This is a genomic window from Stenotrophomonas sp. B2, from assembly GCF_014947095.1.
GTDB classification, from domain to species: Bacteria; Pseudomonadota; Gammaproteobacteria; order Xanthomonadales; family Xanthomonadaceae; genus Stenotrophomonas; species Stenotrophomonas maltophilia_P.
The window spans coordinates 112360-170030 of sequence record NZ_JADCQA010000003.1; the positions used below are offsets into that span (position 1 = coordinate 112360).

General features: G+C 68.6%; 47 protein-coding genes (2 of these 47 only partly in view). 11 read left to right on the top strand and 36 right to left on the bottom strand.

Features of this window, described 5'->3' with window-relative positions:
* Together IMX13_RS04290 and IMX13_RS04295 are read left to right on the top strand one after the other, a co-directional pair.
* Window positions 1-81, top strand: the end of a protein-coding gene (locus IMX13_RS04290) for a heavy metal response regulator transcription factor (protein ID WP_053516367.1). It extends 618 nt beyond the left edge of the window; 81 of the gene's 699 nt are visible here — the last part of the coding sequence; its start codon lies off the left edge, out of view; it ends in the stop codon at window positions 79-81.
* Entirely contained in the window at window positions 78-1472 is a 1395-nt protein-coding gene (locus IMX13_RS04295; RefSeq protein ID WP_193395846.1) for a heavy metal sensor histidine kinase, read from the top strand. The genes IMX13_RS04290 and IMX13_RS04295 overlap by 4 nt, the downstream gene beginning before the upstream one ends.
* Here IMX13_RS04295 and IMX13_RS04300 read toward each other — a convergent pair.
* Window positions 1432-2325 carry a LysR family transcriptional regulator gene (locus tag IMX13_RS04300; protein WP_193395847.1) on the bottom strand — a complete coding sequence of 298 codons (894 nt, stop codon included), beginning with the start codon at window positions 2323-2325 and terminating at the stop codon, window positions 1432-1434. The genes IMX13_RS04295 and IMX13_RS04300 overlap by 41 nt on opposite strands.
* A 107-nt stretch (window positions 2326-2432) precedes the next feature.
* On the opposite strand from IMX13_RS04300, the gene IMX13_RS04305 reads away from it, so the two are divergent.
* Window positions 2433-3176 carry an SDR family oxidoreductase gene (locus IMX13_RS04305; protein WP_065182361.1) on the top strand — a complete coding sequence of 248 codons (744 nt, stop codon included), beginning with the start codon at window positions 2433-2435 and terminating at the stop codon, window positions 3174-3176.
* Between the two features lie 34 nt (window positions 3177-3210).
* Here the strand turns inward: IMX13_RS04305 and IMX13_RS04310 are convergent, their stop codons facing one another.
* From IMX13_RS04310 to IMX13_RS04320, 3 genes are all read right to left on the bottom strand, one after another.
* On the bottom strand, window positions 3211-5565 hold the full coding sequence (locus IMX13_RS04310; RefSeq protein WP_065182336.1) for a GH92 family glycosyl hydrolase: 2355 nt from the start codon (window positions 5563-5565) through the stop codon (window positions 3211-3213).
* 91 nt (window positions 5566-5656) lie between these two features.
* Window positions 5657-5980, bottom strand: coding sequence for a thioredoxin family protein (locus tag IMX13_RS04315; protein WP_193395848.1), 324 nt, complete (start codon window positions 5978-5980; stop codon window positions 5657-5659).
* A 5-nt stretch (window positions 5981-5985) separates the two neighbouring features.
* Window positions 5986-6402 carry a host attachment family protein gene (locus IMX13_RS04320; protein WP_053516277.1) on the bottom strand — a complete coding sequence of 139 codons (417 nt, stop codon included), beginning with the start codon at window positions 6400-6402 and terminating at the stop codon, window positions 5986-5988.
* 166 nt (window positions 6403-6568) lie between these two features.
* Between IMX13_RS04320 and IMX13_RS04325 the strand changes: the two genes are divergently transcribed.
* Window positions 6569-6793, top strand: coding sequence for a hypothetical protein (locus tag IMX13_RS04325; protein WP_053516280.1), 225 nt, complete (start codon window positions 6569-6571; stop codon window positions 6791-6793).
* A gap of 29 nt (window positions 6794-6822) precedes the next feature.
* Here the strand turns inward: IMX13_RS04325 and IMX13_RS04330 are convergent, their stop codons facing one another.
* From IMX13_RS04330 to IMX13_RS04360, 7 genes are all read right to left on the bottom strand, one after another.
* Window positions 6823-8418 carry a PAS domain-containing protein gene (locus IMX13_RS04330; RefSeq protein ID WP_065182337.1) on the bottom strand — a complete coding sequence of 532 codons (1596 nt, stop codon included), beginning with the start codon at window positions 8416-8418 and terminating at the stop codon, window positions 6823-6825.
* A 9-nt stretch (window positions 8419-8427) separates the two neighbouring features.
* Window positions 8428-8832, bottom strand: a complete 405-nt coding sequence (locus tag IMX13_RS04335; RefSeq protein ID WP_193395849.1) for a response regulator — start codon at window positions 8830-8832, stop codon at window positions 8428-8430.
* A 145-nt stretch (window positions 8833-8977) separates the two neighbouring features.
* Window positions 8978-10432 (bottom strand): surface lipoprotein assembly modifier, encoded by a 1455-nt coding sequence (locus IMX13_RS04340; protein ID WP_193395850.1) that lies wholly within the window; start codon window positions 10430-10432, stop codon window positions 8978-8980.
* A 91-nt stretch (window positions 10433-10523) separates the two neighbouring features.
* Window positions 10524-11288 (bottom strand): Slam-dependent surface lipoprotein, encoded by a 765-nt coding sequence (locus tag IMX13_RS04345; RefSeq protein WP_193395851.1) that lies wholly within the window; start codon window positions 11286-11288, stop codon window positions 10524-10526.
* Window positions 11289-11342: 54 nt separating this feature from the next.
* On the bottom strand, window positions 11343-14477 hold the full coding sequence (locus tag IMX13_RS04350) for a TonB-dependent receptor (protein WP_193395852.1): 3135 nt from the start codon (window positions 14475-14477) through the stop codon (window positions 11343-11345).
* 171 nt (window positions 14478-14648) lie between these two features.
* Window positions 14649-15605: a FecR domain-containing protein gene (locus IMX13_RS04355; RefSeq protein WP_193395853.1), complete on the bottom strand. Its 957-nt coding sequence runs from the start codon at window positions 15603-15605 to the stop codon at window positions 14649-14651.
* 82 nt (window positions 15606-15687) lie between these two features.
* A complete protein-coding gene (locus tag IMX13_RS04360; protein WP_193395854.1) occupies window positions 15688-16188 on the bottom strand; it encodes a sigma-70 family RNA polymerase sigma factor in 501 nt (166 codons plus the stop codon).
* A 222-nt stretch (window positions 16189-16410) separates the two neighbouring features.
* On the opposite strand from IMX13_RS04360, the gene IMX13_RS04365 reads away from it, so the two are divergent.
* Entirely contained in the window at window positions 16411-16824 is a 414-nt protein-coding gene (locus tag IMX13_RS04365) for an OsmC family protein (RefSeq protein WP_180875254.1), read from the top strand.
* Here the strand turns inward: IMX13_RS04365 and IMX13_RS04370 are convergent.
* The 6 genes from IMX13_RS04370 to IMX13_RS04395 all read right to left on the bottom strand — a co-directional run bounded on the left by IMX13_RS04370 (window position 16821) and on the right by IMX13_RS04395 (window position 23611).
* On the bottom strand, window positions 16821-17150 hold the full coding sequence (locus tag IMX13_RS04370; RefSeq protein WP_065182343.1) for a hypothetical protein: 330 nt from the start codon (window positions 17148-17150) through the stop codon (window positions 16821-16823). The two genes, IMX13_RS04365 and IMX13_RS04370, sit on opposite strands and share 4 nt — an antisense overlap.
* 98 nt (window positions 17151-17248) lie before the next feature.
* Complete coding sequence (locus IMX13_RS04375; protein WP_193395855.1) at window positions 17249-18994, bottom strand: putative porin; 1746 nt, start codon at window positions 18992-18994, stop codon at window positions 17249-17251.
* Between the two features lie 42 nt (window positions 18995-19036).
* Window positions 19037-19702, bottom strand: coding sequence for a TonB family protein (locus IMX13_RS04380; RefSeq protein ID WP_193395856.1), 666 nt, complete (start codon window positions 19700-19702; stop codon window positions 19037-19039).
* A gap of 39 nt (window positions 19703-19741) precedes the next feature.
* Window positions 19742-20155, bottom strand: coding sequence for a biopolymer transporter ExbD (locus IMX13_RS04385; RefSeq protein WP_053516303.1), 414 nt, complete (start codon window positions 20153-20155; stop codon window positions 19742-19744).
* 10 nt (window positions 20156-20165) lie between these two features.
* Window positions 20166-21950, bottom strand: a complete 1785-nt coding sequence (locus tag IMX13_RS04390) for a MotA/TolQ/ExbB proton channel family protein (RefSeq protein WP_193395857.1) — start codon at window positions 21948-21950, stop codon at window positions 20166-20168.
* A gap of 38 nt (window positions 21951-21988) precedes the next feature.
* Window positions 21989-23611, bottom strand: a complete 1623-nt coding sequence (locus IMX13_RS04395) for a ShlB/FhaC/HecB family hemolysin secretion/activation protein (RefSeq protein WP_193395858.1) — start codon at window positions 23609-23611, stop codon at window positions 21989-21991.
* Between the two features lie 261 nt (window positions 23612-23872).
* On the opposite strand from IMX13_RS04395, the gene IMX13_RS04400 reads away from it, so the two are divergent.
* Window positions 23873-24148 (top strand): hypothetical protein, encoded by a 276-nt coding sequence (locus IMX13_RS04400; RefSeq protein ID WP_227255298.1) that lies wholly within the window; start codon window positions 23873-23875, stop codon window positions 24146-24148.
* Window positions 24149-24155: 7 nt separating this feature from the next.
* On the opposite strand, the gene IMX13_RS04405 is transcribed toward IMX13_RS04400, so the two are convergent.
* Window positions 24156-24614: a general secretion pathway protein gene (locus IMX13_RS04405; RefSeq protein ID WP_053516310.1), complete on the bottom strand. Its 459-nt coding sequence runs from the start codon at window positions 24612-24614 to the stop codon at window positions 24156-24158.
* 115 nt (window positions 24615-24729) lie between these two features.
* Here IMX13_RS04405 and gspH point away from each other — a divergent pair, with 115 nt between their 5' ends.
* The 3 genes from gspH to IMX13_RS04420 are packed head-to-tail and all read left to right on the top strand — an operon-like array spanning window position 24730 to window position 26146.
* The gene (gene gspH, locus IMX13_RS04410; RefSeq protein ID WP_053516372.1) at window positions 24730-25176 is read left to right on the top strand and encodes a type II secretion system minor pseudopilin GspH; all 447 of its coding nucleotides are present in this window, start codon (window positions 24730-24732) and stop codon (window positions 25174-25176) included.
* Window positions 25176-25535 (top strand): type II secretion system minor pseudopilin GspI, encoded by a 360-nt coding sequence (gspI, locus tag IMX13_RS04415; RefSeq protein ID WP_193395860.1) that lies wholly within the window; start codon window positions 25176-25178, stop codon window positions 25533-25535. Before gspH ends, gspI begins: the two co-directional genes overlap by 1 nt.
* Window positions 25532-26146: a prepilin-type N-terminal cleavage/methylation domain-containing protein gene (locus IMX13_RS04420; RefSeq protein ID WP_193395936.1), complete on the top strand. Its 615-nt coding sequence runs from the start codon at window positions 25532-25534 to the stop codon at window positions 26144-26146. Before gspI ends, IMX13_RS04420 begins: the two co-directional genes overlap by 4 nt.
* A 221-nt stretch (window positions 26147-26367) precedes the next feature.
* Here the strand turns inward: IMX13_RS04420 and IMX13_RS04425 are convergent, their stop codons facing one another.
* The 15 genes from IMX13_RS04425 to IMX13_RS04495 all read right to left on the bottom strand — a co-directional run bounded on the left by IMX13_RS04425 (window position 26368) and on the right by IMX13_RS04495 (window position 52671).
* Entirely contained in the window at window positions 26368-38766 is a 12399-nt protein-coding gene (locus IMX13_RS04425; RefSeq protein WP_193395861.1) for a filamentous haemagglutinin family protein, read from the bottom strand.
* A gap of 205 nt (window positions 38767-38971) precedes the next feature.
* Window positions 38972-40147, bottom strand: a complete 1176-nt coding sequence (locus IMX13_RS04430) for a substrate-binding domain-containing protein (RefSeq protein ID WP_053516316.1) — start codon at window positions 40145-40147, stop codon at window positions 38972-38974.
* Window positions 40148-40359: 212 nt separating this feature from the next.
* Window positions 40360-41559 carry a type II secretion system inner membrane protein GspF gene (gspF, locus tag IMX13_RS04435; RefSeq protein ID WP_128988248.1) on the bottom strand — a complete coding sequence of 400 codons (1200 nt, stop codon included), beginning with the start codon at window positions 41557-41559 and terminating at the stop codon, window positions 40360-40362.
* A gap of 7 nt (window positions 41560-41566) precedes the next feature.
* Window positions 41567-43003 (bottom strand): type II secretion system ATPase GspE, encoded by a 1437-nt coding sequence (gspE, locus tag IMX13_RS04440; protein ID WP_343238002.1) that lies wholly within the window; start codon window positions 43001-43003, stop codon window positions 41567-41569.
* Between the two features lie 2 nt (window positions 43004-43005).
* Window positions 43006-45381: a type II secretion system secretin GspD gene (gene gspD, locus IMX13_RS04445; protein WP_193395862.1), complete on the bottom strand. Its 2376-nt coding sequence runs from the start codon at window positions 45379-45381 to the stop codon at window positions 43006-43008.
* Window positions 45378-45905 (bottom strand): type II secretion system protein GspM, encoded by a 528-nt coding sequence (gene gspM / locus IMX13_RS04450; RefSeq protein ID WP_193395863.1) that lies wholly within the window; start codon window positions 45903-45905, stop codon window positions 45378-45380. The genes gspD and gspM overlap by 4 nt, the downstream gene beginning before the upstream one ends.
* A complete protein-coding gene (gene gspL / locus IMX13_RS04455) occupies window positions 45902-47068 on the bottom strand; it encodes a type II secretion system protein GspL (RefSeq protein ID WP_193395864.1) in 1167 nt (388 codons plus the stop codon). Before gspL ends, gspM begins: the two co-directional genes overlap by 4 nt.
* Entirely contained in the window at window positions 47065-47925 is an 861-nt protein-coding gene (gene gspK, locus IMX13_RS04460) for a type II secretion system minor pseudopilin GspK (RefSeq protein ID WP_193395938.1), read from the bottom strand. Before gspK ends, gspL begins: the two co-directional genes overlap by 4 nt.
* A 54-nt stretch (window positions 47926-47979) precedes the next feature.
* Complete coding sequence (gene gspG / locus IMX13_RS04465; protein WP_111186858.1) at window positions 47980-48417, bottom strand: type II secretion system major pseudopilin GspG; 438 nt, start codon at window positions 48415-48417, stop codon at window positions 47980-47982.
* A 57-nt stretch (window positions 48418-48474) separates the two neighbouring features.
* Window positions 48475-49035 carry a hypothetical protein gene (locus tag IMX13_RS04470; RefSeq protein ID WP_227255278.1) on the bottom strand — a complete coding sequence of 187 codons (561 nt, stop codon included), beginning with the start codon at window positions 49033-49035 and terminating at the stop codon, window positions 48475-48477.
* Window positions 49036-49178: 143 nt separating this feature from the next.
* On the bottom strand, window positions 49179-49727 hold the full coding sequence (locus IMX13_RS04475; protein WP_180875265.1) for a hypothetical protein: 549 nt from the start codon (window positions 49725-49727) through the stop codon (window positions 49179-49181).
* Between the two features lie 53 nt (window positions 49728-49780).
* Complete coding sequence (locus tag IMX13_RS04480) at window positions 49781-50761, bottom strand: DUF4880 domain-containing protein (protein WP_065176119.1); 981 nt, start codon at window positions 50759-50761, stop codon at window positions 49781-49783.
* Between the two features lie 69 nt (window positions 50762-50830).
* The gene (locus IMX13_RS04485) at window positions 50831-51361 is read right to left on the bottom strand and encodes a sigma-70 family RNA polymerase sigma factor (protein ID WP_053516348.1); all 531 of its coding nucleotides are present in this window, start codon (window positions 51359-51361) and stop codon (window positions 50831-50833) included.
* A 16-nt stretch (window positions 51362-51377) separates the two neighbouring features.
* Window positions 51378-52058: an STN domain-containing protein gene (locus IMX13_RS04490; protein WP_193395939.1), complete on the bottom strand. Its 681-nt coding sequence runs from the start codon at window positions 52056-52058 to the stop codon at window positions 51378-51380.
* 148 nt (window positions 52059-52206) lie between these two features.
* Window positions 52207-52671: an Lrp/AsnC family transcriptional regulator gene (locus IMX13_RS04495; protein ID WP_128988259.1), complete on the bottom strand. Its 465-nt coding sequence runs from the start codon at window positions 52669-52671 to the stop codon at window positions 52207-52209.
* A 125-nt stretch (window positions 52672-52796) separates the two neighbouring features.
* Between IMX13_RS04495 and IMX13_RS04500 the strand changes: the two genes are divergently transcribed.
* Entirely contained in the window at window positions 52797-53531 is a 735-nt protein-coding gene (locus tag IMX13_RS04500; protein WP_193395866.1) for an AzlC family ABC transporter permease, read from the top strand.
* The gene (locus tag IMX13_RS04505; RefSeq protein ID WP_053516356.1) at window positions 53528-53827 is read left to right on the top strand and encodes an AzlD family protein; all 300 of its coding nucleotides are present in this window, start codon (window positions 53528-53530) and stop codon (window positions 53825-53827) included. The genes IMX13_RS04500 and IMX13_RS04505 overlap by 4 nt, the downstream gene beginning before the upstream one ends.
* A gap of 66 nt (window positions 53828-53893) precedes the next feature.
* Here the strand turns inward: IMX13_RS04505 and glgX are convergent, their stop codons facing one another.
* The 3 genes in view from glgX to treY are tightly spaced (each overlapping or abutting the next) and all read right to left on the bottom strand, a layout consistent with a single transcriptional unit that may run on beyond the window.
* Window positions 53894-56011 carry a glycogen debranching protein GlgX gene (gene glgX / locus IMX13_RS04510; RefSeq protein ID WP_193395867.1) on the bottom strand — a complete coding sequence of 706 codons (2118 nt, stop codon included), beginning with the start codon at window positions 56009-56011 and terminating at the stop codon, window positions 53894-53896.
* Entirely contained in the window at window positions 55998-56168 is a 171-nt protein-coding gene (locus tag IMX13_RS04515) for a DUF2934 domain-containing protein (protein ID WP_080375226.1), read from the bottom strand. The genes glgX and IMX13_RS04515 overlap by 14 nt, the downstream gene beginning before the upstream one ends.
* Window positions 56137-57671: the 3' portion of a malto-oligosyltrehalose synthase gene (gene treY, locus IMX13_RS04520; RefSeq protein ID WP_193395868.1), read on the bottom strand. It continues 1039 nt past the right edge of the window; the window shows 1535 of its 2574 coding nt (coding positions 1040-2574); its start codon lies beyond the right edge, outside the window; its stop codon occupies window positions 56137-56139. The genes IMX13_RS04515 and treY overlap by 32 nt, the downstream gene beginning before the upstream one ends.

The window sequence follows — 57671 nt, forward strand, 5'->3', positions numbered from 1 at the left end:
GCCGAAAAGCTGGTGGTCACTGTGCGCGGGATGGGCTACGTGCTGGAGGCACCCGAGGTCGAAGCAGCGCAACCGCAATGAGCCTGCGACGCTCCATTGCCGTCCGCCTCACCGTGCTGTTCGCCACGGTCGGTACGCTGGTGCTTGCTGCACTGGGCGTGGCGATCTATCTGAGCGCGCGCCATGATCTGGTCGCACAGGATTTCGCCGAACTGGAGAACAAGGCCGCGTTGATCGCCGACCTCGCCGGCAGCGGCACGTCCGATGAGCGCGCCCAGCGCCTGGGCGATGCGCTGCGCCACCATCCCGATATCGCCTTCCACATCGTCGATGAGCAGGGCGGCGTGCTCTTCTCCACCGCGCCGGAGGCCTTGCGCGCGCATGCGCGGACCCAACCCGCCGACACTGAACCGCGCCCCCATGACTGGACGCTGGCCGACGGAAGCCGCCTGCACGCCCTCAATCTGCGGCAGACGCTGGCCGATGGCAGCAGCCTGGCCACCCTGCTGGCGATCGACGATGCGCGCCATGCCGACTTCCTGCAGCGCTTCCGCCACCTGCTGGCCGTCGCTCTGGTCGCTGCTGCGGTGGCCAGCAGCCTGCTGGGGGGCTACGTCGTGCGGCAGACGCTGCGCCCACTGCGCACGCTGGCCGACGAGGCCCGCCATATCACCGCCGGACGACTGCAGCGCCGGCTCACGGCCGAGCACGTGCCCGTCGAACTGGAACAGCTGGCGCAGAGCCTGAACGGGATGCTGGCGCGGCTGCAACAGGACTTCGAGCGCCTCAGCGGGTTCTCCGGAGACCTCGCCCACGAACTGCGTACGCCGATCACCAACATGCTGACCCAGGTGCAGGTGGTGCTCGCGCACCCCCGCAGCAACGAGTCCTATCGCGAGACGCTGCTCTCCTGCGCGGAAGAGCTGCAACGGCTGGCACAGACCGTGGGCGATCTGCTCTATCTGGCCCAGGCCGAAGCACCCGGCGCCCTGCCCTCGCGCGAGGGGGTGGCGCTGGATGCGATGGTCGATGCGCTGCTGGAGTTCTACGATCTGCTGGCCGAGGAGCGCCAGCTCACGCTGCGGCGGGAAGGCAGCGCAGAAGCCAACGGCAACCGCCTGATGCTGCACCGGGCGGTCGCCAACCTGCTTTCCAACGCCCTGCAGCACGCCACGCCGGGTACGGAGATCGTGGTGCGGCTGGACGGCACCGGGCCCATGAGCCGGATTGCTGTCCACAACCTCGGTCCGTCGATTCCCATGCAGGCACTGCCCCGCTTGTTCGACCGGTTCTTCCGCGGCGAGCGCGGCCGGCACGAGGGCGCCGGGCTGGGATTGGCGATCACCCGCGCCATCGTGCAGGCCCATGGTGGATCGGTGAGCGTGGTCTCCGACGCATCGGGCACCGTGTTCGAGCTGGCCCTGCCGGGCGCTAGCGGTCCGGCGCAAACACGCCGGCAATCCAGTCGATGAATACCCGCAACCGCGGCGACGGCGTGCGGTTGCGCGGGTGAACCAGGCTCAACGGGCTGGGTGTGGGCGGCGATTCCGCCAGCAACTCCAGCAACTGACCACGTTCGATATAGGGATCCAGCCGGTAGCGCGGCGCCTGGATGATGCCGAGCCCCGCCAGTGCCGCCCCCAGGAAGGCATCTGCGCCGGATACCCGCACGGTTGCCGGCAGAGCCACATGGCGCACCTGCCCGGCCTGCTGGAACTCCAGAGGAATCAACTGTCCGCTGGCACCGGAACGGAAACCGACCATCCGATGACCGGACAGCAGCGCGTCGATGCTGTCCGGCAGCCCATGCGAACCCACGTAGGACGGTGAGGCAACGGTGACTTCGCGCAGCAGTGCCAGTCGCCGCGCGACCAGATCGCTGTCGGCCAGGGTGCCGACCCGAAGCGCGGCATCCACGCCTTCGCGCAGCAGATCCACGTAGCGATCCCCCTCGCTCACGTCCAGCTCGATGTCGGGATAGCGCTGCAGGAACTCGGGCAGGTGCGGAAACAACAGGTGCCGACCAAGCGTTCCGTGCACTTCGATGCGCAGCGTGCCGCGCGGCGGGACATCACGGAATGCGGCTTCGGCATCGTCCATGTCGGCGATCAGGCGCAGGCAGCGGCCATAGAAGGCTTCGCCCTCGAGGGTCGGCACCACCCGTCGCGTGGTCCTGTGCAACAGCCTCACCCCCAGCCGCCGCTCCAGCGCCTTGATCGCGTCGGTCACCGTGGCCCTCGGCAGCCCCAGGTCCTCTGCAGCGCGGGTGAAGCTGCGACGTTCGACGATACGGACAAAAGCGCGCAGGGCGGTGAATCGATCCATTGTTCGAACATCCGGATGATGTTGTCGGATTCTCCATGATTATCCGGACGCCAGGAACCAGCAAGATGATGGGGCGCCACGCGGGCGCGTCTTCGAAGGAAGCCTTCATGTCCAGCTCCTCTCCCCGTACCGTCGCCCTGGTCACCGGCGGCTCCCGCGGCATCGGCGCCGCGATCTCGCGTCGGCTGGCGGCCGACGGCCATGCGGTTGCGATCAACTATGCCGGCCGCCGCGAAGAGGCTGATGCCCTGGCCGCCGAGCTGGTCTCCGCCGGCGGCCAAGCCATTGCGCTGCAGGCCGACGTGGCCGATCCGCAGGCGGTGAGCCGCTTGTTCGATGCCGTCGAGGCTCGATTCGAGGGCATCGATGTGGTGGTCAACAGCGCCGGAGTGCTGCAGCTTGCGCCGCTGTCAGCCACCGACGACGCGTTGTTCGATCGGGTCACCGCCATCAATCTCAAGGGCGCCTTCAACGTGCTGCGCGAGAGCGCGCGACGCGTCCGCGACGGCGGCCGCATCGTCGCGCTGTCCACCAGCGTGGTCGGCCTCAAGCTGGAGAACTACGGTGTCTACGCCGCAAGCAAGGCGGCCGTGGAAACCCTGACGGCGATACTCAGCAAGGAGCTGCGTGGCCGTGGCATCACGGTCAATGCCGTGGCACCCGGCCCGACCGCGACCGACCTGTTCCTGGAGGGCAAGTCGCCGGAACTGATCGAGCGCCTGGCGCAGATGAATCCGCTGGAGCGGCTGGGCACGCCGGACGACATCGCCGGCGCGGTGGCTTTCCTGGCTGGAACCGACGGCGGCTGGATCAATGGCCAGGTGCTGCGAGCCAATGGCGGGATGGTGTGACAGCAAAGCCGCCGGGCATGGCCCGGCGCTACCGTTACGGCGTTGACATCGAGTACGGCGCCTGCGCGCCCTGCCCAGGCCAGTCCCTGTTCGGCTCGGCCTGCATGGTGAAGCGCAGCTCGCCCCCGGCCATGATCTCGTCGTGGCGCAGGAAGGTGCGCTGCAGCGGTTTGCCGTTCAGGGACACACTGCCCACATAGGTGTGCCTGTCATCCAGCCCCTCGGCCACGATGGTGAAGGTCCTGCCGTTGGGCAGGCGCATGGCGGTCCTTGGCAGGAACGGGCGGCCCAGGATGTACTCCCCCGAGCCCGGCGCCACCGGATAGAAGCCCAGCGCGGTGAACACGTACCACGCCGACATCTGGCCCACGTCATCGTTGCCGGCCAGGCCATCGGGACGGTCGGCGTACTGGGTGTCCATGATCTGCTTCAGGCGCGCCTGCGTGCGCCAGGGCTGACCAGCGTAGGCGTAGAGGTACGCAACGTGATGGCTGGGCTCGTTGCCATGCGCATACCAGCCGATCAGGCCGGTGATGTCTTCCATGTGCTCGAAGACCGCCGGATCGACCGTGGCGTTGAACACCTCGTCCAGCCTCGCCAGCAGCCGGTCGCTGCCGCCATGCGCGGCGGCCAGGCCCGCCACGTCCTGCGGGACGTACCACGAGTACTGCCAGGCATTGCCCTCGGTGTAGTCGGTGCCGTAGCCGCTGGCGCTGGGATCGAACGGGGTGCGGAAACTGCCGTCGCGCTTGCGCGCACGCATGAAGCCGGTGTCCTTGTCGAAGGCATTGCGCCAGTTCGCCGCACGCTTGTCGAATGTCGCCGCGATCTCGCTCCTGCCCATCGCCTGCGCCATGCGCGCGATGGTCCAGTCGTCGAACGCGTATTCCAGGGTCTTGCTGGCCGCTTCGCCCTCTTCATCGATGGGCACATACCCCAGCTCACGGTACTGCGCGATGCCGTCGTAGGGACCGTAATTGGCGGTCTCCACCATCGCGTCGAGCGCCTTTGCCGCGTCGAAGCCGCGGATGCCCTTCACATAGGCGTCGGCGATGACCGGCACCGCGTGGTAACCGATCATGCACCAGTCTTCCAGGCCGTGGAACGACCACACCGGGAGCATGCCGTACGGGCTGTGTTCGTGGTGAGCCAGCATCGAGTTGATGAAGTCGCTGTTGCGTTTTTCCGGCTGCACCAGAGTCAGCAGCGGATGCAGCGCCCGGTAGGTGTCCCACAACGAGAACGTGGAATAGTGGGCATACCCCTTGGCGACATGCACGGCGTTGTCGGGGCCGCGATACTGGCCATCCACATCCATGAACAGCGTCGGCCCCAGCATCGTGTGGTACAGGGCGGTGTAGGCGCTACGCCGCGCATGCTCCGGCGCATCGATGTCCAGCACCGACAGTGCCTGCGTCCATTCCTGCCGGGCCTGCGCACGCACGCGGTCGAAGTCGAAGTCGGCGACCTCAGCATCCAGGTTGGCGATCGCACCGGCCTCGCTCACCGGCGAGATCGCCACCTTCACCACCAGCGGAGCATCCAGCCTGCCGAAGTCGAATGTGCCGACCAGCTGGCGGCCTTCGATCTGTGCGCGCTGTGCCGGATCTTTCTCACCCGGCGGCGGGAAGCCCTTGTACACGATGTCCTGCTCGGTGTTGTGCAGCGCATGGCCTGCCAACGGTTGCGAGAAGCGCATGGCGAAATACAGCTGGCGCCCCGGCGCCCAGCCGCGGGTCTCGCGGAAACCGGTGATGGTGCCGTCCGTACGCACTCGCACCCGCGACCACAGCACCTTGCCCGGGTAGTCGTACATGCTGGTCCGCATGTCCAGCAGTACCTTGGCATCGACGCCCTTGGGGAAGGCGTAGCGATGCACACCGACCCGGGCGCTGGTGGTCAGTTCGGCGCGCACTTTGTAATCGTCCAGGGTCACCGCGTAGTAGCCCGGTTCGGCCTTTTCGTCGTCATGGCGGAAGCGCGACGCATAGCCACTGCGGGGCCGTTCGGGGTCGCCGCGTTCCAATCCCGGGTTTCCGGTGAACGGCATCACCAGGATGTCGCCGAGATCAGAATGCCCGGTTCCGGAGAAGTGGGTGTGCGAAAAGCCGACGATGCTGCTGTCGTCATAACGGTATCCGGCGGCCCAGCCGTAGGCCTTCTCACGCGGCTGGATGCGCGTGTCCGGGCTGAGCTGGACCATGCCGAAGGGTATCGTCGCGCCGGGGTAGGTATGCCCTTCACCACCGGTACCGATGAAGGGGTCCACCGAGGCATACGCCTTGTCGGCGGCGGACTTCGAAGGCGCTGCCCAGGCCGCGCCGGAGGCGAGCATGGCGGTGGCGGCGAAGGCGATCAGGAGACGACGGTCCAGCGTGGGCATCGGCATTTGGATCGATTCAGATGGTGTACCGATGCTAGCACCAGTGCCCGTGCATCGCATGCTGCAGTGCGGCCGCAGTCCCCGGTGCAGCGTGCCCTCAGTCGGACAGCGCGCCCTCCAGCGCGGCGAGATCGGCACGCACGCGCGGACGCACCACGCGTGCCACTTCCCGGCCGTCGTGCAGCAGGATCACCGTGGGCCACAGCTTCACCTGGAACGAGCGCCCGAGCGCCCGCCCTTTCCCATCCTCGATCTTCCAGTGCGCCAGATCATGTGCTTCCACGACCTCCTGCAGCGCCGGCTGTGCCGCCTGGCAATGGCCGCACCAGGGCGCACCGAATTCCAGCAGCTGCCAGCCGTCGCGCGCCTCCACTTCGGCGCGTGACGGCTCGCTGGACAGGTGCGTGCGCATGAAGGGCACCGAGGTTACCCCGCCAGGCTGCGCTGGATGTCTGCCAGCGGCGCGTTGGTCAGGTCCTTGGCGATGTCGCCCAGCAACCGTGCCTGCGTCTCCTTGTGCAGCAGCGGACGGATCCGTCCGAGCGTGGTGGGGTCGGCCACCAGCAGCAGGTGGGCATAGCGGTTGTTGAGCGCATCCTCGTTGAGCTGTTCGGCCACCTGCTTGGCGAAGGTGGCTTCGTTGAGCTGGGCGATGGACATGTCCTTGGGAACGGCACCGGCCGGGCCCTGCCCGGAGACGCCCGTCTCGCTGATGTCCTGCAGCCGCAGTTCGCCCTCCTGCTTCAGCGTGAGCTGCTGCGCGCTGCCGACATTGGTGAACACCCGGGCCGAACCACCATCGGCCACCACCACCAGCGTCCCCTCGGGAATCGTTCGTGCCATCGCTGCCTCCTCGTACGGGTTTCGAATGTTTCTGCAGCACCACCCTAGGTCGCCCGCCGTAACCGTGGCGCGCACACAATGTGATCCATTCGTTGGAATGGAAGATCGCGGCTCAACTTGCCCCGGCGCCGGCCGCTACCCACGGCATCACCGCGAGGACCCCCCCATGCATGCTGCCTCCCTGCTCCATGTCTGCTTCGCCGTTGGCCTGGCCGTCGCTGGATGCGCCGGCTGCATCCACCAGTTCCTGCAGGGCCAGCCGGTGCTCGCGCTCGGCATTGCCCTGGCTTCGCTGATGACCACGGGCACCGCGCTGGCGACGCGTCATCTGGCGGTACCGGTCGCGATGGCGCTCGCCTGCACCCTGATCGGCGCAGCCGCCACGCACTGACCCGCCCAGCCATTGAAGGAACGCAGGCGCTACCCGCGCGGCGGCGACAGGCTGGAGGTGGCATCGGTCTGCAGCAGGCTGTCGCGCTCGCGCAACGGCAAGCGGATCCACGCGTCCACGCCCTGGGGTGAGAACGCAAGTTCGCCGCTACCGCCAAGCTCGTAGGGAATGCGCTGTTCGACCAGCGCCCGACCCAGCCCGCGATGCGAAGGGACGACCCAGTCGTCGTTCACCGCGCGCCGCTCGCACCAGTGCAGGTCCAGCCAGGCTTCACCGTCGATGTCCTGCATCGACCAGGACACCTCGATCCGCGTATCGCTGTGCACCGATGCGCCGTGCGTGAGCGCGTTGCTGGCCAGTTCATGGACCGCCAGCGACAGCACCTCGGCCGCCTTGGGCGGCAGCAGCACGTCCTCCTCGCCCTGCAGAAGGAATCCGTCGGGCGCGTGTCCCTGCACCGCGATCTCCTGGTCCAGCATGCCACGCAGGCTCACCCCGGCATTGGCGCTGCGGGTGAGCAGGGTCTGCGTGCGAGAAAGCGACATGAGGCGTGCGCACAGGCGGTCAGCGTACTCGTCCACGCTGTCGACCGACTCGCGTGTGCGCCAGGCGATGGCGTGGATCGTGGCCATGATGTTGCGCACGCGGTGCTGCAGCTCGGCCAGCAATACCGCCTGCCGCTCGGTAGCACGCTTGAGATCATCGATGTCCACCGCGATGGCGAACACGCCCGTCACCTCGCCGTCGACATCGCGCAGCGGCGCCGCCGCGACCCGCGTCCAGCGGACACACCCATCATCGTGGGTGAACTGGAACTCCAGTCCGGGCACCACGGTTTCTCCGCGCAGGGCCCGTGCGATGGCGAAATCCTCGGGGGCGATCGGGCTGCCATCGGCATGCCAGCCCTGCCATCGGTGCTGGTTGACCGGATCGGCCGAGGGCACCTGGCTGCTGGGAAGATAGGCGCGCATCTGGTCGTTCGACAGCTGCATACGCCCCTGCGCATCGACAATGCACAGGCCGACCGGCAATACCTTGAACACCAGCGCCAGGCGCCGGTCGCTCTCCTGCCGCCGCCGCTCCTCGCGCTCACGCGCGGCCTGTGCCACGTGCGCTGCCGTGGTCTCGAACATGGTGACCAGCACACCGCCCACCTGCCCTTCCTCGCCGCGGAGCGGGCTGTAGGTGATGGTGAACCAGACGTCCTCCAGCCGGCCCTGCCGGGCCAGCGGGTACAACTTGTCCTCGAACGTGACGGTCTCACCCTGCCAGACCCGGTCGTAGATCGGCCCGTTGATGTGCCAGACCTCGGGCCAGCAGTCGCGGGTGGGCTGCCCCAGGCCAGCGGGATGCTTGTCGGCAAGGATCTCGGCATAGCCGTCGTTGTAGAGCTGGATGAGCTCCTGGCCCCACAGGATGATCATCGGAAACCCATGAGCCAGCATCATGTCCACGGTGGCGCGCAGATGCGCCGGCCACCGCCCAGTCGGGCCAAGCGGCGTCCCTGACCAGTCATGGCGCGCGATGCGCGCATCCATGCCGTCATGCAGTCCACCCAGACGATGCGCCGGAGGTGCTGTGCCGCGCACGGACGAGGGAGCAGCGGTATCCAATCGCCGGCCCATGCCGCGCAGTCAGACCTTGCCCGCAGCAGCCCGCGGTGCGGCGACCAGTCCGGCCAGCTGCCGGGCCAACGCGTCGATATGGTAGGGCTTGGGGCAGCGCGGCGCGCTGGCGAAGCGGCTCGGCAGGTTGTCGTCGTAACCGGAGGTCAGCAGGAACGGCGTCCCCGCCTCGGACAGGCGGTCGGCCAGCGGGTACACCTGCTCACCACCCAGGTTGATGTCCAGCAGAGCGACGTCGATCGGGTGATCATCGACCAGACGCTCCAACTCGCGCAGGTCACCGGCCGGGCCCACGACGTGCGCGCCCTTCAGCTGCAGATAGTCGGCCAGGAACATCGCAATGGCGAATTCATCTTCGGCCACCAGCACCCGCAGCCCCTGCAGCCCCTCCCGTTCATCGCCCGACTCCAGCACGCTGTACTCCCTGACACGCGCGGCCCATCCGGCCGCAATGCCCGCAGGATGCGCGAGTTGCCCTACAAGAACGCGTGATGACGGATGAAGACAACAGCGAGATCGCATTCACCTCGGCCAAACACGCTGTGTGCCCGGCCCGCGGTCAGAACGCACGCTCCCATTTCAGGCTCAGCAGGCTGCGGTCATGGCTGTACAGCCAGTCCACATTGCTGTCTATGCGGGTGTAGCGCAGGCTCAGGCTGGGCACCAGGCCTGCCACCGCCAGCCGTTCGCTGCGTACCAGCGCGATGAGGTTCTGCTCGTCGTCGTGCCGGCGCGCTTCCAGCAGCGGACTCCAGGCATCGTAGCTGCGCTCGCGCAGCGAAAGGAACAGCGTGGCGGTCGTGCCGCTCCACTGCCGCGCCGCGCCGACGCGCAGGCCGCGCTGGCGATAGGCATTGGCCGCGTCGGCCGCCCCGCTGTCGGCCAGATCGATGCCGGCGAAAACGGTCCAGCGCGGAGTGAGCGCGCGGAACCAGGTGGCGTACAGCGCTCTCATCGCGCCATCGTAGTTGTCGGCCAGCCCCGGTTGCCGATAGCGCTGGCGCTTCCAGTCCGCCTCCAGCTTCAGCAGGCTGCGCGGGTCCAGTGCGTATTGCCATTCCGCATGCGCGCCTGCGGCGCCCTGCAGGGTACGGTTACCCAGTGCCTGATAGTCGTAGCCGGGGGCCAGCAGCAGGGTGTGCCGCGCACTGCGCCAGCTGTAGCCCACCTGCACAGTGGCGTTGAGTTCGTTGTAGGCGCGGTTGTCTTTCCATGCCTGGCCGAAGGCCAACCCGCGCACATACAGGCCGTGGTGGCCGGCCAGTGCCCAGCGGCGTTCCAGGCTGCCGTCGTAGTCCACCCCCGGTGCGCGCTGGGCATCGGGCAACCTGCGCTCGATGATGCAGTCCTCGCCTACGCCGAACAGGCACGTGCGGCTGGCCGAACTGCGGTTGATGTTGTCGCTCCATGCAGGTCCGGCGGACAGTGCGCCCTTCCAGCGCCGCCGCGCCTGTAGCGCCTGCAGATACCCCTGCACCCGGCCGCGCACGCCGGCGGTGGCAGGGTCGCGGTCATCGATGTCGGCGGCGATCGCGGTGAACAGCGACGTTGCCTCCCGGTCGCGCTGGTCCTCGGCGTAGACCCGCGCCAGTTCAAGCCGCGCAGGCAGGAAATCCGGCTGCCGGGCCAGCAGGGCCTCGTACTCAAGGGCCGCGCGATGATGCTCGCCCGCAACCCGCGCCAGCGCGCCCCGCGCGTAGTGGCGCAGCAGCGGGTCATGGCCGGGAAGTTCAATGTACTCGTGCAGGAAGGCCTGCGCGGCGGGCCATTGCTGGTGCTGCAACGACAGGTACAGCGCCTGGCCCAGGTCGTCGACCGTGCGCTCCACGCGCAGGGTCCGGCCATCGAGGGTGACGGTCGGCCGATCCGGTTCGGCCTGTTGCAGCCGCTGCTGGTCCTGGCGTTGATGGCGCACGTCGTTGCCCTGCTCCAGCACGCGGCGCAGGTCATCCTGCTGGGCGTGCGCCGTGGCGGTCAGCGCCAGCAGAAGGAGGCAGTAAAGAGGGAGGCGCATGGTCGATCCGGTGTGAAGCGATGCAGCGGGCCGAAGCAGGGACTGGCGGATCGCGGCTTGTCCCTGCCCTGCCCCGTCAGGGGCGTGGCGATCAGTTCTTGCTGCCGCCGAAGGCGGTGTCGTACTGGCTGTTGCCGGCGAAGGTGGCGATACCGGCCAGGGTGGCGGCATTGGCACCGAAGAACTGGCCCTGGGTGGTGCCACTGACCGAACCGTTGGCGGTGGCCGCGCCTGCGAACGAGGCGGTGGCGCTGTTGATGGTGGCGTTGATGTTGACCGACAGGCCACCGCCGCTGAGGCCGCCCAGCAGAGTGCCGGTGCCGAAGTTGGCGCGGAAGGTGCCGCTGAGCAGGTTGCTGCCGTTGAACTTGTTCAGGCCAGCCACGCTGTAGGTGGCCACGCCGGCCGGCAGGGTGGTGCCGGCACGGTCGCCGACGAAGTAGACCTGGCGGTTGTTGAAGCCACCTGCGGCGCCGTCCTTGGACCATTCACCGAACCAGACATCGCCACTGCCGACCTTGACGAAGTTGAAGTGGCCCATGCCCGCGTGGCTGCCCGGTGCACCGGTGATCGGCATGGCCAGCGTGCGCACGGTGGTGCCATTGATGGTGGTCGGCACCGAAAAGCTGGCCAGGCCCTGGAAATCGACGCGACGGGCGTTGGACACGGTGCCGACGCCGATACCGGCCTTGCCGGCCGAGTGCGGGCCACCGTTGACCTGGGAATCACCGACGGCGACATACAGCTCGGCATCGGTCACCGGGCTGGCCGCACCGACGATGTCGGCTGCCTGCGCCGCGCCGGCCAGGGCGAAGGAGGCGGCGACCGCCAGGACGGTACTGGAGATCATTTTCATGGTGTTGCTCCTTGGGTTGAGGGAACTACGGGTACAACGCTTGAATGCAGGTGTTCAGAAGCGTGCGGTGATGCCCAGCTTGAGGGTGCGACCCGGCGCCGGCAGCGTGGACCGCGTGGCCGGGTCGACGTAGTAGCGGTTGCCGAGATTGCTGCCGACCAGCTCCACGCTGGCGTGCTCGTTGAAGCGCCAGCGCGCATACGCATCCACCGTGGTGATGTTTCCCCAGGTGAAGGGCACGTTCTGCCAGAGCAGGCTGCTGCCACCGGCCAGCAACCGGTCACGGTAGGCCTGCAGGTCCGGGTTTTCGTGGCGCCGGTAGTGGATGATGCGGCTGCCCAGCTCCAGTCGTTCGTCGAACAGGCGGGTGCCCAGTGACGCGTTGACCGACAGCTTCGGAATCGCCTGGGTCAGCAGGTAGCCGCTGACGAACCCGTCCTGCACGCAGTTCGGGACCAGGCCACGGTTGGCATCCAGCAGCACGGCACTGCTCTCGTCGCAGACCTCGTTCTCCAGCGTGCGGGCGATGCCCAGATCGGTGAAGAAGCGGCGGTTGTCGAAGCGCGCCTGCAGTTCGATGCCGCGGATGGTCTGCTTGTCGATGTTGTCGAACAGGAAGTAGGCATCGCGCTCGATCACGTTGCGGGTCTTGTGCACGTAATAGGCCAGCTTGACGTCGGCGTCGGCGGTGTTTCCGAACAGCGCCGACAGGTCGTGCACGTAACCCAGCTCGTAGTTGTAGGCATGCTCCGGCTTGAGGTCATACAGCGGGTTGAGGCTGCTGGAGAAGGCGATGGTGCTTTCGAACATGCTCGGGAAACGCACTGCTTCGCTGTAGCGCAGGTAGATGCGCGCGGCAGGCGACAGATGCGCCGTCGCCGAGAAAGTGGGCAGCCACGCGTGATCGCGCTGGCGCCGGTTGCTGCCATCCACCGGCCGCGCCTGCACGGTGTTGCCGATGCTGCAGACCAGGTCGCTGCCGGCGAACAACGGCAGCACGCCCGGGATCGCAGCCACCTCGCCGTTGAGGCACGGGTTGGTGGCACGGGCATAGTTGCCGTTGGCGTCGGGCAGCCACGCGATGTTGTGCTCCACTGCCTGCGGTGTTTCGTAATAGGCCAGCAGTCCCCGGATCGAATCATCGATCACCGAGCCCATGCCGATGCTCTCCCAGAACTCGCGTTCTGCTTCCAGCGCATCGATCTCTGCCTGCAGGCTGGCCGGTCGCTCGGGCAGCTCGTTGACCCGATAGGTAGCCTGCTTGCTGCCCACCCCCTTGGTCAGAAGCTCCGGGTGCGCGTCGAGGAAGTCGTCGAAGGCCCAGTAGCGGCTGTAGCGGACGCCGGCGTTGAGGGTGAGGACATCGAGCGGCCGCCATTCCAGGTTGAGGTAGCCCTCGCCCTCCTGGCGGCGGCCGGCACGCGGAAACATGCGCCAGCCATCAGTGGTGCCGAAGTAGGGATCGCGCGAACCCAGGCTCTCGTACTGCCAGTTGCCCCCTACGGTCAGGTCGAGGCTGGAGTGCAACGCGAAGCGGTTGCTGACCGTCAGGCCGGTGCGATCGTTGCGCGCGTTGGCCAGAGCGGTGTTGCGCAGGATCGGGCTGGCTTCCGGGTCCCATTGCGGATTGCCCGGCGCGAAGTTGGGGAAGCCGCCCGCGGTATAGGTATCGCTGTCGGTCTCGGTGCGCCACAGATTGGCATACAGATCCAGCCAGCGGCTGCCGGCCGGCTGCCAGCGATACTCCAGGTTCCAGGCATCCGAGTCGACGCGGCTCAACGGCCACTGGATGCGGCCGTAGTCCGGCGCCGACAGGATGCGCGAAGGCATGATCTCGCCGTAGTGCGAGAGCGTGTGCCGCCAGCTCGCCTTCAGCTGCTGGTCGTCATTGATCTGCCACGTCGCCTTGAGCAGCCACGACTCCTGTTCACTCGACGTATTGGGCACTTCATCACCCGGCTTGAAGTAGCGGGCCAGCGTGGTGATGTAGTCGATGCCCTGGTACTCGTACTGCTCGCGCGGGTCCTGGTCGTAGTAGTCGCTGCCCTGGCTGCCGGAGAAATAGTTGCCACGCCGGCGCCACGCATAGGCCGCCATCACGTCCACCGTCTCGCCGCGCAGGCCCAGCGCCAGTCGCCATGCCTGGTCCTCGCCATCGAATGGAGTGTTGCCGCTGCGCGACTGCACCGGCACCACCAGGGTGCGGTCGTCATAGGGCGAGTTCGGCGACCCCTGCGGGAAACCCGGCACCGTCCGGTAGTCCTCGCCGCTGTGGAGGCGTGGCAGGCGTGGCGCCACCGCGTTGCTGCTGCCTTCGATCTTCAGCTCCCCGCCGAAGCGTTCGCCGGCCGCCACGACGTCATCGATGTCGATGGTCCTGATGACCAGCGCGCCGCCGATGCCGCTGTGCACGTCACGCACCAGGCCGGGCCCCTTGATGACCTGGATGCCACCGATCAGGTTGGGATCGATGTAGTTGCGGTTGCTGACGCCGTTGTAGCCCCGCCACACCGTGAGGGCCTGTTCGCCGCCATCGATGCTCACCGGCACCCGCCCCGGCCCCTGGATGCCGCGGATGTTGATGTCCAGCGCGCCGCTGTTGCGCGCATCGCCGCTGAAAACGCCGACCAGATCCTTGACCACGTCGGCCGGGTTGGCGCCACGGAAGCGCTCCACCCGGTCCCGCCCCGAATACGCCGTGGTCAGGTCCAGCGCGAACACGTCGTCATAGCCACGGCGATCGCGCGCCTCGCCACCTTCCGGCTGCAGGCGACCGGCGACGTCCAGCGTATCGGTCACCCGCACCCCTTCCCCCTCGGCCGATGCCTGCGCTGCGTCCGCCGCGGCGCGCAGGCTCCAGGTGCCATCCAGGCCTCGCTGGGCACGCACCCCACTGCCCTGCAGCAGCCGCTGCAGCGCCTGCATCTGGCTGTACTGGCCCTGCACTGCGCTGGAACGACGCCCTTCGACCAGGTCGCTGCGGAACACCACCTGCGCATCGGCCTGGCGCCCGAACGCGCGTACCGCGTCTGCCAGCGACTGCTCCGGGATGGCGTACTGGCGCAGCGCCGCCGCTGTGCTGGGTTGCGCCTGCGCGGCCGGCACCCGGGCCAGCGGCAGCAGTGCGGTGCAGATGGCCAGGGCCAGTGTGGTGGCGCGACGGTGACAGGCAGACGCCGTGGACGGCATGGACGGAACTCCTCAAGCGTGGGGAAACCACGGGCACAGCCGCTGCCGGTGGTGTGTCTGGCTTGAGGAAAAACGGTGTTTCGCTCTGGCTGTACCTCTATAGACAGCGCACGCTGCAGGCTGCCCACGCTTTTTTCAGGCTTTTTTCATCGCGATCTAAACCTGCCGGCATCACCAGACCACCAGCGCGCCACCCGGCAGCCGCTGCACGCGCAGGCCCGCCTGGGCCGCCACTGCGGAGATGGCCGGGTCCGGCTGGCGCAGATGGAACAGGCCACTGACCCGGATCTGCTCCGCTTTTGTCCCCAGCACCCAGACCGGTGCGGCCCGATAGCGCGCCAACCGATCGATGGCCTGCGCCGCGCTCAGATCGTCGATGGCAACCTCACCGCGCCGCCAGGGTGCCACCGCGTCGCTGGCGAGGCTGCTCACCGGCTGCAGCCAGCGTCCGTCACGGAACGCGCGTGCCTGCCCTGCATGCAGCCGTTGCAGGCTGCCATCACCGGAATGTACGTCCACTACCCCTTCGCTCACCTGGGCGGTCACCACCGCGTCCTGCAACGAAACGCTGAACGCGGTACCGATGTCGCGCACCAGGCCACCGCCGGCCTCGACCCGGAACGGCCGCGCTTCATGCGCGACCCGGAACCACGCCTGGCCGCGCAGCAGCCGCAGTTGCCGCTGATCCCCATCGAATGCGACGGCCAGCGCGGTGCGGGCATCCAGCACGATCGTGCTGCCATCCTCCAGTTGCACCACACGGGGTGCATCGCCGCTACGCAGATCGCTGCGCGCCCACAATGCGACCCCGGGGAGGGCTGGGACCGCCAGCACCACCGCGGCCACGCTGGCCCACCACCAGGACAGGCGCCTGCGCGGGGCGATCGGGCGCAGGCCCTGGCGATCGGAGGTCAGTGCCGGCAGTGCGGCCAGCACCTCCGGCCCAGCCGCGTCCAGGCCGTCCCAGAATGCCTGCTGGCGGCGCCAGGCCAAGGCATGGCGCGGATCGGCCTGCAGCCATCGCTGCAGGGCCCGCTGCTGCCGGTCCGGCAACGGGCCTGCACTGCACCGGATCACCCAGCGCAACGCCTGCCTGGCCTGTCGCGGCGAGGGTTCGGACGTGGTCATGGTCGTAGCCTGTCGCACCACGAACCGGTGCGCGTGACTGTTGTGACAAGGGCGGGCGGCCTCTGCCCACGGTAATTGCAGGTCATCGGCGTGCGCCCTGCTGGTGCTGCTGGATCAGCATTGCCGCGCGCAGCACATGCTTGCCGACCAGGCTCTTGGAAATGCCCAGGCGAGCGGCGATCTCACGCTCGCTCAGGCCCAGGTAGCGGTTGAGCACGAAACACTCCCGCACCTGCGGCGGCAGCGAAAGGATGGTCCGGGTGATCTCGCGCAGCTGCGCCTGGTCCAGCGCCTGTTGCTCACCACCAACGGCATCGCCGACCTCGCACGCGTACTCGGCCATCGCCCGCCGTTCGCGTGCGTCGGCCTGGCTGCGGTTGAGGGCGTGGTGGTACGCCATGCGGTACAGGTAACCGCGCGGTTCAAGGATCGGCGGATCGCCGGGCACGCTGCTGGCCTTCAGGTACAGGTTCTGCAGGGTGTCCTCGGTGCTGGCCGGGTCCAGGTAGCGCGCGATGAAGCGTGACAACGCACGGCGCTCGCGCATCAACAGCTCGACCAGCGCCAGGGCATTGGGAGACATAGGTGCCAGGCCGGACCGGGGAATGATGGGCGTGATGGCGACGGTCCGGGACGTGATTGTAGGGCGCGGCACCCCATCACGCCCAGCCCGCACCACGGCACCCGCCACTCCCGGGATCGTCAGTCCCATTGTCACGATAGCCCTGCCACCCGATCATCACCGGTGATGGCCGCGCGGCACCGCGCCTGATCCGGCCCCACATCCCCCGCACAGGAGAAGCCCATGGCCTACGCACGCATTGTCTCGACGGCTGACAACTACCTGCACCACATCAGCAACGGCACCTTCGATGTCAACGCCGACGAGCCGGCCTCGCTGGGCGGCCAGGGCAAGGGATTCGCCCCGTTCGACCTGTACCTGGCCTCACTGGCCGCCTGCACCGCCATCACCCTGCGCATGTACGCCCAGCGCAAGGGCTGGGAGCTGGGTGAGTTCCATGCCGAACTGCGCTCGGAGCGCGATCCTGATGGTCGTTTCCATGTGCACCGCATACTGCATGCCAGCGCCGCGCTGGACGATGCCCAGTGGCAGCGACTGCTGGAGGTGGTCGAGAAGACCCCGGTCACCCTGGTGATGCGCGAAGGGGCGCGCATCACCAGCGAACGCGGCCAGAACGCCGCTCCCGGAAAGCGCTAACGGCGCGGGTGCAGCACGGTGCGCCGGCGCATCGCGTTGAACTCCCGCTCCACCTGCTGGATGTCCTCGGCCTGGAAACCCGCGGCATCCAGCATCTGGTTGGCCGCGGCGGCCGCCAGCGGATCGTCGTCACGCTGGCGCCAGCAGCGGGACGGCAGGAAATAGCCCACCTCGCTGCGCCCGCGCATGATCACCACCGGGCGGCCGGCGTACAGCAGGAACTCGGCCAGGTGCTGGCGCAGGCCCTCCACCGAGACATAGGCCGGACCGATGCCCAGCATCTGGCTGGACGTCCCGGGATTTTCGAACAGCTTGCGACGGCTCATCACACTCCTCCTTGTTGCCACGCGTGGCCTCCTTTCCCTAGACGGGCGCATCGCTGCACCCCCGCCACGTTTCGTGCCGGCCCGTCATCGCTGGCGGCTCAGAAGCCGGTGTTGAACTCCAGCTGGAACACATCGATCGCCAGCGGCGGGCCCGACACCGCCTTGGCAGCCATCCACTTGCCGCTGATCCAGCTGCGCGCGTCCAACGCATAGGCACCACCCACGTAATAGCCGCGCGCGTTGGTGCCACCCAGATGGAAGTTCGGATCGTTGTAGGCATCCGGCAGCGCATCGGCCTCGATCCGCTTGTAACCCAGCAGTGCCTGCCACTGCCCCTTCTCCTTCAGGTCGGTGGCGCCGAACGTTGCCTGCAGCATCCATGCGGTGTCGCCGCTGCGGAACGTATCGATGCCGGGAGCTTCACCCGCACCGAAATTGTTGACGATGCCGTTGTTGGCGCGGCGGAACATCGCCTGCGTGTCGTATGCCAGGTTGCGGATGAAGTCGCCTTCCAGGCGCAGTCCGATGTCCTGCGCCAGCCGGGTATCCCAACGCAGGTTCAGCGTGGCCAGGCGGAAGGCGGACGCCAGGCCGACATACTGCGGCGTCGGCGTGCCGGCTGGATCCATCGGATTGAGCGCGATGTCGCGGATCAGCATCAGGGTATTGCCCTTCTGCATGAACGCCGGGCGCGACCAGTCGGTGTCGCAGCCGACGGCGCCGGAGTACAGGGCACAGGGCGAGGACAGCCGACCGCTGATGTTCTTGAAGTCGTAGTAGCCCAGTGCGGCCCGCAGTGCGTTGTCGTCGTTGAAGCGCCAGTTCACGCCAGCCTGCGCGCCGGACAGCCATTTGTTCTCGTTCGGCGACTTCTCTCCGCTGCGGCTCTGCAGGCTGTCCGAGGTGTACTCCAGCGGCGCCACGGCAAGGGTGCCGAACAGGTCGAGACCGCCGTCGCCGAACCCGTACTTCAGGTTGGCGGCCAGTCCATCGAAGTTCAGATCGTTGGAGAACAGGGTGTCGCTGCTCCAGAACGGATTGCCGAAACGGCCACCACGCACGGTCAGCCAGTCGGCCGGACTGTAGGCCAGCCACGCCTGGTCGAGCCACACGTCCTTCTTGCTCAGGCCGCCCCCCAGCTGCTCGGTGGTGGACACCGGGCCATTGCTGCTGCCGCTGGCCAGGCGGATGCCAGCGGTGGTGTGATCGCCGATCATGGCCTCGACCCCGAGGCGGGCGCGGATGCGCCACAGGTTACGGCGGTCCTGTCGGGTGTTGAGCAAGGGCGGCAGCTGCAGGTTGGTATTGGTGTTGGTGTCGAATCCACTGCCCGCATTGACCGCGGCCCAGTTGCTGACGATGCCGCTGTTGTCATCGCCATAGAAGCGCGACTCGCTGCGCACACGCACGTCCCCGGTCACCTTGATGCGCTGTGTCCATTCGGCGACCTCATTCGGCGCCGCCCAGCCCTCCGCCTTCGCCTGCGCCATTACGTCCTGGCGCACTTCGTCGCGGATGCCATCACGGACACTCTGCGGCACATAGGGCACACGCACATCGCCCGCCTCAAGCGCGATGCCTCCACTGCTGGCCGATGCAGCACCGGCAGCACCGCGCTGGGCTGCTACTGCCTCGGCTTCGGCCTGCACCAGCAGCGCCTGGCCGTCCTCGGGCTTGAGCGCGCCACTGGCCATCAGGCCTTTGATCAGCTTGATCATGGTGGTCTCAGCAGCCATTGCACCGGCCGGCGCCGCCAGGCTGAGCAGCACAGCGCAGCACAGCAGCGCCCGTCGGGCCGGCCGCGACGGGCGGGAGTCGGTTCGAGCGCGGACGTGGTTGTTCATCACGGTTCTCATCGGAAGAAGGGAAATCGGGGAAATCACGGTTCACGCCCCCGGCCTACGGCCCTGCACAAGCACGCGCGCGGGGAAGTCCAGTGAAGGTGGCGGCGGCTGGTCCACCCGGCCGATCTGGCGCAGCGCGTCGAGCACGGCGGCGTCGGCCTCTTCATTGCCGCTGCCGCGCACCAGCTCGACTTTCTCCAGGCGCCCATCCGGCGCCAGCCACACGTTCACCTGCAACTGGAAGGCCAGGCGCTTGACCCGCGCATCGCGCGCAATCGCCTGCTGCACCAGGTAACCCAGATAGCGGCCATAGGTGGCATTGCCGGCACCACCGCGACCGGCACCGGACCCGCCGCCGCCACTGCCCGCCTGGATGCCGAAGTTGTCACCGCCCGCCTGCGCGTCGGCGTTCATGGTCACCGGGTCGGCGTTGTCCGGCGTCGGCGTCGGCTCCTCGGCCGGGGTCGGCTGATCCAGCGGCTCTGGCTCGGGCAGGGTCTCCTCCGGCGGGGTCTCCGGTTCGGGGGGCTTCTCAGGCGGCGGCGGTGGGGGTGGCGGCGGGGGTGGCAACGCCAGCATCGGCGGCTGCACCACGGGGCGGCGGGTGCTGGCCGTGTCCTTGAACAGCAGCCACCACAGCACGGCGCCCACTACCAGCAGCACCGCCAGCACCAGCGCGACGGTCACCAGCAGCGGGCGGTCACGCATGCCGGGCTCCGGCCGTGGGGAATGAGGGCCGGTCATGCCTCAGCCCTGTGCCTTGCCGGTGACCAGGCCAACCTGGGCCAGTTCCAGCCGCCGCAGCAGATCCAGCACCTCGACCACGCGCGCGTACTGCACCTGGGCGTCGCCACGCACGATTACCGGGAAGTCCGGCGAGGTCGCGCGCTCTGTCCGCAGGCGGTCCTCCAGCTCGGCCATCGTCACCGGGTAGGCGTCAAGGAACACCTGGCCGCTGGGATCGATGGTGATCGCCTTGGTCTTGGGCTTCTCCAGCGCCACACTGTTGCTGGCCTTCGGCAGGTTGACCTCGATGCCGGGAATGGAGGCGTTGCTGGTGAGGATGAAGATCACCAGCACCACCAGCAGCACATCGACGAAGGGCGTCACGTTGATGCCCTTCTCGCGCTTCTTGATGCCGAACTTCGCCTTCTGGGCCATGACGCGCTCCTCAGCCCTGCGCCGTGGCCGGGCCGCGCCCGTCCTGCTCTTCAGCCAGGCGGGCGGCGAATTCGTCGATGAACACGGCCATGTCGGCACCGATGGCCTCGGCGCGTGCGCCCAGCCAGTTGTAGCCGAACAGTGCCGGGATCGCGACGCCGAGGCCGGCGGCCGTACACAGCAAAGCCGCCGCCATGCCCGGCGCGACCGAGTTGATGTCCACCGCACCGGCCATCGCCGCGACCACGAACACCAGCATGATGCCGATCACCGTACCGAACAGGCCCACATAGGGCGCGCCTTCGATGGTGGTGGACAGCCAGTTCATGCGACGCGACATCGCCTCCTGCTCGCGCACCATCACCGCATCCATCGATGCGCGGATCGCCGCGATGGTCGCCGCGCTCAGATAGCCGCCGTTGCCGTCGCGCTGGTGGCGTTGCTGCATCTCATCGATGGCCACCTGATAGATGCGCCACAGCGAACCGTCGCGCATGGCCGCCGGTGCCTGGCCCTGCCGGTCCATGTCCGAGAGCGTGCGCAGCGGCACGCCCGCCAGCTTGCCGAAAGCATCAGTGAACACCGCATTGGCCTTGCCGGTGCGGCCGAAGTGACGGCTCTTGGCGATCATGATCGCCCACGACATCAGCATCATCAGGCCGAGGATGGCCACCACCACCCAGGCGTCGAACGGCATCGCCTTCAGGATGAAGCCGAAGTGACTCTGGCCCGTGGACTGCTCATCGGCGCCATAGCTGATCAGGCGTGAGTCAGCGCCCTGCGCGGTGGCATCGGCCAGCAGCAGTGCCGCCGGACGCGCAACGCGAGAAATCCGCAGTTCATCCAGCGCACCGTCGAAGCTGGCCAGCGGCTGCTCGGCACCCGGCGCGTCAGCACCCACCACCGCTGCGGTGGACAGGGCCGGAAGTTCGCCGCTGAGCTGCGCCACCACGTGGCCATTGAGATACAGCTGCAGCGACCCCTTCTCCGCCGTCAGCGCCAGATGCGCCCACTGTCCCTCCGGAATCGGCTGCGCAGGCGTGCTGCGCTGGCCATTGAGCTGCACGAACGGCACCCGGTTGTCGATGCCCAGCAGCAGTTCCGCGCTGCCATCGCGACGGGCATAGATGGCCTGCGCCGCATTCTGTGCACCCGGCTTGATCCACGCGGACACGGTCAATGGCGCGCCGGCCTCCTGCGCCAGCGAAGCACTGGCTGGCAGCGGCAGCGCAGTGCCGGCGAACTGCACGCCGCGACCGATCACCGAACCTTCGGCGGCCGGCACCACTGCGCCCGCATTGTTGCCGTAGGCCGTGGTGTCACGTGCCGGGGCATTGGCGTCGGCGAAGTGGTAGACCAGCGTGTAGTCCGGATCGAATACCTGCTGTCCATTGCCGCTGGCCGGCGCCTTGTCGTTGCCGTAGTACATCCAGATCGTCTGCGGTGCGGCGGCGCTGACGGCCGGCACATCCACCCACACCAGGGCCAGCCCCAGCGCCGGGTCGAACTGCTCGATCTGGTGCGCCAGCACCGTGCGCCCGTCTGCCGACACGAAACGCAGATCGCTGCCGGCATCCTGGGTGCCGTCGAAACCGAAGTTGCCCGTATGCAGGCGCAGCAGCAGCGGGGTTCGACCGGGATCGCCTGCCAGACCGGCACCCTGCGGGCCTGCGTCGATCGTGATCGGCTTGCGGTATTTCCATTCGGCCTGCCACCAGCTGGCATCGGCCGCAGCGGCGGGCAGCGCGATCAGCGCGGCCAGCAGCAGCAACATCCGGGAAAGCAAACGGTCCATGCGAGGGGTCTCCGGAGAACGCATGTTCAAGGGAAGGGTCAGTAACTGGTGCTGATGTTGAAATGCAGCCGCGGGTCGTCCTTGCGGGTCACCGGCCCATCGGCATAGGGCCACGCATAGTCCAGGCGCAACTGCAGGTGATCTCCCAGGCGCAGCTGCGCGCCGAGCCCGACCGAGGCCAGGTTGTACTGGTCGCGCTGTTCGGGCAGCGGCCGCCGCAGGCGCAGGTAGGCCGCGTCGGCAAAGCTGTACACGCGAAGCTGGCTGCCGCTCCACAGCGGCCATGCCGGGGTGCGCCATTCCAGGTTCGCCACACCGCCGTAGTCACCGATCGCCTCGGCCGACAGGTAGCCGCGCACGGTGTACATGCCACCGGCGGCGAACTGCTCGGCCGAGACCAGTGGCGCATCGGTCACCTGCAGGGCCCCGCGTGCATACCATTGCCAATCGCTGCCGAAGGTATGCGTATTCGACACATCGGCCTTGAGTGCGACGAAGCTGGGATCGGCCCACGCCCGCTTCTGGCTGAAGTCGTACCCATTGCTGCCATAGCCGAACAGGCGGCGGGTTCCGGCCACCAGCTGCGTGCTGATGCTCAGCTGGTCCTGTTCGCCCTGGCGCACACCCACGAATGCCAGCGTGAGCGGTGCGTACTTCAGGGGAGTCTTCAGGTTGTCGCTGCCCATCCAGGTGTCCTCCTCGGTGTCCTTGAAGTCGACGCCGAGGCTGAGCTGCCGCCACCATGCAGTGCTGCCGGGCAGGCGGTAATTGAGCTTGAGGCCGATCGAATGACCATTGCCGATCACGTTGGTGCCGGTTCCCGCGCCCCCCTGGCCGCCGGCATTGAGCACGCGGCTGTCGGAGGTATAGCCCGATGCCTCCAGGCTCCAGGGGCTGCCTTCAAACGGCAGCGTGTACGACGCCGAGAACACCTTGGCCTGATCGGTATCTTCCGGAGCGAGGAACACGCCGAGACTGGCGCTGTGCCCGCGTCCCCACAGGTTGTCATGCGCCAGCGAGGCACTCAGGCGCAGTTTCTCGGTGTCGGCACTGCGGTCATTGTTGAGTGCGGCGCTCGCTCGCCAGGGCGACTTTTCTTCCACCTGCAGGTCCACGTCCATCGTGCCGGGCGTCTTTCCCTCACGGACCAGCGGCATCACCTGGCGGCGACCGCCTTCGTTGAGCGCGGTCAGTTCCTTCTGCGCCCGGTCGAAATCCGGCACCAGGCCCTCGGCCAGCGCCGGTACCCGTGCGCGGATCCGCCCCGCCGCAGCAGGCGCCGCACCGACCACGCGCAGTTCGCCGATCGGCGTCTGCTGCACCTTCAGCAGCACCACGCCGGCACTGACCTGCTGCTCGGGCAGTTCCACGTACACCGACTGGTATCCCGCCTGCTGGTACAGCGCGCTGACTGCATCGCGCGCCTGCTCGACGTCGGCCAACGTCCTGCCCGGGCCGAGATAGGGCTCAACGGCGCGCTCGATCAGACGCGGATCAAGTACGGTGTTGCCGCGCACGATGTACTCGTTGATGTTCACCCTGGCCGCCGGCGTGGCATCCTGCGCGAGCAGCGGCAATGGCAGGGACGCCACGGCCAGCGCGAGTGCCCGCGGACGCAGGCGCAGCGGGAGTCGGACAGCTCGGCACGGAACAGGCGTCATTGAAGGCATCGCGTCGTATCGAAGGAAGTGGCCAGGGAGCGGCGCGTGGGTCTACCCACAGGACGTGCAGGGCGCGTCAAAGCCGCCAACAGTTTTGTGACAGCACTGTCATCTGTTGACGGCGGCGGAATGCGCGCAGGCGGACACTGCGCCCGCCACCCGTCCATGAAGCAGCCGACATGGGGTGGCGGAAGATAGGAGATGAGCATGATCCTGACTGCATGGCGCTGGCCTGCCGTGGCGTTGCTCGCGTCCATCGCGATGCCGATTGCGCACGCCGATGACCGCGCAACGCGCGCGGACACACCGCCCTGCATCGACGTGCAGGTCAACGGAGAGCGCATTCCGGCCTGGGAATGTCTGCAGCGCAGGCTCGCACCGGCACCGCCACGTGCACGATCACCGCGCCTGTCCGAGTCGGAGCGGCTGATGCGGCAGCCCGGCAACCAGATCATGCAGTACAACCTGGAAGGCACCCGGCAACGGATGGGCGACGCCTTTGGTCGCTCGGTGACACCGCAGCGCCCCTCTCGCTGATCGCGCCTCAGTGCCGCCCCGCAGCGGCAGGCACGATGCCGTCGGCAGGAACGGGCGGCAGCGCGGGCACCGGCAGGCTGCGCGACCGCCCCGCCTGCTGCAGTTCGATGGTCTCTGCGCCGATGCCGGCCAGTACCGTGGACGGTCCCAGACGCTGCCCCGGCACATAGGCATCGACCGCGCCGCCATCGACCGACAGCAGTGCCAGCGGTGCGTGCGCGCTGGCCATCACACCCAGTACCACTACCTCGGTGTGGATCGCACCCGGTGACAGCAGCCGCACCAGCGGAGCGCTGGCCGCAGCGTCGAACGGTGGCCGGGCCGGTGTCGACGGCCTTACCGCGCTGGCCGCCGCCGGTGGTCCTGCAGCGAACAGGGCAATGCCCCAGTAGGCCATCACGGCCAGCAGCAGCGTCGCCGCCAGCAGTGTCAGCAGGTGATTGCGATCCCAGCGCCTGCCGTCCATGTTCCGCACCTTCGTCGACATTGACGGCCACCACGCTAGCAGTCGCCGCTGACGCTTTTGTTTCATCATCCGCCGCTACCCTGTCCGCGATCGGCAGGCACAGGAGGCGATGTCGATGCGGCGCATCCCGCGCGGCTTCACCCTGCTGGAACTGATGGTGGTGCTGGTCATCATCGGCATCTGTACAACGGCCATCGGCCTGGGCCTGGGCACACTGCTCGATCCTGCGCGCCAGCTCCGTCAGGAAGGCGAGCGATTGGCGCAACGCCTGCAGGTGGCACGCGATGAGGCCCGCATCGATGGCCGCAGCCTCCGCTGGCAGGCCGATGCCGAGGGCTACCGTTTCAGCCGACGCGAGGGCGACCGCTGGACCGACGTGCAGCGCGACGACCTGCTGCGCCCCCAGCGGTGGCAGAGCCCGGGCATCGCCGTACAGCCGGCGGCAGCCATCGAACTGAGTCCGGAATGGATCGGCGTGCCGTGGGAGCTGGCGCTGTCGCTGCAGGGGCGACAGCTGCGCCTTCGCGACGACGGCAGTGGACAGCTGCAGGTCGTGCAGTGATGGGGCCGCGGCGGGGGTTCACCTTGATCGAGGTACTGATCGCACTGGCCATCGTGGCAGTCGCGCTGGCGGCGGTGATGCGCTCGGTGGCAGTGGCAACCGATGACCAGTCGCGGCTGCGCGACCGACGTCTGGCACTGCTGTGCGCACAGGACCGCTGGCAGGAACTGCGGCTGGCCGCGCAACCGCCCGCGGATGTGCAGCAGCGCTGCGTGCAGGGTCGCAGCCGCTTCCTGGTGCGGCAGCATCTGGGCAGCGGCAGCGACGGGCAGCCGCTGCTGGAGCTCATCGTGGTGGCGGAGGATGCACCAACGCAGTCGCTGGCACGCATGCTGCTGCCATGGACCGCTGCACCGTGAAACGGCGCGTGCAGGGCTTCACCCTGATCGAAGTGATGATCGCGATCACCCTCATGGGCGTGCTGGCCGTGATCTGCTGGCGTGCGCTGGACAGCGTGTCCAGCAGTGACCAGCGACTGCGCCAGGCTGATGCAGGCACCAATGCCGCATTGCGGGTGCTGCAGCAGTTCCAGCGCGACATCGAGATGCGTGCGGACGATGCCCTGATGAATGGTGCGGTACGCCCCGCTGACGAGCCACAGCGGCTGCTGCCGCCGGCGCTGGTCAGCGAACGGCAGGCCGACGGCAGTTTCGCGCTGGAGATCACCCGCAGCGTCGGCAGCGACGGGCTGCGCTGGCAGCGGGTGCGCTGGTGGCGCCAGGGAAATACCCTGTGGCGGGCCAGCGGGCCGCCATCGGATCACTATCCGTTGCCGCCACCAGAGCAGTCACGCGGGCTGGCCGTGGCGCACGATGTCCAGTTCTTCGATGTGCGCGCCTGGCAGCCGGGCGCCGGCTGGACGACGCTGCCCAGCCAGGGCCTGCTGCTGCCGGCCACCGGGCTGGAACTGAGGCTGCGGCTGCGTGATGGCCGCGGTCCGTTGAGCTACCGTCGCGTCCTTGAACTCTAGCCGCAGACGCAGCTGCACGCCGTCGACCCACGTCATCCGGGGCGCAGCGTCCGCCATCCCGGCCAACGGGCGCTGTCCCGCGCCCGGTGGCGCCTGTGGGTGCTCCTCACCGCCGATGGCTGCTCCCTGCCCTCCGTGCCGTCCTGGCGGGGGCCGCCACCGCTCCGTGGCAGCGGGCCCGATTGCGGATCGCCACGCACCGCGTGGATCACCCCCGGCAACTATCGACGCTGTGTGCCACCCTCTCCACGCGCCTGCGGTTCGCGGGCCTGCGGGAACTGGAAAGCACTGTCTACGTCGTAGCCGCTGGCCGCGGTCGTGCCGCGTGCCGGCGGGTTGATGCTGCTGCTGGCGTTGCCGAAGCCCAGGATCTGCACGCTGATCACCGAAGGCTGGTTGCGCCGGGCATCCTCCTGGCTCTTGCGGATCACATCCTGCGCCGCCTGGCTGGCACTGCTGGCGGCGGCGCTGGCCGAAGCCAGCGCGTTGACGTTCACCGACGCCAGCACCGGCAGGCCCTTGCTGTCTCCCTGCACCTGGATGTTGGCCGCATTGAGTACCTGCAGCGCGGCCAGATTGATGTTGCCCGAGACACGGATGCCCGCCTCGCCCGCATCGATGGTGCCCAGCGGCGCGATCAGATCCACATCGCCCGGCGCGACTTCCGCGATCGGATTGAGGGTGGCAATGCCCGCACCACTGGCCGGCGCCTGGGGCGACAGGATCACATTGCCCCAGGTGTCATAGACGCGCCGTGGCGGTGTGTACAACAGCGTGGTGCGCGAGCCGCGACCCGCATTGATGTCGCCCTGCTCCGACCACGCCAGGATGTCGCCACCGAACGTGGTCATCACCCGCGACAGGCCCAGCAGCACGCTGTCCTGGCTGAACAGGCGGATATCGCCCTGCCCCTGGGTGACGAGGCCGGCACTGGCAGGCGGCACCACCCCCTGTACACCCACCACGATCTGGCCTCCCGGTGCCATCAGTTCGATGTTGCCGCCCGCCTCGGTGCGCACACCGGAGCCACCGTACATCACGATATCGCCGGTTCGGTCGATCGTCGCACCGGCCGCATTCCTGTCCGGCATCAGCGTGGCGATGGCCTCGCGCCCGCGCAGATAGGAGCCGAAGCGCGGCCCTTCCGCATCGGTGTACTCGCGTCCGCCTTCGCGCAGCTCGGCGTAGTAGATCTGCCGCAGGAAGATGCGCTGCTGTTCCTGCGGCAACGCATCGAACGCAGCCAGCGCTGCCTCGCCATCGGCGGCCATGCCGAAGCGTTGCTGCAGCCACTGCTTCAGTTCCTGGTCGTAGACCTTGACTGCCCTGCCCGGCTGCGACGCAAGCGATTGCGCGGGATCGGCCAGGTTTGCGGGATCCAGATAGCGGGCACGCAGGGCGGCGAAATCGATCTGCTGGTTGCCGGCCGTCAGCGCGATGCTGGCACCCGGACGGGTGTCACCCTGCACGATGCCACCGAGGCTGACGATGCTGCCCGCCTCCTCCTGGCGCAGCTGACGGCCGGCACTGATCTCGACGTTGCCGGGGCCGGCGATCGTCGCGTCCAGATGCACGATGTCACGTCCCGCCGCCGCCACCGTGATATCGGTGGGCGCGCTGTTCAACGCGGTCATCGACACGCCGAGGATGTCCCGCCCTGCCCGCAGCTGCACCGCGCCTGCTGCCTCGAACCAGTTCAGCTGCGTGCGCTGCCAGGCGGTGCCGTCGAGCGTGCGTTGGGCGCCTGTCGCCAGGCCGATGATGTCGCCCTGCACGGCGTAGAAGCGGCTTGGTGCCAGTGCCGCGGAGACCGTGGACAACGGCGTACCGGGGCCGAACGCGAACAGCGGAAGCGATGCCTCCGGCGAGGCGATGTTGCCATCGACCGACAGGTTGTGCCGCGGGCGCGTCACATTACCGCTGGCATCGCGTTGCTCGGCAACGAATGCGGGGTCGAACGGCCCCGGCATGCGCGCATCCGCGCCCGAGCGCGTGATCTGGGTCGCGCCGCTGCGGGCGAAGATGCTGCCGCCGGCCAGGACGTCCAACCGCCCGGTAGCCGAGGGCGCCAGCAGGATCACATCCTGCGTCCCCGTCACGGCACTGATCCGGTCCAGCTTGATGTCACCCTGGGCGGCAACGGCGCTGAAGCGCGAAGGATAGAGCCAGTAGTTCAACAGCTCCTCCCGGCTGCCCGGTGCCAGCGCAACCTGCTCGGGCCACAGATTGCTGCCGGTCACGTTCTCCGGCCCGGCGAGGCCCGGCGCGAGGTCACCACCGGCACTGAACAGATCCACGGCTGTGTTGGCGGTCCACAGGGAGAACCAGGTGCTGCCCGCAGCGCGGCTGCCGTTGTCCTGCACCACCGTGCTGTAGTTGGCCAGTGGAACCCGGCCGGCATCGGCGACGCCGCCGAGCACCACATCACCCCGCGCCTGCAGCTGCGCGACCGCATCGCCCAGCACCAGCACCGGGCCGCCCATCGGGCGAGCGGCGTCGGCGGCGAACAGATCGGCTGCACGCAGCTGGCCCAGCGTCGCGTAGCTGTCCAGGGTGACACCCATTGCACCGATGCGGCCCGCGTCGAGCAGCAGGCTGCCACGCAGGTTGCTGAAGGTACCGTTGAGGTCGAGATTCTGTGCGGCTCTCGATGGATTGAGGCTGGAGATCGTCGCCTGCAGATTCGGGTTCAGCGCGCCACCGATGCGCAGCTGCAGGTCACCGCCACCGGTCAGGTGCAGCTGGCCATCACTGACACGGCCGGTCGATCCCACGGCAGCGATGATTGCACTCGAATGCGGCGCCGTCAGCGAGCCCAGCGCGTCACCCATCGCATCGCGTACGCCGGCGTGGCGCCCGGCCTCCAACATCAGGTTGCCACCGCCCAATGTGCCGAAGCCGGTGAAGCCCACCATCCGCGGGGTACTGCCGGCGATGGCCGACACGTTGGTGTACGTACCGAAATTCACCCACCAGCTGGTCGGCACCGGCTCCACGCCGGTCGTGCTGCCGGTCCCCTGCCGCCACAGCCAGTTGCCGACCGCGGCACTGGAGTATTGCGCCTGATCGCGTTCACTGCTGCCCGACTCGGCGCGCGCGGTCCAGACATCACCGACGATATCGCGCCCGGCTTCGACGCGGAGGTTGCCGCCATGATCGGGATACCAGGCCTGGTATCCCGCGATTGCGGCGTCATAGCTGCCCGGCACCAGGTTCTCACCCAGCAGCGCGGTGTTCCAGGGCGCCGCCGCGCGCGGTGAATCAAACGCGGCGTCACGGCCCTCGCCGAGTGAGCTGGGCGTACCGGCGGTATAGACGCCGAACCCGGACTTCATCGCAACGTCGCCCGCCGCGAGCAGTTCCAGGTCGCCCTTGCCGGTGCGCAGGACACTCCAGGCCGGTGTACCGGCGCGCTTGCCATAGGTGGTGACCTCGGTCTGGGTGCCACCGCCGGCACAGTAGTCCGGTGCCATTCCGCAGAATTCGTCCTCGGTCATGCCCAGCAGCTCGGCGAAGTCCTTTGCCGGCGTGCCGACGTAGGATTCATCGCCCCAGAAGTCCAGCGAACCCTGCGCGGCGACCTGTCGCGGCGCGGGGCCGCAGTAGCCATCGGAAAGCGCGCAGAACTCATCCTCGCTGAAGCCGAACATGTCTGCCAGCTCGGAAATCGGACGGCCGGCATAGGAGGTGTCGCCCATCCAGTCCAGTGACGCCTGTTCGGTCAGGACCCGGTCGCCCACCCAGATGATCTCGGTCGTCACGGTGCCGACCGAGCCCTGATGGGTATCGGCAAGCACCACGCTGCCGTCGCTTCCCCAGCGTCGCGAACGCGGATCCGCGGCGTCGCTGTCAGCCCCCGCCACCAGTGTCATGTCCCACGATGTCGTACCTTCGGCCAGCATCGGGGCAAGCGCCCAGTTGCGTCCCTGGTTGCCGTTGGCGTCGGCAGGACGCAGGTTCACCGATGCGTCGCCGGGCAGCTCCACCTTGGTCAGCGATGGAATGTACGCGCCTACCTTGAGCTCGACTTCCCGTGCCAGGCGCAGGGTCACCGGCAGCATCGCACCGGCCGGCCAGTCCTGGGCGGCCATCTGCACATCGCTGCGCAGGCGGAAGCCAGCCCCCAGTCGCGCACCGGCCGCCAGCACCAGCGGCTCCTGCAGCACGGTGCCCGCCGCCAGCGTCTGCCCGGAGTCGGTGGTCACCGCCGCACCCAGCACCGTGCCCGCGGGCAGGCGCAGGTTCTGCGAGATCACCATCGGCGCGGGCAGCACGGTACCGACCGGAAGCGTTACCGATTCGACCGGCACGTCATAGTTCAGGCGGGTACCAGCCTGGAACTCCGTACCGGGCTGCAGCTTCACGCCCTCCACCGGCACCACCAGATCGCCGCCGAACGGCGTGTGACCGGCGGTGCCGTTGCGGCTCTCATGCAACTGCCATCCTGCCTCGTCCGGATTGGCCGGTGGCGGCGCGAAGCCATCGTTGATGCTGCCGTGCACGTTGATGTTGCCCTCCGCGCGCAGCACCAGCGACGCCGACTCGCCGAAGCCGCGCCGCGCCGGATCATTGCGATCGGCCTCAGGCCCATAGCGGTAGCCGGACAGGTCGATGTCACCGGATACGGTCAGGTCACCTCCGGGATTGGCCTCGCTGCGGCGGGCGAGGACCTGCACGCCGGGGCGCAGGCGATGCGTGCCCAGCGCAGCCGTGCGTTGTCGGAGATCCGCATTGGCCAGCGCGCCGTCCATCCACGCGCGGTTGTCCGGATCGACGATCTGGTCCAGCCACTGCTGGGTGACGCGCTGCGCGCGGTTGCCGTTGACGTCGACAGTGTCCGCCAAGGGCGCGTCCTCATAGCGTCGCACCGCATTGACCTGGATATCGGCCGCACCTTCGACGCGCAGACCGTTGGCGACCGCTATCGCCGCATCGTTGCCGCCGATGCGGGGCGCATCGATCTTCAGGGTGCCGCGGGCCACGCCGTCGTTCTGCCCGCGGCCGCCGCCCACCGCCACAGCCGTCCCCGCGCGCAGGTCCAGATGAGCGCCGGCGCCGATGTCGATCCCGCCGGCGGCGCTGCCCAGTTCGATCGTGGCCCGGTTCGGGCTGTCGATGATCTTGCCCTGGCTGTCCACGCGCAGGCCGGTGCCATGCGTATCCAGCGTTCCCTCCACCTGCAGACCGTCACGTGCGTACAGGCGGATCGCACCGACCTGTTCGCCGCTGGCGTCGATGCGCCCCGCTACGCGCAGGCTGCCTGCGTCGAGGCTGATGTCGACCCTGCGCGCCTTCACCTCGTCACCGATCAGCAGATCACCCTCACCGATCCGGAACGTGCGCCCGCCGGTGACACCGCCCGCGTTCAAGCGCTGGTTCAGGCCTGCGAAGTCCTGCAACGTGCCGGCGCGAACCACGATGTCTGCGCCGTCGTAAGGCACCACGGTGCCACCTGCGTCGTAACGGCCACTGGCAGCCCCCTCGATGCCACCGGCCAGATCGGCCCGCCCGGCCAGGGCGTTCACCGTCAGCCGTCCGCCGCGGTTGTTGCGCGCCGACAGATCGATGCGTGAGGCGGCATCAGTGCTGACGTCACCCGCATCGCTGGACAGCAGCACGTCGCCGCCCCAGCTGTACCTGTCCACGTCGTACAGCGTAACCCTGCGTCCCGCCAGATCCAGCGCCGCCTGGCCGCCGAGCGCGATGCCGTCGCGCGCGTTCACTGACAGGCGGCCGGAGGCCAGTGCGATCGTGCTGTCCAGCGCGATCCGCTGCGCATCGATGCTCAGTTCGCTGCCCAGCGCGTCGCCGCCGGTCGTGCCGCGGCCGCCCTGCAGACGGAAGTCGCCGCCGGTCCGCACCCGCAGCTGCGCACCGGGATCGGCTGTCAGCAGCGGCGTGTCGATGCCGATGCTGCCACCGCTGTACTGCCAGCCCTTGTCCGCGAGATAGTCACCGCGCTGCTGGTACACGTCCAGCGTGCCCTGCGCGGAAAACAGCAGCTGCCCGGATGCGCTGAGGTTGAGCGCGCTGAAGCCGAGTATCTGGCGGCTCGCGGGCACCTCGGAGCTGGGACGGCTGAACGGCGCGCGCGCCAGCTGCAGGTTGCGGGTGACGATATCCAGCTGCCCCGCGCCGAGCCGGTCCACCATGGGATCGGCCGGCGGCGCCGACGCATCGCTGCCCGGTGCCTGCGTCGCCGCCAGCGAACCGTCCCAGACCAGTGTGTCCACCAGGATGCGCGCACGGTCGCTCGCCGCACCATAGCCATGGATGGCCTGCGCGCCCAGCACCAGCGTCTGCAGGCCACCGCGGCCGGTGGCACTGTCGCGCGCGTCCAGGTCGACACTGCCGAACACGTTGACCGAATCGCGTGCGACCAGGCTCAGCGTATCCAGCGCCGGTGCGCCGGTGGCATCATTGCCGCGCAGCAGCTGCTGCAGCACGGACTGGTTCATGGTCATGCCATTTGGCAACGCCCCTGCGGCCGCTGCCTGCGCGATCGCCTCGGCGCTGCCGAGGTTGAGCGCCGCCATGCTCACGCCCAGCTGGCGCGTGCCATAACGGGCGGAATCGCGCATCTGCAGCACGCCATCGGTGGCCACCCCGATGCTGCCATCGGATACCAGCCGTGCCTCGCCTTCGCAGTCCGTCTGGCAGCCGCCGATGTCGATCGCGACCGGCCCTGCCGCCACGCCGGTCGTACCGGTGATCAGGTTCAGGCGCTGGTTCGAGACGGCCAGCAGGCCGCCATTGACCTGATAGGGCACGGTCGGCGCGGACGCGGTGTCGCGTGCGAAAGACAAGGTATCGAGTGTCGCCCCGGCTTCGACCAGGATGCCGCTGCCACCGGACGCCGCAGCCACCAGTATCTCCGGCGCCTGCAGGGTCGCACCGGAGCGAATCGCCACATCGCGCACCGCGCCGGACACCGCCACCAGCGAAGCCGTCTCATTGAACTGTCCGCCGATCACCATGCGTTCCGGCCGCAGCGCATTCAGTGCGTCGTCGGTGAAGGTCGCGCCACGATCGTGCGCCTGCGACGGACTGCCGGCAGCAGCGATCTCCAGCGAACCCACGGCCGGGCTGGCGAGCGTGGCGAACAGGGTGCCGCCGCGTCCCTTTTCATTGGCCGCGGAGAAGCGCGCCGTGCCGGCGAAGTCGATGGCCGCGGTTCCCTCGCGGCCAGCGCCTTCACCCAGTGCCAGGGTCAGCCCCAGCGCATCGATGGTCTGCCAGCCGCGCGCCTCGCCACGACGGTCGGCGGTGGCCTGCACGAAGCTGTTGTAGCTGGTTTCGTTGTAGCCGGAATGCCGGCGCACCACCGCCGCCGGCGTCAGCAGGATGTCGGTGAGCAGCGGCGACGCCACCCCACCCAGTGCCGATCCCTGCTGGCCGGACACGCGCCAGGTCCCGGTGCCGGTCTGGATCGGCTGCGGTACGCCGGAGGTTCCCGTCGCGCCCAGTTCGACGCGGAATGCACCCGGCTGCAGCGCGAAGCTGGCCGGCAGCAATGTGTAGGTCCCCGCAGGCAGGCCGGGAACGCCGGCGGGTACGGTGATCTGCTGGCCCACCGCTGGAGCAGAGAAGCCATCATCACTGCTGGGTGCGAAGCTGCCGGCACGTCCCGGCACAATCGCGTACACCGGGTTGCCGGAGGCACTGAACGCATAGCGCGGGTTGGCATCGGCCAGCGCAGTGCGCAGCACGTCGACGGAGCCACCGCGGCCTGAGACAAATGCCGCGCCGGTCAGTTCGCCGCCACCTGACACGTCCAGCAGCGCACCGGCATGCACATCCACATCGTTGGCGGTTACGGTCACGCCCTTGGACGCAATGCCACCCGGCGTCAGTGATTCCAGGCTGCTGCTGCCTCTTCTCCACGACACGCCGTCCACGGTACCGCCGTAGGGCAGCGCCAGACCTGCGCCACTGGTGGAGGTGATGCTGCCCGGCAACAGCTCCACCCGGCTGGCACGTGTGCCGCCCAGGATCAGGCCGCCCAGTTGCAGCGCCCCCATCGGCGCCTGCACGTTTCCGCCCTGCTGCACGGTCGCTGCCACCAGCTGCAACGCGCCCAGCGCTGACTCCGGCGGAGTGGCCGCCGCCGTGCCGGTACCCCGGATGCGCAGCACCGCATCCGGATCTGACCAGTATCCGGGCGTCGCCACGGTCGCCGCAGACGCACCCGCGACCAGATAGCCCGTCGCACCGGAGGTGGGGTACAGGCGGGCGGCACTCACGTCCATCGACCCGCTCGCCATCAACGCACTGATCGATCCGCCGTTGGACACCGCGTTGAGCAGCCGCACGTCGCTGCGGCTGTCCAGCACGACCTGGTTGAAGCCGGGCAGCCAGGTGACATCACGGATGTCGATCAGATCAGCCCTCGCCGACAGCACGTGGTCGCCTTCCGCGGCCGACGCCACGGTATCGGTAACCACCAGGTTCTCACCCGGCAGCGACTGCCAGTGCGACTGTGCCAGCAGCAGGTGCGGAGCACTCAGCGAAATGCCGCTGGACTGCGGTGCTGCCACGGCCATGCCGAGGCTTGACTGCCCCTGTCCGTAGATGCGCAGGCTCTGGCCCATGCGCAGGTCGACATCGCCCTCCGCGCGGACGTCACCGAACACGGACAGGGTGTCGAAGCCACCGGCCTGGATCTGCTCCACCGACAGCGCCGCGTGCCCGTACTCCAGCCGGTCCGGCAGCACCGCGTCGACCGGGCTGCGCTGGCTGAGCGTGATGCCACGCGCGCGCAGTACCTCCTCGCTCGCACCGCGCGCATGAACGCTGCCACCAAAGGCTACGCCCAAGGTGCCGCCACGCGCGCTACTGCCGCCGGCAGAGGCATCCATTGCGCCGTCCAGGTACAGCGCGTTGGCCGAACGCAGCACGATCTGCCCGCCGTCGCTGTCCACCCGGGTCCGTCCCTTCCCGTCGACATCCAGCGGCGCCGAGGCGCCTGCTGCCCGCAGCTGCGCGCCACGCTCGAGCACGACGAAGGCTTCAGGCGGACGGTTGTCCACCGACGCAGAGCTCTCCCAGTCGAGCGCGCCGCCGATCTCGATGCGCCCGCCGGCCCGCACCTGTCCCTGCAGGCGGCCACCGGCATCGGCCAGTGACACCGCATCCGCGCTGGCATCCAGCAGCGCACCGTCGGCGAACCGCCAGGTCCGTTCGCTCCGCTGCCCGGCATACAGCGTGGTCGGCAGGCGCACATCGTCGATGCTGATGCGTCCCCCCTGCGCACGCAGCGTACCTTCCACGTCGATGTTGCCGGCGCCGAGCAGGGAGATCGCCTGCCCCGGGTCGACCTCGATCAGTGCGGCCTTGCCCACCCGCAGGTCGCCGCCGACGCTGTTGCGATCCGAGCGCAGGCTCACGCTGGCACCGCTGCGCTGGCGGACCAGCCCGCTCATCGGATCGGCACTGTAGAGCGGTGCCAGCCAGCGCTCCAGTGCGTCCTTCCGGTCCGTCGCGGCGCGCGCGTCGGCGGTGATCCGAAGGCCCGGCATGCGCGCTGCCAGCTGCGTGCCATCGGCAACTTCCAGCCCTTGATGGCCATTGATGTCGTACTGGGCAAAGCCGCTGCCAAACAGGCCGGCATCGATCTGCAGCGCGGCTGCATCGGCCGGATCCGCATCGCCTACCCGCACCCGGCCACCGGTGCCCAGCGAGAACGTGCCGCTGCCCTGGCCACGGCCACTGAACCGGCTGCCCTCGCCCAGCTGCACCCGGCCGCTGCCGTCCGTTGCCACCGTGCTGCTGTTCGCCTGCAGACTGATGCTGCCCCCTTTGCCGACACGACCCTTGCCGCGCAGGTCCAGCGCGGCGCCGGCCTCGACGTCGACCGTCGCCCCCGCGCCCACCCTCACGTCATGGCTGTTGCTCAGGCTCAAGCGGCCGCCATCCGTCCAGGCACCACCCGCATCCAGTGGCTCTCCCAACGCTGCGTTGCTCCATTCACCGGCAAGATCGATGTAGGTACCGTCGGCAATAACGGTGCGTGCGCGGCCATCGTGCAGCAGTGCCGTCGGCCTGCCCTGCACCTCCAGCAGGTTGCCCGCCGACAGCTGGCCACCGGCAATGCCGATGTCGCCCGCCAGTTCAACCTCGCTGCCAATCAGGTTCAGCTGTCCGCCCGCCTGCAACCGAAGACGGCCGTCAATGCTGATGCGATCGGCGCTCGCCAGATCGATCCGCCCCCACTGCTGGGCACTCAATTCTGCGATGTCCAGCCACACCGTGTCGCGCCGCTCCTCCCCGACCGGTGCCAGCAGTGACCACGCCGCCGTCTTCGGCGCCTTGTCATCCACGCGCACGTCCGAACCGAACACCCCGCTGCGGCCCTGGCCGTCATAACGCCCGAGGTAGAGCTGCGCATTGCGTGCTGCCGCCGTCTGCGCCTGTGCATAGCCGTCCAGTGCGGCATCAGGCCGGCGGTTCTGCTGCGCGCCCTGGAAGGTGGCGGTCTCCACACGGCCCTCCAGCACCGCCGTCGGGGCGGAGACGATCAGGCGTCCTGCATCGCGGCCGACCGTATACCCGTTGTCGACACGCTGCGCCGCGAACACGACCGGATCGCGGAACGTCTCGGTGACGCCCCAGCGCTCCTGTTTCACCTCATGGCCGTTGTACACCCCGTCGAACAGCATCTCCGCCGGTGCGTCATCAAGGCGGTACACCTGGCCATCCACGCCGCGCACCCAGCTCTGCCGGATCACGCCGCTCTGCACATCCAGGCTGCCACCCGCAAGGTTGATGCTTGACCCACCATGCGTGATCACTTCACTGCCACCCAGCAGGACGGTGCCTCCCTGCGCGGCCCATTCGCCGATCGAATGCCCCTGGTTGTCGAGGTAGCCGCCCACTTCCAGCAGGCCGCCTGCGGCATACCAGCGCTCACCGTCGTAGCCCCCGGTTCCGGCTGGCACGTGGATGAGCCTGCGGCGGTCGACCCAGACCTCGCTGCTGGTCAGCTTGCCGCTGTCGCGGTTGTCCAGCGCATCGCGCAGTTCGTTGCCCTGCACCTTGATCTGGACATTGTTGCTTTCCATCGAGACCTGCACGCCCACGGCACCCGACACGTCCACGCGTGCTGCATCGTCGACGTAGCTGCGGGCCGCCGCGTCGGCGATGACCTGGCCGCCCGTGGCAACCGTGAGCGAATCGGGGCGGAAATGGATGTTGCCACCGGAGACGATCTCCACCCGCGACTGGTCGCGTCGGTCGTTGTGCTGGGAGAGATTGTCGAAGGTTGCCGAGCGCGCACCCGCGCGGATCGCATCCTGCTCTGCCGATTCCCTGATGAGGCTGTCGCGCTGGGTGTCCAGTGCCGTGGCCTTGCCATCGTCCTCGATCAGCACCGCCGTGGTCGATCCATCGGCGAGCGTGACGGTGCTGCCGGTATCACTGGCCGAGGTCAGAAGATGCACGGTGCCGCGCTGTGCGAGCGTCGTGCTGGCCACGGCCACGCCGGCCTGCTCGACATTGCGTCCGGCCAGGGTCACGTCACCCTCGCGGGCACGCAGCAGGCCGGTATTGCGCACGCTGCCCGCGGTAGTGTCGGGGATGAAGCGCGGCGCGATTTCATTGCCACGCGTGGTGGAGCTGGTATTGGCTGCGGTGCCGACGCCGCGCCGGATCACGAAACTGTCGCCGGCAGCCAGCTGCACCTGGCCCTTTCGCGCCTCGATCTGGCCGGCGTTCTCCACGCTGTGTCCCGCCAGCAGCACGTAACCGCCGCCACGCGTGGCGCTGGTCGGCTCGTGGGTCGCGATACGTGCGCCCCGCTCCACCATCACCTTGCCAACGGCATCGCTCAGGGCCGCCGTATTCGTATCCGCGCTGTACAACCCGGTGTCGCGGAACTGGCCGTCGCTGATGCGCGCCGCCGCCGCGACCAGGTTGCGGACGTTGACCTGGCTGTTGTTGCCGAACACCACGCCGTTGCGGTTGGCCACGAACACGGTGCCGCCCGCGGTGAGCTGGCCGAGAATCTGGCTGGGCCGCGCATTCGGATCGTTCACCCGGTTGAGCACGGCCCAGTCCGGGTTCTGCAGGAAGTTCAGCGTGGTGTTGCCGCCGATATTGAAGGTCTCCCAGTTCAGGATCGCCTTGTCCGCGGTCTGCTCGATGCTGACCTGGACGCGTCCGTCGCTGCTCTGCGACTGGATCGCCTCGCGGGCGTTGATCCAGCCCCGGGTCAACGGATTCTCATCGACCTTCAACCCGTCCCTGCCCAATCCGTCGGCAACGATGAACCCGGCCTCCCGCCGCGATTGCCGCGCCTGATCCTGCAGGCGCTGCTGCAGGGCGATGGCCTGCGCGGCGGTGCCGAGATTGTCGATCGACTGCTGCAGCTTCTGCCGCGCAGCATCCTGCTGCTGGGCCGGCAACTGGAACTGGATGGGCACGCCGTTGGGCATGCGCCCGCTCTGGCTGGCAGCGCCCTGCGCTGCGCCGCGCTCGGCGAACCAGGCCGGGCTGAACGCCTGCTGGGCCTGGCTGGCCGGGGCGACCACGCTTCCCAGTGCGACCGCGATGGCCCAGGCCATCGGATGATTGCGGCGCATCGGCGCGGCCGGATGAACAGCGGACGGGAGCGGGTGCGACATCGTAACCTCATCAACCTGGTGGACCGCACTGGCGGCGGTGATCGGAGACACGCGCAACGCATGCCCTGCCACTGATAGACGGTTCGCATGACATGAAGCCGACAGCGTGCAGCGGGCGATGGCGCTGCACGCCGCACGGCGGAAATGGCGACGCCGGCCACAGGGGCCGGCGCCGGGTCAAACAGGGTTCACGCGGTGCTGCGGATTACAGCGGACGGCCGATGCCCGCACAGGTGCTGGGATTGTTCAGGCCGGCTGCGCTGCTGGCCAGCACGAAGCGGTTGCGGATCGCATCGCGCCAGGCCTTGGTCAGCGGGATGAAACCATGGCCGGTGATCGACGCCTCGTAGGCCGCCGGGTAGGTCGCCGGATAATGACGGGCCAGGAAGCCGCGCAGGCTGGTGGCAACCGCCGAATCCTTGTAGCACTGGCCGATCACCAGGTTGGTGTAGCCGGCAATCGGATAGCCGGCCGAGGGGTTGCCGAACACCGGCACCCAGTTGGCGGGGTTCTCGGCAGCGGTGCCGGTCGGCGGAGCGACGGTATCCAGGGTGGCCTGCACGCTCACCTGGTCCGGCGAGAAGCCCTTGACCTTGGCAACCTTGGTCGCATCGGTCAGGCTCGGGATCACGTCCGGGCCGACGTAGCCGATGCGGCCATCCGCCGCATAGACAGCGTTGTACAGCGAGGTGCCGCCCGTGGCCGGCGCGGCAACCAGGAACGCCGGCAGGTTGTTGTTGGCATCGCGCTTGTACAGGTCGGCGAAGGTCGACTTCACGGCGAACGTGCCGCCGACCAGGTTCGAGGTCGCAGCCGGCTCAGCGGCGCAGGCGGCAGCCAGGAAGCGGGTGAACATTTCGCTGGTGCCGCTGCTTTCGGTGCGGTAGACCACGCGGATCGGACCGCTGCGGTTGGCGTCGATGGTCGACCAGTCGCTGATCGCGCCGGAGAACACGCCACAGATCTGCGCCACGCTCAGGTTGACGGCCGAACCCGGCTTGTTGAACGGGATGGTCACCGAGGTGGCCACCGACGGCACCTGGATCAGGGCGCCGTAGCGGTTGGCATTGGTCGACTGGTTGTAGTTGGTGGTGTAGGTGCTCAGTTCGGTCGCGCTCAGCACCGAGTCGCTGCCAGCGAAATGCACGGTGCCGGTGGTCGAGAACAGCGCCGAATTGTTCTCCAGGAACGCCTTCTTGCCGGTGCCCGAACCGGTCACGGCGTAGCTGAAGTTGGCCGGCAGGATGCTGTCAGCCTGTCCCTTGTAGAGGTCGGCCGGCAGCGATGCACCACCGCCGGTAACGGTCTGCGCCGACGCGGCGCCGGCAGTGGCGAGCAGCGCGGTGGCAACCAGCGCGGCCAGAGTCTTGTACTTGTACATGATCTTCTCCTGAAGGGTTTGCTGCGAAGGGAAACGCCAAGGGAGGAACGGTCACTACACGCCTGCTGTCGCTGAGGGCCTCCCAGCCCGCTCCGCGACGACAGGCTCATGCTCGTCCGTGCCGATGACAGGCCGCTTAAGAAACCTGTGGAAGATCGAAAAAAGGTATGGAGGATTGTGTGGAGAAGCGTGGCCTGTGCGCCGCACGCCCGTCACTGCACGAGCTGGTTCATTTCCATGATCGGCATCAGCACCGCCAGCACGATGGTCAGCACCACCCCGCCCATCACCAGGATCATGGTCGGCTCGAGCAGTGCGGTCAGTGCCATCGCGCGCCGCTCGATCTCGCGCGAGAGGGTCTGCGCGGCGCGATCCAGCAGGGGCGCAAGTGTGCCGGTCTTTTCACCACTGGTGACCAGATGCACCAGGATCGGCGGATAGACCTTCTGCACTTTCAACGCAGCGCCCAGTGCCGCGCCCTCACGCACGCGCGCGGCAACATCCTCGGCGCAGCGCACCAGCAGCGTGTTTCCCAGTGTCTGCCGCGCTGCCTCCAGCGCGCGCAGCAATGGCACGCCGGCATCGAGCAGAATTGCCAGCGTCGAGGCGAAGCGCGCACTGTTCACGCCAAGCACGAAGCGCCCCATCACCGGTACGCGCAGCAGCATCGCATCCCAGCGCAGGCGCAGATCGGTGCGGCGCAACGCCAGCCGCCATGCCGCAACCAGCAGGCCGATGCCCAGCGCTGTCCATGCACCCCAGCTGCGCACGAACGCGCTGGCGGCCAGCATCACCTGGGTCAGCATCGGCAGTGTCTGCCGTGCCTGCACGAACGCTGTCACCACCTGCGGCACCACATAGCTGAGCAGGAAGATCACGATCGCCACCGATACCAGACTGATCGCCGCTGGATAGATGAACGCCGTGAGCACCTTGGCCTGCAGCGCATTGCGCTCCTCGATGTAATCGGCCAGGCGTTCCATCACCCGCGCCAGGTCGCCCGAGTCCTCGCCGGCGCCGACCAGGGCGCGATAGATCGGCGGGAAGTCGCGCGGCCGGGCCGCCAGGGCCACGGTCAAGCGCTGACCCGCACGCACATCGGCGCGCACCGAGGTCAGCGCCTGGGCCACATGCGGTCGCTCTGCCTGCTCGATGACGGCACTCAATGCGCCCTCCAGCGGCAGACTGGCGGCGAGCAGGCTGGCCAGCTGGCGGGTGGCCCAGGCCAGTTCGCTCGCTGAAAGCCGGCGTGTTCCCCAGCCCCCGCCTGCGCCGCGCGCGGGGCTGACCTGCACGGGCGTCAGCCCACGCCCGCGCAGCAGCTGGCGCGCGCCACGCGGACTGTCGGCATCCAGCTGGCCCTTTTCGATGCGTCCCTGCGCGTTGGCGGCCTGGTAGTCGAACAGCGCCATCGTCGCGTCAACCGTCGCCGCTGACGCGCAGGATTTCCTCCAGCGTGGTCAGCCCGCTGTCGACCCAACGCTGGCCGTCCTCGCGCAGGCTGCGCATGCCGGCGGCCCGTGCCGCCTGGCGCAGCGCGGGCTCACCCTGCCCTTCATGGATCAGCGCGCGCACCCGATCATCAACCACGAACAGCTCATGGATGCCGGTTCGCCCACGGTAGCCGCTGTGTGCGCAGGCCATGCAGCCCACTGCCCGCCACACCGTGCGACCGTCGGCATCGACCTCCGCGCGCCGGCACTGCATGCACAGGCGCCTTACCAGCCGCTGTGCCAGCACACCGCGCAGCGAAGACGCCAGCAGGAACGGCTCCACCCCCATGTCTGCCAGCCGGGTCACTGCCGAGATCGCATCGTTGGTATGCAGCGAGGCCAGCACGCCATGACCCGTCAGTGACGACTGCACGGCGATCTGCGCGGTTTCCAGGTCGCGGATCTCACCGATCATGATGGTGTCCGGATCCTGGCGCAGGATCGCGCGCAGCGCGGTGCCGAAGGTCATCCCGATACGCGCATTGACCTGGATCTGGCCGATGCCCGCGAAGTCGTACTCCACGGGATCCTCCACGGTGAGGATGTTGCTGGTGCTGCTGTCGAGCTGGCCGAGCGCGGCGTACAGCGAGGTGGTCTTGCCACTGCCGGTCGGGCCGGTGACCAGCACGATGCCGTGTGGCTGGCGGATCAGGCCGGTGAACGTGGCCAGGGTGTCGTCGGCCATGCCAAGGCGCTGCAGCTGCAGCCGGCCGGCATCCTTCTCCAGCAGGCGCAGCACCGCGCGCTCGCCGTGCCCGGTCGGCACGGTGGACACGCGGATGTCCAGCGGGCGGCCGCCTACGCGGAGGGCGATGCGCCCGTCCTGTGGCAGGCGCTTCTCGGCAATATCCAGGTGCGCCATGATCTTGATGCGCGACACCAGGGCGGCATGCAGGGCGCGCCGCGGCTGCACCATGTCGCGCAGCGTGCCATCGACACGGTAGCGGACCACCGAATGGGTCTCGAACGGCTCGATGTGCAGGTCGCTGGCGCCATCGCGCGCGGCCTGTGCCAGCAGCGCATTGATCATGCGGATCACCGGCGCGTTATCCTGTGCATCCAGCAGATCAGTGATCTCCGGCATGTCCTGCATCAGCCGGTCAAGGTCGACTTCGCTCTCCGCCGCGCCGACGACCGCCGCGGCGTCGCCGCCGTCACGATACTGTTCGCCCAGCCGCTGCTGCCAGGCCGCACTGTCCAGTTGCTGGAACGGCAGGGGTCCATGCCGGCGGCGAAGCTCGGCGACAGCCCAGGCCGGGGTCTCGGCGGTGCCCAGCAGGACCGGCCCATCACCCGTGTCGGCCAGCATCACCCCGTGGCTGCGCACCCAGGCATACGGCAGTGATCGCAGATCGTTGGCCACGGTCACGGCCCGATCACCAGTTCCGGGGTGTATCCCAACCCCCGCAGCTGCTGCAGGGCCGGGTCCAGCTGTGCCGGATCGCGTGGCAGTCGCACCCGCAGGCGCTGACCCGCTGCGCCGGGTGTGGCTTCTGCGTACGCCTGCAGCCCCAATGCCCGCACCTGCGCCACCGCCTGCGCGGCGCGTGCGGGGTCCAGGCCCTGCGCGAACTGCACATGTTGCGCAGTGCCCTCGCCGGTCGGGTACAGGGCGGCCAGACTGGTGTTCTGCAATGGTCGCCCCTGGCCGTCGCGCGCGTTGCCCTGGCCGAGCGTACCCAGGTCCTGTGGCGGCAGCTGCGGCGCCGACAGCGCCGGCAATGCCCAGCTCTGCACCGGCTGTGCACCGGCCTGGGCGTTGCGCATGTAGTCGTAGCGATCGCGGGTCAGGCGCTGGCCGGCCGCCGGGTCACGCACCACGTGCGGTCGCAGGAACACCATCAGGTTGGTCTTGGCGCGCCTGCGCGTGTCGCTGCGGAACAACGCGCCCAGTACCGGAATCCGGCCCAGGCCCGGCACCGCGTCGCGACCGTGGCTGACGCTGTCCTCGAGCAGGCCGCCCAGCACCATGATCTGGCCGTCGTCGAGCAGCACGCTGGTGTCCAGTGCCCGCTTGTTGGTGATGATGCCCTCGCTGCTGGAGCTCTGCCCGTCGATGCTGCTCACTTCCTGATAGATGTCCAGCTTCACCGTCCCGCCTTCGGAGATCTGCGGGCGCACCCGCAGCTTCAGGCCGATGTCCTCGCGCTCGATGGTCTGGAACGGATTGTTGCTGCCACCTCCGCCGTCGGTGACATAGCGGCCGCTGACGAATGGGACGGTCTGGCCGACCATGATGCTGGCGGCCTCGTTATCCAGCGTCATCAGGTTCGGCGTGGACAGGATGTTGGCACCGCCCTTGCTCTGCAGCGCGTTGGCCAGTGCCTTCATGTTGAGGATCTGGCCCACGCCCGGCAGCGTGATGGTGCCATCGATCACGCCCACGTTGAGGCCATCGCGCGGCAGCACGTCCAGCGTGGTGCGCGCCGCGCCATTGAGGCCGCTGCCGCCGGTCGCACCACCGAAGTGGGTGCCTGCGAACGTGCGGCCATTGCCCAACATCCACTGCACCCCCAGTTCAGCGGCATCGGTCTGGTTGACTTCCACGATCAGGCTTTCCACCAGCACCTGCGCGCGCCGCTGGTCGAGCTGGTCGATCACCCGACGCAGGTTGCGGTACACCGGCTCCGGCGCCGAGATCAGCAGCGTGTTGGTAGCGACATCGGCCTGTACGGAGATGCCGTTCTGGCTGAAGCCACTGCTGCCGGCATCAGCGGGGTCGCGCCGGTCCGGATCGAGCCGCTGCGACGGCAGCGCATTGCCCGTGGCCCCGGCCTGCTGCGGCTGCGGCTGCGTCGGCGCGCTGCGAGCGGACCCGCCAGGCAGCGGCGTGATGCCCTCGCTGCTGCCCATCGCCTGCGCGTCGCTCTGCCCGGCCACCACGCCGCGCAGCACGCCCGCCAGCTGCGTGGCCTGTGCATTGCGCAGATAGACCACATGCAGGTTGCCGGACTCGTCCTGTGCCCGGTCCAGCTTCTCCACCAGCTGGCGTGCCAACCGCGTGCGCCCCGGGCTGCTGGAGCGCAGCAGCACGCTGTTGCTGCGCGGATCGGCCATCACCACCACCTTCTGGCCCGGCTCGGCGCCCTGCGCATCCAGCAACGGTGCGACCATCGCGGCCACATCCACGGCGATCCCCTGCTGCAGCTTGACCACGTCGGTGTCCATGCCAGCCGGGGTGTCCACGCTGGCGATAACCCGCGCGATGCGTTCCAGATTGTCGGCATAGTCGGTGATGACCAGAGTATTGTTGCCCGCGTTGGCGGTGATCGGGTTGTCCGGACTGATCATCGGCCGCAGCACCGCGACCAGTGCGGCCGCATTCTCGTAACGCAGCGCGAAGGTCCGTGTGGCAACCTCTCCACCTGCCGCTCCGCCGCCTACCCGGCCGCCCAGCAGCTTGGCATCGGCCTGTGGCACGACCCGGCTGATGCCACCGTTCTCGACCACGGCGAAGCCACGCATGCGCAGTGCGCCGAGCAGAAGCTGATAGGCCTGCGCGCGACTGACAGGCCCATCCGATACCACCGTCATCTTGCCGGTCACGCGTGGATCGATCAGGAACTGGCGGCCGGTGAAACGCGCCGCCATCCGCAGCACGCCACCGATATCGGTATCCACCAGATTCAACTGCACCGGCTCGTCGCTGGCATCCTGCGCCCATGCCGGCGCGGGCAGGTGGACCATCCCCACGACCAGAGCCAGCACCGCGCCACAGGCAAGACCGTGCATCGACCTCATCGAAGCTCACCCGCAACGGCCTTCATCACGATGCTTCCTGAAATACGTGCCGCCGGCATATCCGCGTCCCCTGTGCGTTGCAGTTGCAGTCGTTGCAGTTCGATGGTCGGGTCGGCCAGCAGCGGCAGGAGCCAGTTCCAGAGCACATCGGCGGGCACCGACTGCACCTGCAGGTGCCAGCGTCCCTCGCGCGCGTCGACCCGCACGGCATCGGCAAGGCCGGCGGCGGCGATCCGCGAACGCAGGCTGGTCAATGTCGGCCGCTGCTCCCGGGCCAGGCGCTGGCGCTCGCGCGCGTCCAGCAAGGGCGCCAGTGCCCGCATCTGTGCCTGCAGGCGCGGCAGCTCAACCTGCCAGTAGCTGCGCTGCTTCAGCAGGGGCTCCAGCCAGAATGCCCACAGCGCAGCGGCCAGCAGTGCACCCACCATCGTCGTCAGCATGACGCGTTCGCGTAGCTGCAGGCGCCGCCAGCACTGCGACAGCGCCGCGATGCCGCCTTCCATCCACGCAGTCCGTACCCTCATCGGCTGCCCCCGGTGCTCAGCCGCAGGCGGCCACCGCCCTGGCGGACCAGCTGCAGGCCCTGCGCCTGCGCCGCCTGCTGCCATCGTTCCAGATGCTGCGCATCATCGGCCAGCGCCTGCGCATCGGCGTCCAGTTCCAGTTCAAGCGCGCCGGGCGTGTAGTCCATGCCGCGAACGCGGCCGGCCAGCTCCGGAACCGCCTGCAATGCCAGCGCGACCTGTTGCTGTATCCGCGGCAGTGGAGCCGTCTGCACCGGTGCGGCCAACGCACGCCGTGCCTGCAGGACCGGATCCAGTACCTCGGTGATTTCCGGATACTGCGCGCTGAACTGCCGCGTCATTTCCCGCTGCAACGCCTCACCTTCGCCGCGCCAGCGCGAGACCTGCAACTGCAGGCCCGTCGCGGCGAGCACCCCGGCCGCCAGTGCCAGCCCGATCGCCACTCGTGGCAGGCGTCGTCCGCCGCGCTGCAGCGGTAGTGCCCATGCCGGCAGCGGGCCGCTGGCCTCGCTGCCCGCGGCCACTGTGCTGGTCTGCAGGTGTACGGGCCAACCCGAGGGCACCGCATGCACCCATTGCACGGCCTGCACGCCGGCCTGCTGCAGGCGCAGGGAGGTTGCCTGCAGCACGCCTGCCACGTCGCGCCCGCCACTCCACTGCACGAAGCCGCGGTCGCGCCCGCTGCGTACCAGCAGGTGCTCGCCCTTCGCCTCCAGCGTGGCCCGCCCCTCCGTCCACGGCAGCAGCAGCGGCGTCGGGTACAGCCCCTGCAGGCTCAGGCCGCACGACGCCAGCAGCTGCTGCGCCTGGGCCACGGCCTGCTGGCCCAGCCATGCCACCGGCACGGTCCCGTCAGCCGCCTGCGGCCCATTGGCCAGCGCAACATCCTGCAGGTCGTCCAGCAGCATCGCCTCCACCTCGCCCTGCAGCGCGGCCTGCAGCCGGCGACCTGACAGCGGCGGCAGCTGCAGTTCCAGCAGGATCAGGTCATGCGGATCGAGGCAGGCGTGCACCTGTGCCTGCGGATGGCGCTGTCCCAGCGCCGATAGCGCCTCGCAGCCATGCGCCGCCACGTCACCGCGTTGCAGTTGCGCCCACTCCACCCGGCTGTCGGCCTGCAGTCGATCCAGCGCCGGCAGGCGCACCCGCAGCTGCACGCTCATGCGCCGATCCTCGTCCATACACGCTGCACGCGCACGCTGTCATCGCGGTACTCACGCCAGATCAACGCGCGGAAATCGACGTCGCGGTCGTCTGCCTGGACCTGTCCGACCGCCAGGAACCATTCGCTGTGGATGCCCAGCGGCATCACCGACATCTGCTCGCTGCTCACCTGCAGGCGGTTGGCGATATCACCGCGGTTGAGCAGCCAGCGGCCGCCGTCGCGCTCGTCCACCAGCGCCCGCAGCCGGCCCGGATCAGCGCCGGGTGCAACCGCCTGCAGCACGGCCAGGTCAGTCGTATTGGCGTTGACCAGCGTCTGCGCCGGCAACACCACCGTGCGCCGGGACAACGCCCGGACGGCGCGTGGCTCGGCACCGGCCAGCGCCTGCCCGATCAGGGCTTCGCGCGGCAGGGGCGCCTGCGCGGCGCGATCACCGTCGCGCAGCCGTGCCTGGATTTGGTCCGCGGCACCGCTGCATGCGGCCGCAGACACCCCCTGCTCCACGCACAGCGCCACGAAGGCCTGCCGCGCCTGCGCATCCGGTTGGCCCTGCGACAACAGGTTGCGCAGGTTGAACAGCGACTGCGCGTCCACCATCTGCAGGCGCACCGGCAGCGGCGCATCCAGTTGCACCGGCCGTGCCCAGCGACCGTCGCGCACGGTGGTCAGCTGCTCGCGCGCGTCGTCACGAAGCTGCTGCCCCGCGCGCTCCAGCGCGGCATCCACGGCCATGCGTACCTGCGCCCGCAGCTGGTCGCCACGCAGCGCACGCAGCTGCGCGGCCTGGCGGGTCAGCAGCGCGGTCGCGATCACCGCCACCAGTGCGACCACCAGCATCGCGACGATCACCGCCATGCCCTGCTGGCGACGACACGGAAAGGCTGCCATCGGAGGCGACATCGGTGGACCTCACAGCTGCCAGGAGCCGATGTCCGCATTGCCGGCATCACCTCCGGCCTTGCTGTCCGCGCCAAGGGAGAACACGTCGATGTCGCCGTGCGCGCCCGGGTTCTGGTACTGGTACGGATGCCCCCACGGGTCGTTCGGCAGGCGGTCCAGATAGGGGGTTGTCGGCATCGCGCCGCTGCTCTTGGGCGGCGCCACCAACGCCTGCAATCCCTGCTCGGTGCTGGGGTAGCGGCCATTGTCCAGGCGATAGAGCTTCAGCGCCTGCATCAGTGCGGCGATGTCCTGGCGTGCCGCCACCACCCGCGCCTGATCGGGACGATCCATCAGGCGCGGCACGATCAGTGCGGCAAGAATGCCGATGATCACCACCACCACCATGATCTCGATCAGGCTGAAACCGTGCTGCCGGGCCCTGCCACCACGAAGCTGTCTTGCCATTGTTCCGCCCTCGTCATCCTGGAAGGGACCGCTGCACCATGGTCAGCGGCGCATGTGTCAGTACGATAAACATCCACCTGCAATTCGCTGCTGCTCCACCCTGTCTGCGCTGGCGCCCGCCGGCGGCACGGCAGCCGACTGCAGCAGCGTTGCAGGTACCGCCGCCAACGCGCTTTCCACGCAGCGACGCAGCAGCGGGTGGCGACTGGCCTGCAGGATCCGCACGCATTGCGTCGGCGACCAGGCGCTGCCACGGCCGAAGCCGACGAAGCGGCGGTACACCTGGTGATGGCGCAGGTCATCGTGTACCCGTTGCGCGCTGTCCAGTGCCTGCACCCACAGCAGCAGAACGGCACGCTGCAGCATGCGGACATCGTCCATGTCCAGGGGCAGCGTCGCGATGGCTGCCTCCGGCCACGCCGGCAGTTGCGCATCGGTTGCGCGGCGCAGCGCCAGCAGCGGATGCGCCTCGACGTCCAGCGCCGCCCATCGCGCGGCGTCCGCCCAGGCGTCGCTGGAAAGCACCCAGACCCACGGATGCCCGTAGCGCTGTACGCACAGCGGCGCGTGCCGGGCCTGTTCCAGCGACCGGCTCAGGTGGCGATCCAGCTCGAGCATGCTGATCCTGCGACGTTCCGCCATCGACGCTGCCTGCGCTCCACGACGCGGATGCGCCGTACTCTGGAGAAGACGTCAGCAGGGTCGATGAAGCGACAGCGCGTTGCGCGTGATGTGCCGTGCGTTGCGGTTCAGCCGCTCTGTCACAGCGACGTCATGCGCCTGCAGGCATCGGCATCCAGCAACGGAGCGATGCCGCCGCATTGTCGTGCCAGCACCATCACGTCGGGACGTCGGGCAAATGCGGACAGCAACCCGGCCGCGTCCGCGTCGGCCAGCAACGCGGCCGTGGCCTGGCGCAGTGCCGGCAACTGCCATCCGTCCATCGCAATCACCGCACCGGCCACGAACCAGTGCCACAAGCGGTGATGGATCACCTGATCGTGCAACTGTGGCAGGCCCTGTATGCCATGCATCGCCATCAGCAGCAGACCGCGGGCCGCCATTGCCGGTGATACGCTGCCCTTCTCCGGCAGCGACAGCGCCTGCTGCAACCTCAGCAGGGCAGCCAGCGGATGGCCCTGCGGGTCGAAATCCAGCAGCACGGACTGTTCCTGCCACTGCGGATCGGAGACCACGCAGACCCAGGGCGATCCATAGCGATGCACCGTCAATGGACGCCGCTGCGTGGTCTCCAGCAATGCGGACAGGTTGCGTCGCAGGTCGAGCACACCGATGGTCTCGTTGCGCATTCCTTGGCTTCTCCTTGCATGCGGCAGCCACACGACGCGCGTGGCCGGGGGCTCTACCCCAGGACGGCGATACCGCCCGGGAAGCGACGCAGCTCCAACGACAGCGTCAACCGCAGCTGTTCCAGCGCCGCGTCCGGGTCATCGATGCGGAAGCGACCGCTGACCGGCGCACGCGCCTGTGCGCCGTCACCGAGCAGGACCCTGCCGCGGCGATAGCGATTGATCTCGTCCACCACCTCGCGCAACGGCGCGCGGCGGAACACCAGCATGCCTTCGGTCCAGGCGCTGACCTCGCCGGCCACGGCCTCGGCCACCACGCCGCTCAGGCGTTCGTCGTAGCGGGTCTGCTGTCCGGCCTGCAGCCGCAGCCGGCCCTGCGGGTGCTCGATGCGGGCGCTGCCGCGCAGGCACGTCACCCGGACGTGTCCCCCGGTATTGCGCACGTCCAGCCGGGCTGCGCCCTCATCGGCGATTACACAGCCCGGCCCCGCGTACAGTGCGAGGCGTGAACCCGCAGCGGTCTCGAATGCCGCCTGCCCCTGCACCAGTTCGTAACCCTCGCCACCCGCACCCATCCGGCGCCGCAGACTGCTCTGCGTATCCAGCTCCAGCGTCAACTGCGGCGTCAGCGCAAGCTGGAGGCGCTCGCCGGTGCCGGTATGGAAGTCGGCCGCCATCGCACTCACCGACGGCCACAGCCCCAACGGTGGACGGATCGCTGCCACCACGGCGAGGCTGGCGGGGGCGGCGATGGCCGCCCCCAGGAATGCACGCCGGCTCCATCGCCGTGCCAGGCCCGGTGCCTGCGGCTGGCGCGCCGCAGCCGGGACCTGCTCACCGGCCACGCGCACCTGCTCCCATTGCCGCCGCGCACGGGCAAACGCTTCGCGGTGACGCGAATCGGTCGCGCACCATTGGCGGAACCTGCGTCCGTCGGCTGCCGTGGCCTCGCCCGACGTCAGACGCACCACCCAGGCGTGGGCCTGGCGCTCCACGGCGTCGAGCGTGCGGTGCGGGCGATCATCAGGGTCCATGCGCAGTCCAGCCATGCCCGCACGCTGCGGGGTTCTGCTCGGCGTCAAAGTGTAGACGGACGCCGCCGGTCAGAACCGCACCTGCCGGTCCTGCCCGCTGCGCTCGGCCAGATAGTCCTGGGCCGCTTTCAGTTCGCGCTGCACCAGCCGCAGCGACACGCCCAGCTGCTCGGCCACGTCCCGCTGCTGCAGGCCGTCCACGCGGATCGCCAGCAGGATCCGGCGGCGGCGTTCGGGCATGCGGTGCAGCAGGCCGACCATGTCTTCGAGGGCACGATCAAGCTCCGCAGCCTGAGCCGGACCGGGGCCCGGATCGGCCATCTCCATCAGCGCGTCCACTTCTTCCAGGCTGAGCAGGCGATGGTCGGCGCGCTGCCGATCGATCACGGTGTTCATCGCCATCCGCAACAGATAGGCCGCCGGATTCTGCACCGGGTCCAGCCGGTCGCGGCGTGCGCTCAGGCGCATCCAGGTGTCCTGCAACGCATCGCCTGCCAGCTCTTCCGAGCCCAGCTTGCGCACCAGCCGGCGCTTGAGTTCATCGTAGGCCCCCAGCAGGTGATCCATCAGGTCCACCGCCCCGGCCGTTCCGTTGCTCATGTTCGAATCCTTGAAATCATGGAAGGGGCTGCCGCCGGCCGCAGTCGTGGTCGGCACGGGAGGGCTGGATCTGCAGGGTCACCGGCTGCGGCAACGCGGCGGCGTCGATGGACGGCGCCAGCGTGCCGATGGCGAGCAACAGGCGCCGATCGCGCCGGGCGTCGCCGCTGCCGACGAGCAGTTCGGCATCGTCGACATGGCCCTCGGAGGTGATGCGGAAACGCAGCGTCGCCGCGTAGCGGCCCGGTGCGAGCAGGGGGTCGTCACAGAACGCGTCGCGCAGCCGCTGCTGCAGCCCGCCAAAACGACGGCTGCGCTCGGATTCCGGCAGCAGGCCGACGGTACCGGCTGCGCGTTCGGGTTGCGCGCCCAGCCGAAGCACCACGCGCTGCGCGCCGATCACCTCGGCTTCGACGCCGGTCTCCTGCAGCAGGGTCTGCAGCGCCTGCAGCGGCGGCAGGCTGGCGTGCAGCGGGTAACTGCGCCGACCGGCAGCGAGTTCGCCGGCGTACATCACCGACCACCCGCTGCTGACGCTGAAGCGCTCCACTGCCTGCTCCAGCGGCTGCGCCGGAATGTCGTAGGCACGGACGTCGTCCTCGGCCGTGGCGACGAAGGCCAGCAGCAGCCACGCAGCGATGGCCACTCTCCATGTTCTGACCGCGTGGCGTCCATCCAGCCCCCTGACGTTGAACACATGACCCTCGGCAGCGACCGCAGCTGTGACGGAGGCAGGCGGCACGACCGGGAGGTCGCCCGCGCGCGACCGGCAAGCGGGGTCAGACCCTACCGGGGGCAGATGTCATTGCGATGACCACCGCACCGGCGACCGGCGCGGCACGGCCTCAGAGCGGCAGCCGGGTGGTCTGCTTGATCCGCTGCATCGGGATCTCGGTCTTGGTGTTCTGCACCCCGGCGATCCTGTTCAGATGCCGGATCTGGAACTGGCGATACGCGTCCAGGTCGGCCACGGCCACCCGCAGCAGAAAATCGCAGTCGCCCGCCATCAGATGACATTCAAGCACTTCCGGCAGGGACTTGATGCTGTTTATGAAGTGGTTGGTGGTGTCCTCGTCCTGTCCACGCAGCCAGACCCGCACGAACACGGTGAAGCCCCGTCCAACCTTGGTCTCGTTCAGCAGCGCCACGTAGCGGTCGATGTAGCCGCCCTCCTCCAGCAGGCGGACCCGGCGCAGGCAAGCCGACGGCGAAAGACCGACCTGCCTGGCCAGCTCCAGGTTCTGCAGACGACCATCGACCTGCAGCGCCTCGAGAATCCGGCGATCAAGGTTATCGAGTTGAGATTGCATTGGATTTCAGCCTCATGGCCATCTGCCGCATCAGATGCGCAACATTCTCAATTGAATGGCATCAACGCAACCCGATTTCGTGCCGTCGCCGCTAGGATGAAGCCCCCCTCACTCGCTTCCGCTACATGGACGCCCAACCCTCCCTCCTTCCGCCTGACGCCCCCTGCCACGTCACGCCCCGCGCCGAGTTCCTGCGCGGCCTGCGCGCTGCCGTGCCGGTGATGATCGGCTTCGTTCCCTTCGCCCTGGTGCTCGGTGCACAGGCTGCGCAGAAGGGCCTGTCGGCGCTTGAAGTACCGCTCATGACCGGGCTCAACTTCGCCGGCGGCTCGGAGTTCGCCGCCATCGAGCTGTGGACGTCACCTCCGCACATCGCGCTCATCGTAGCGATCACCGCGCTGGTCAACAGTCGCCATCTGTTGATGGGGGCCAGCCTGGCACCGCTGCTGCAGCACCTGCCACGCCGTCGTGCGCTGCCGGCGTTGTTCTTCATGTGCGACGAAAGCTGGGCCCTGGGTGTCGCCGACGCGCGGCGGCGCATGCACGGTTTCAGCCTCGCCTACTACCTGGGCACCTCGGCCGGCCTGTATGGGGTCTGGGTGACCTGCACGACGCTGGGGGCGATCGCCGGCCCGCTGCTGGGCGACATCCATGCCTATGGATTCGACATGGCCTTCCCCGCAGTGTTCCTGGTGCTGCTGCGTGGCATGTGGCAGGGCCTGCGCGCAGCGCGGCCCTGGCTGGTCAGCCTGCTGGTGGCCGCAGGCACCCATCTGCTGGTTCCGGGCGCCTGGTACGTCGCCAGCGGTGCGCTGGCCGGGCTGGTGGCCGCCTGGCTGCTGGCGGAGGACGCGGCATGATCCAGTGGAGCTCGCTGCTCACCATCGTGCTGATGGCAGCCGTTACCTACCTCACCCGCATCATCGGCTTCCTGGCTCTGCGCAACCGCACCCTCGGCAAGCGTGCGGTGACGGTCATGGAGGCCGCGCCGGGCTGCGTGCTGATCTCGGTGATCGCCCCGGATTTCGTCGCCGACAAGCCCGCTGATCTGGCTGCGCTGGCCATCACCCTGCTGGCCGCCACCCGGCTGTCGATGCTGCCGACCGTGCTGATCGGCGTGGTCTCGGCCGGGTTGCTGCGCCATCTGCTGGGCTGATTCACGGCAGGCCGGGCGGGACCCGGCGCTGCCGATCGGTCTTCGCGCCGAGCGGGCGCGCTGCAATCAGGCGCTGCTGGCCGCGAGCAGGCACAGGCTGCGCGGCGGCAGGGTCCAGTCGCCGGTGCCGTCCTGCTCCAGCGGCGCCTCGTCGGTCTGCAGCAGTACGCGCCGGAACGACAGCGCCTGATCCGATACGCGGAACCGCTGCGGCTGGTCTCCGGCATTCAACAGCAGGGCGAGGCTGACATGCCGCCCGGGCTCACGCAGGCCGCTGTCGGGGCTTCGACCGTCCAGCACAATCAGCAGCGCGCGCAGTTCGGGGTCGTGCCAGTCCGCCTCCTCCATGCTGCGGCCGTCCGGATGCCGCCAGTCGATATCGCGCAGGCCCAGCGCTTCATCGTATTCGCCGCGCAGGAACCGGTTCCTGCGCAGCAGGCCATAGCGCCGGCGCAGCGATAGTGCACGCCGCACGAATGCCACCTGCGCCTGCGCCGCCGGCTGCGAGGCACGCTCCCAGTCGATCCAGCTCAGCGGGTTGTCCTGGCAGTACGCGTTGTTGTTGCCCTGCTGCGAATGGCCGAACTCGTCGCCGGCCAGCAGCATGGGCGTGCCCTGCGACAGCAGCAGCGTGGCCAGCAGGTTGCGCATCTGCCGTGCACGCAACGAGAGGATCGCCGGATCATCGGTGTCACCCTCCACACCGTGGTTGCTGGAAAGATTGTGCGAATGGCCATCGCGGTTGTCCTCGCCGTTGGCCTCGTTGTGGCGGTCGTTGTAGCTCACCAGATCGTGCAGGGTGAACCCGTCGTGTGCCGTTACCAGGTTGATGCTGGCCGACGGCCGCCTGCCGTGGTGTTCGAACAGGTCGGCCGAGCCGGTGAAACGGGTGGCGAACTCCGGCAGCTGCCCGCCATCGCCACGCCACAGCGCGCGCACTGTATCGCGGAAGCGGTCGTTCCATTCCGCCCAACCCGGCGGGAACTGGCCCAGCTGGTAGCCGCCCGGGCCGATGTCCCAGGGCTCGGCGATCAGCTTCACCTGGCTCAGGACCGGGTCCTGGCGTACCGCATCGAGGAAGCTGCCCGAAGCGTCGAAGCCATGGCGCTCACGGCCAAGAATGGTCGCCAGGTCGAAGCGGAAACCGTCCACCCGCATCTCGGTCACCCAGTAGCGCAGCGAGTCCATCACCATGCGCAGCGCGCCGGCATTGGTCAGGTCGAACGTGTTGCCGGTGCCGGTATCGTTGATGTAATAGCGGCGATCATCGGCCAGGCGGTAGTAGCTGGCATTGTCGATGCCCTTGAACGACAGCGTCGGGCCCAGCTCGTTGCCCTCGGCGGTGTGGTTGTAGACCACGTCCAGGATCACTTCGATGCCGGCATTGTGCAGCCGCGCGACCATCTGCTTGAACTCGGCCACGGTGCCCGTCGACAGGTAACGCGGCTGTGGGGCGAAGAAGCCGATGGTGTTGTACCCCCAGTAGTTGCGCAGCCCACGCTCGAGCAGCTGCTGGTCGTCCACGTAGGCGTGCACGGGCAGCAGCTCGATGGCGGTCACACCCAGATGGCTCAGGTGATCCACCACCGCATCATGCCGCAGTGCAGAGAAGGTGCCGCGCTCGGCCTGCGGGACATCAGGATGCTGCATGGTCAAGCCGCGCACGTGCGCTTCGTAGATCACGGTCCTGTCCCAGGCCGTTTCGGGTGCACGCTCGACACCCCAGCTGAAGGCCGGATCGATCACGGCGCAGCGTGGCATGTAGCTGGCGCTGTCGCGGCGGTCGAAACTGAGATCGCCATCGCGATGGCCCAGGGTGTAGCCGAACAGGTGGGGCGCCCACTTCAGCTCGCCGACGATCTGCTTGGCGTAAGGGTCCAGCAACAGCTTGTTGGGATTGAAGCGATGCCCTTCCTCCGGCGCATACGGACCGTGCACCCGGTAGCCGTAGCGCTGCCCGGGCCTTACATCGGGCAGATAGCCGTGCCAGACCTCATTGGTGTACTCGGGCAGCGCGATGCGTTCGACCTCGCGGTTGCGCGCGTCGAACAGGCAGAGTTCGACCCGGGTGGCATGCCGCGAGTACAGCGCGAAGTTCACGCCCAGCCCGTCCCAGGTCGCACCCAGCGGGAACGGCCGGCCTTCGCGCACGCGCGAGGTCTGTGCCCACTTACGGCTCGCCATCGCTGCCCTCCTCGCCGCGCGCCGCGGCAATCTCGGCCTCCACCAGCCGCTCGGCCATGTGCCAGTGCCGCTGCTGCTGGTCGTCCGGGCGCCCTTCCGCTTCCCATATCTGGTGGGCCAAAGCCTCAATCCGCTGCCGTCGTTCCCTGCTGTCCATCCCTACCCGTCTCCTCGTTGATCCATACCGCCAGCGGGCTGCCAGCCAGAAGCCGTGCTGCATCCGCGGTTTCATTGAAATGTTCGATGCGTCCGTCCAGGAGGTTGCGCATGCGTCCTGCCGGAAGCCCGCGCAGCGTTGGGCCGGTGGCGACGTCACGCGCAACGTTCAGGCCGGGCCCGGGCATGGCGATGGGCGAGCCACGCTGCACGATCACCAGCAGTACCTGCGTCTGGTGCCTGCGCACGAACGCCAGCCAGGGCGAGCGCGCCGGCGCGGACAGCGGCTGCAGCTCGCCGTACAGGAAAAGGTGCGGGTGCCTGCGGCGGCAATCCAGCAGTTGCCGCAGCAGGAATGCCTTGATGCCGCCGTCCCGCCAGTCCTGCAGCAGCGCGGGCCAGGAGCGCGTGTCCCGCAGCCATGCCTGCCGCGCCGGATAGTCCACGGCCCGGCGGTTGTCCGGGTCCACCAGGCTCAGGTCCCAGCCTTCGCCGCCTTGATAGAGGTCAGGCACACCGGGCAGGCAGTGCTGCAGGCACAGCTGTGCCAATCCATTGCAGGCGCCCGCCGGCGCGATGCGGGCCACGAAGGTCGCCAGCGCCTCGCGCACCGGCAGCAAGGGTGCTCCCTCCAGCAGCGCGTGCAGCCACTGCACGGCGGCGTCCTCCACTGCCACATCGGGATCGGACCAGTTGCTGATCCGTTTGCCCTCGCGCAGGGCCTTGGTCAGCCAGTCCGCCATCCTCGATGCGAAGTCGGCACCGGGGGCGCCCTGCATCGGCCACGCCGCCACCAGCGCCTGCCACAGCGCATACGCTTCGGCGCCCGGCAACGGCAGCGGCATGCCGGCCTTGGCGGCCATCCGGCTCCAGCGCCGTGCAGCATCCCGCCACTCCGCCGTGCAGGTGCTGAGCACCGCCAGCCGCGCCCGGCTGTCGCTGCCCCGCTTGTGATCGTGGGTCGCCAGTGCAAGCAGTGCCTCGGGATGGCGTCGCAGGCGCCGCGCTGCATGCTGCAGCAGCTCGCGTCCCTGCATGCCCAGCCGCTGCGGATCACTGCCGACTTCGTTGCGTGAGAGCAGTCTGAAGTAACGATAGAAGCCGGTATCCTCCACCGACTTGGCGTTCAACGGCGCGGCCAGCTGCCCGAATCGCACGCGCAGCTCGCTTTCAGCCGGTGCCTGGCCGGGAAGTGCCTGCAGCAGCAGGTCCAGTGCCGCCCGTCCGGCACCGTCCAGCGCGGCTCGCGCGGCGGCAGCAGCGGCGACCAATGCCTTCCGCTCACCCGCGTCACGCAGCGAATACGGGCGATAGGTGCGGTAGTGCCGCAGCAGCGCGGCCAGCGCGCGCGCCAGGGCGGCCGTACCGATGTCGGCCTCGGCCAGCCGGGGCTGCAGAACCTGCTGCGCACTGCGCAGCAGGCGCTGGAAGTCGGTGTGAAGCGACTGGCGCAGCAGCATCCCGCGCGCGTCCTGCTGTATCTGGTCAAAGTCGCGCGTGTCGC

What these genes read in the sequence shown, in the direction of transcription:
- IMX13_RS04295 (WP_193395846.1), top strand. Translation starts at nt 78, where the DNA reads ATGAGCCTGCGACGCTCCATTGCCGTCCGCCTCACCGTGCTGTTCGCC.
- IMX13_RS04300 (WP_193395847.1), bottom strand. Translation starts at nt 2,325, where the DNA reads ATGGATCGATTCACCGCCCTGCGCGCTTTTGTCCGTATCGTCGAACGT.
- IMX13_RS04305 (WP_065182361.1), top strand. Translation starts at nt 2,433, where the DNA reads ATGTCCAGCTCCTCTCCCCGTACCGTCGCCCTGGTCACCGGCGGCTCC.
- IMX13_RS04310 (WP_065182336.1), bottom strand. Translation starts at nt 5,565, where the DNA reads ATGCCGATGCCCACGCTGGACCGTCGTCTCCTGATCGCCTTCGCCGCC.
- IMX13_RS04320 (WP_053516277.1), bottom strand. Translation starts at nt 6,402, where the DNA reads ATGGCACGAACGATTCCCGAGGGGACGCTGGTGGTGGTGGCCGATGGT.
- IMX13_RS04325 (WP_053516280.1), top strand. Translation starts at nt 6,569, where the DNA reads ATGCATGCTGCCTCCCTGCTCCATGTCTGCTTCGCCGTTGGCCTGGCC.
- IMX13_RS04330 (WP_065182337.1), bottom strand. Translation starts at nt 8,418, where the DNA reads ATGGGCCGGCGATTGGATACCGCTGCTCCCTCGTCCGTGCGCGGCACA.
- IMX13_RS04340 (WP_193395850.1), bottom strand. Translation starts at nt 10,432, where the DNA reads ATGCGCCTCCCTCTTTACTGCCTCCTTCTGCTGGCGCTGACCGCCACG.
- IMX13_RS04345 (WP_193395851.1), bottom strand. Translation starts at nt 11,288, where the DNA reads ATGAAAATGATCTCCAGTACCGTCCTGGCGGTCGCCGCCTCCTTCGCC.
- IMX13_RS04350 (WP_193395852.1), bottom strand. Translation starts at nt 14,477, where the DNA reads ATGCCGTCCACGGCGTCTGCCTGTCACCGTCGCGCCACCACACTGGCC.
- IMX13_RS04355 (WP_193395853.1), bottom strand. Translation starts at nt 15,605, where the DNA reads ATGACCACGTCCGAACCCTCGCCGCGACAGGCCAGGCAGGCGTTGCGC.
- IMX13_RS04360 (WP_193395854.1), bottom strand. Translation starts at nt 16,188, where the DNA reads ATGTCTCCCAATGCCCTGGCGCTGGTCGAGCTGTTGATGCGCGAGCGC.
- IMX13_RS04365 (WP_180875254.1), top strand. Translation starts at nt 16,411, where the DNA reads ATGGCCTACGCACGCATTGTCTCGACGGCTGACAACTACCTGCACCAC.
- IMX13_RS04370 (WP_065182343.1), bottom strand. Translation starts at nt 17,150, where the DNA reads ATGAGCCGTCGCAAGCTGTTCGAAAATCCCGGGACGTCCAGCCAGATG.
- IMX13_RS04375 (WP_193395855.1), bottom strand. Translation starts at nt 18,994, where the DNA reads ATGAACAACCACGTCCGCGCTCGAACCGACTCCCGCCCGTCGCGGCCG.
- IMX13_RS04380 (WP_193395856.1), bottom strand. Translation starts at nt 19,702, where the DNA reads ATGCGTGACCGCCCGCTGCTGGTGACCGTCGCGCTGGTGCTGGCGGTG.
- IMX13_RS04385 (WP_053516303.1), bottom strand. Translation starts at nt 20,155, where the DNA reads ATGGCCCAGAAGGCGAAGTTCGGCATCAAGAAGCGCGAGAAGGGCATC.
- IMX13_RS04390 (WP_193395857.1), bottom strand. Translation starts at nt 21,950, where the DNA reads ATGGACCGTTTGCTTTCCCGGATGTTGCTGCTGCTGGCCGCGCTGATC.
- IMX13_RS04395 (WP_193395858.1), bottom strand. Translation starts at nt 23,611, where the DNA reads ATGACGCCTGTTCCGTGCCGAGCTGTCCGACTCCCGCTGCGCCTGCGT.
- IMX13_RS04400 (WP_227255298.1), top strand. Translation starts at nt 23,873, where the DNA reads ATGCCGATTGCGCACGCCGATGACCGCGCAACGCGCGCGGACACACCG.
- IMX13_RS04405 (WP_053516310.1), bottom strand. Translation starts at nt 24,614, where the DNA reads ATGGACGGCAGGCGCTGGGATCGCAATCACCTGCTGACACTGCTGGCG.
- gspH (WP_053516372.1), top strand. Translation starts at nt 24,730, where the DNA reads ATGCGGCGCATCCCGCGCGGCTTCACCCTGCTGGAACTGATGGTGGTG.
- gspI (WP_193395860.1), top strand. Translation starts at nt 25,176, where the DNA reads ATGGGGCCGCGGCGGGGGTTCACCTTGATCGAGGTACTGATCGCACTG.
- IMX13_RS04425 (WP_193395861.1), bottom strand. Translation starts at nt 38,766, where the DNA reads ATGTCGCACCCGCTCCCGTCCGCTGTTCATCCGGCCGCGCCGATGCGC.
- IMX13_RS04430 (WP_053516316.1), bottom strand. Translation starts at nt 40,147, where the DNA reads ATGTACAAGTACAAGACTCTGGCCGCGCTGGTTGCCACCGCGCTGCTC.
- gspF (WP_128988248.1), bottom strand. Translation starts at nt 41,559, where the DNA reads ATGGCGCTGTTCGACTACCAGGCCGCCAACGCGCAGGGACGCATCGAA.
- gspD (WP_193395862.1), bottom strand. Translation starts at nt 45,381, where the DNA reads ATGAGGTCGATGCACGGTCTTGCCTGTGGCGCGGTGCTGGCTCTGGTC.
- gspM (WP_193395863.1), bottom strand. Translation starts at nt 45,905, where the DNA reads ATGAGGGTACGGACTGCGTGGATGGAAGGCGGCATCGCGGCGCTGTCG.
- gspL (WP_193395864.1), bottom strand. Translation starts at nt 47,068, where the DNA reads ATGAGCGTGCAGCTGCGGGTGCGCCTGCCGGCGCTGGATCGACTGCAG.
- gspK (WP_193395938.1), bottom strand. Translation starts at nt 47,925, where the DNA reads ATGGCGGTGATCGTCGCGATGCTGGTGGTCGCACTGGTGGCGGTGATC.
- gspG (WP_111186858.1), bottom strand. Translation starts at nt 48,417, where the DNA reads ATGGCAAGACAGCTTCGTGGTGGCAGGGCCCGGCAGCACGGTTTCAGC.
- IMX13_RS04470 (WP_227255278.1), bottom strand. Translation starts at nt 49,035, where the DNA reads ATGCTCGAGCTGGATCGCCACCTGAGCCGGTCGCTGGAACAGGCCCGG.
- IMX13_RS04475 (WP_180875265.1), bottom strand. Translation starts at nt 49,727, where the DNA reads ATGCGCAACGAGACCATCGGTGTGCTCGACCTGCGACGCAACCTGTCC.
- IMX13_RS04480 (WP_065176119.1), bottom strand. Translation starts at nt 50,761, where the DNA reads ATGGACCCTGATGATCGCCCGCACCGCACGCTCGACGCCGTGGAGCGC.
- IMX13_RS04485 (WP_053516348.1), bottom strand. Translation starts at nt 51,361, where the DNA reads ATGAGCAACGGAACGGCCGGGGCGGTGGACCTGATGGATCACCTGCTG.
- IMX13_RS04495 (WP_128988259.1), bottom strand. Translation starts at nt 52,671, where the DNA reads ATGCAATCTCAACTCGATAACCTTGATCGCCGGATTCTCGAGGCGCTG.
- IMX13_RS04500 (WP_193395866.1), top strand. Translation starts at nt 52,797, where the DNA reads ATGGACGCCCAACCCTCCCTCCTTCCGCCTGACGCCCCCTGCCACGTC.
- IMX13_RS04505 (WP_053516356.1), top strand. Translation starts at nt 53,528, where the DNA reads ATGATCCAGTGGAGCTCGCTGCTCACCATCGTGCTGATGGCAGCCGTT.
- glgX (WP_193395867.1), bottom strand. Translation starts at nt 56,011, where the DNA reads ATGGCGAGCCGTAAGTGGGCACAGACCTCGCGCGTGCGCGAAGGCCGG.
- IMX13_RS04515 (WP_080375226.1), bottom strand. Translation starts at nt 56,168, where the DNA reads ATGGACAGCAGGGAACGACGGCAGCGGATTGAGGCTTTGGCCCACCAG.